Genomic DNA, 57,671 nt, shown 5'->3' on the forward strand with positions numbered 1-57,671 from the left:
TTCGAGTGGTGCCCTTATCATCCTTCCGCCAAGCTTGATGCCTTTAGGCAGGACAGCTCCAGGCGGAAGCCGAAACCCGGAATGCTTCTCGAACTGGCGTCTGAATTTCCGATCGACCTTAAAAAAAGCGTTATGATCGGTGATGCCGACTCGGACGTGAAGGCGGCCAATGCTGCGAATATTCGAGGCGTTTTATTTTCAGGGGGTTCGCTTCTTGATCTTGTGAAGCGGGAAATACCAATGCGAGACAATGTCAATGTGGATTAGTAAGACCCCCCTGCGGGCCAGTTTTCTAGGAGGCGGGACCGACTATCCTTCGTATTTTCAACATCAGCCCGGCGCAGTGCTCGGCGGCACGATTGATAAATATGTCTACATTCAGGCTCTGCCACTGGCTCACATTGCTGAGCAGAAGTACCGAATTACCTATCGGACAACGGAAAGCGTCAATAATATTGACGAAATTCAACACCCGGTGATCCGTGAAGGTTTGCGTTACTACAAATGGGATCAGCCTCTGAATATTGCCACAATGTCCGATCTGCCTGGTGGCACGGGATTGGGAAGTTCTTCGGCTTTTACCGTTGGGCTGATTAATCTGCTGCATAAAATGCGAGGCGTAGAGCTGACCCGTTATGAGCTGGCGCGGCAGTCCATCTACATGGAGCAAGATATCCTGCACGAGAAAATCGGTGTTCAGGATCAGATTCACGCCGCTTTTGGCGGGCTGTCGCGCTACGAATTTGTCGGTGACACAATTTCAATTGAACCGTTGCGCGTCACTACAAGCCGCCTGACGACCTTGAATCGCTCTCTTCTGCTCGTCTATACAGGGGGAGAACGGCGGGCGACTGAGGTGACGGAAGAGCAGGAAAAGCGCACACGTGCCGGCGACAACGAAGCCTATCTGCGGGAAATGTATGAGATGACCCATATTGGCGCCGGTGTGCTGGAGGCCAAGGGCGATGACGTGAAGGCGCTGCAAAGGTTTGGTGAACTTCTTAACCACGGTTGGGAACTGAAGCGCAATCTCGGCAATACGGTTTCGAATGCGCAGATCGATGCAATCTATCTTGCCGGGCGTGAAATGGGAGCCTGGGGAGGCAAGCTGCTCGGTGCCGGAGGAAGTGGCTTCGTGCTGTTCATGGCTGATCCTGAGCTTCACCCGGCTTTTGTCGAGCGTTTTGGCAAGGACCGTGTGGTTCCCATTGAACTCGTCAGTTACGGTTCAAAGGTGCTTCAGCAAATTTAATGCGTGATCAGTTGCGGGATTCACGTATCAATCGGGTTAAGATCCAAAGAGAATTATTGTGAAAAACAAGTCAGCCAATCCCTACCGCGAACGCTTGCCCCACTGGCTCCAGGACAAGGATGTTCAGAATTTCGGGGATTATCTCTCTGATTACTTTGCCGATCGACTTTTTCTTCGCATCCCGCGATTGCCCGGAGAGGTCCGTATCATTGGCAGCTATCTGGATGATGGCCTGATTACACCGACGATTGAGCAGCTACGGACCGATGCTTTTCCGCAAAGAGCCGTATTGACCGCTTGGGGCGGTGGCGTGCGCGCGCCGAAAAGCGTGTCACGCGAAGTTTTGTCCCATCTCGACATATTGTCGGTGCGGGGGCGGTTGAGTGCCAATGAACTCGAACTCGACAACAGTGTACCGATCGGTGATCCAGCTCTTTTGATGCCTGCGCTTTACACGCCCAGGGGCGACGGCCAATTTCGTGGCAAGGCTGTTTGTATTCCGCATTTTCACGATCACCGGACTGATCAGGCGCTGATGGAAATCACCGGCGCCGATATGATTTTGCGGCCAGCGATCAAGCGCAGTCACCAGGCAATCGAGGCCTTTATCGATGCATTGACGACAGCTGATTTTGTGCTGTGCGGCTCGCTGCATGCTGCCATTGTCGCCGCGGCCTATGGCACGCCCTTCGCTTTCTGGAACAGCGGCGAGATCGATCTGCCGTTCAAATGGCAGGACTTTGCCGATTCTGTCGAGATTCCCTGCCTCTTTGCCGACAACGTTGCCGAGGGGCGGGCTCTTTATGAGGCTGAAATCGCGTCGAGCCTGAAGCTGCCTTCCATGTGGCCGATGCTCGCAGTGTCACCCTATCCGATCCGGGCTGAAGCATTGCTGAGCATTCTCGCGTTTGACGTACGACGTTTGGGGATCACAGACACGGCGCGGCTTCTGGAAATCAGGGACAATTTCTCCAGCAAGCGCGGGCACCAGGATGATATTGCCGCCGATGCAAGCCTTTTGGTCGACACGCTGTGGCAGTTTCAGTCCGCCGCTTCACAAGAAGCGCAAGAGGCCCTGTCGGAGCAGATTGCGATGCTAAAGGCAGATGTTGCGCGTGATGCGGCGGCCTTGTCACAGTCTGAGCCTGAACCTGAACGGCATCCGGCCCCTGCTGCGCAGGTCGGGATGCCTGAGGGAAACAGCGAGATGCTCGACGCCTTGAAGGCAAGTTTCGAGACAGCTTTTGCATTGGCCCATGGCCGGATTGATGAACTGGAGCGGCAACTCGATGCAAGCCGTCTGGAACAGTCCAGAATTGCAGGCGAAAAAGCCGAATACGAGAAGCGTATTGCAGCGCTGAGGAGCACGCTCGCGACTACGATTGGTGAACTCACCCAGTTGCGGTGGCTCGCTGATCAGGCCTATTTTCAGCTTTTCAAGGCCTATCGCCGACCCTTCCGGCCTCTCAGAACATATTTTGAACGCGCTTTGTTGCGTCTTCCGATTCTGCTCGGTTTTGCTTTGCCTGAAAGGGCAGTCAAGCGGTTTGAGAAGTCACTCAACAAGCGGAAGCCTAAGACCATGCTGACGGAATGGCAGAAACGGTCGAATGCGCTCAGGCAGCGCATCACCGCTCCTGGCGCAGAAACAGCGGCACCCTACATGCTTGCTTCGGGCCGCGCGCCAGTCGTCACGGAAGATGAAAGGGTACGTGCCAGTCGCATTCTGGTGGTCGACTACCGCCTGCCTCAGCCTGAGGTGTCTGCCGGAGAGAAGGCAACGTTCAACATGTTGCGCGATCTTGTCGCGCTTGGCTTTGACGTTACCTTTCTGGCGACGGATATGGTCAGGCGCTCGCCGTATTTTGAAGATGTGCGGGCTCTGGGTGTCGATGTTGTTACACGCACGGACGAAGTCGAATGGGCAGACTATTACATTCGCAATTACGGGCAGAAGTTTGGCGTGTTCTATTTCTTCCGTGTTAATGTCGCAGAGCAGACGCTGCCAGCTGCGCGTGAAGTCGCTCCAGATGCACGTATCATCTTTCATGCCCCGGATCTGTATTTCTTCCGCGAAGGGCGCGCCGCTGTGCTTTCGGGAAATCCGGAGCAGATCAGGATAGCAGAGGAGACCAAGCATCGCGAATTGTCGATGATGAATGCTGCCGATCACGTCGTTCTGGTCAGCACGGCCGAAGTGCCGAAGCTTGTCGAAAATGGGATCAGCGAAGACAAGATTTCGGTTTTTCCGGCTTTGTACAGCGAGATCGTTGACAACCCGGCAGGCTTTGCAGAGCGGAAGCACATCTTCTTTCTTGGTGGCTTCGGTCATTCGCCGAACGTCGATTCCGTTCTCTGGTTTTCGGAACATGTCTGGCCGCGGATCCATGCAGAAAATCCCGAAATTGAGTTTCATATTATCGGCGCTGAAGCGCCGGATGTGATCCGCGACCTTGATCAACAGCCTGGTATCCGTTTCATCGGCTTTGTCCGCGACATTGATGCGGCTATATCGCACTATCGTCTTTCCGTTGCTCCGCTGATCTATGGCGCTGGCATCAAGGGTAAGGTCGGGGTCGCCATGGGAGCGGGAATTCCGACAATCTGCACAACGATTGCCGCTGAAGGCATGCATATCGTTGATGGAATTCACACGCTTGTGGCCGATGAGCCGGAAGATCTTGCAGACGCCGTTCTCAAGCTCTATCCCGATGCTGCTCTTTGGCAGCGTTTTTCGCAGAATGGGCGCAGGCTGATTGACGAAAATTTCGGGAACGAGGCCAATCGTGCCTCTTATCTCAAGGCGCTGGACCGGGCCCGTGCATTGCCGATCGAGCGCGTCATTTCCTATTGTCAGGACAAGACGCGGGCCATCAAATTCCCTGAATATGATGCCGACCAGGCGATTGATGTGTCAGTCATCATTCCGGTTTACAACAAATGGTCGCTGACGCGAGATTGTCTTGCGTCTGTCGCTCTCGCCGGCCGAGCGAGCGGGATCAGTTATGAGGTGATTATCGCCAATGACGGTTCAACGGATGAGACCGAACGCGAGGCAGCCCTTATTCCGGGATTGAAGGTCGCAACGACACCTGAAAATATGGGCTTCCTGCGCAATTGCAACAATGCGGCCTCCACCGCGCGTGGCAGGGATCTCCTTTTCCTGAACAATGACACGATCGTTATGCCGAACTGGCTGACGACCCTCGTCGAGACCTTAAAAACGGAGGTCGATGCCGGTATAGTCGGTTCTAAGCTGGTCTATCCTGATGGGAAAATCCAGGAGGCTGGCGGCCTGCTTTTCAGCAATGGGCAAGGCGCCAATTATGGTCGCGGCCGAGAGCGTGAGGATCTGGATTGTATCACCCAGCGTGATGTTGATTACATTTCCGGAGCGTCGATACTTGTTGATGGGGCGTTCTGGGCAAAAAATGGCGGGTTTGATGACCGGTATGAACCGGCCTATTGTGAAGATTCCGATCTCGCCATGTCCGCCAGAGCCCACGGGCTCCGGGTTGTCTATGTCCCTGCTTCGGAAGTCGTTCATTTTGAGCATAGCTCTTATGGTGATGAGCTCTCGACGCGGCCCAAGCAGCTGATGCTCGACAATAACAAGAAGCTCTTTCAAAAGTGGCAGCAGCAGTTTGAGCAACAGCACATTGCTCATGAGTTCGGTGATATATTGGCTGCGGCCAATGCGGATCGTTTGCCAGCATGCAAGGCTCGGGAACGGCGGCGTTCTGGCAAACTGAACGTACTTTATTTCAGTCCATTCCCGTCGCATCTGGGGAATGATGAAACGCAAGCGACAAGCGAAGCCTTTTGCAGGAGTTTGCAGGCGCTGGGACACAAGGTTCATTTTGTTCTGCCGCATTCGCATTTTTACAATGATGCCGCTCTGGCTGCGATGAATACGGCATGGGACAGTCTGACCATCGTTCCCAATTCCCGGTGGCTTGTATCGAACGGGGAAGATGTTCCCTTTGACAGTTGGTATGAGGACGGTCTTGGCGAGAATATCCGCATTCTGTGCGCCCGCCACGATATTGATATGGTCTTCTGTTCCTATATTTTCCAATCGAAGATACTGGAATACGTACCGAACCACATTCTGAAAGTCATTGACGCTCATGACAAAATGAGCGGGCGTTACAATATGTTGAGAGAGAGCGGACAGAAGCTCGAATTTTTCTCCTGCGGCCCTGAAGAAGAAGGCCGCTATTTGAGGCGCGCTGACCTGGTTGTCGCCCGGCGGCAGCAGGAGGCTGACTATTTTAACGCAGTGAGTGGTGTCGAAAGCGCGATTGTTATCCCGTATTTCGAGGAGGTGCATTTCTTAAGGCGCCATTTCTCATCCCTAGACAAGATTGGACTTGTGGCGAGTGCCAACCGCATTGATCTGGCGCTGATGCTGGCGTTTCTCAAGTCACTTGAGAGCAGTCTGGCGGGGCGGCAATGCCCTTTCCGAGTTCATATTGCAGGGCCGGTAAAGGATTTGGTGGGCGAGCTTCCGCAGGAAGATGCGGCATATTTTGCAGCCTCTCACGTCATGCTGGATGGCTTTGTGCGCGATATTGCCACCTTCTATGGTAAGGTTGATGTGGTCGTGTCGCCTGAAACCATGGATACGGGCATCAACGCCAAAACAGTTCTGGCCATGGCCTATGGTATGCCGCTTTTGACCACCGTCTGGGGCAGTGACGGGATTGAGACCACAGAACCGTTGCACCGCCACGAAAATCTTGATGACCTCTGCACGAACCTGCTTGCGCTTAGCGAGGATGCCGAGGCCCTTGACGGGCTCGCACGGGTCAGCCGGGAGCGGTACAGTGTCTTCTGTCAGGAGGGCATCGACGCCACGAAGGATCTGATGGCGCGCGCTAAAACGTTTGACGAAATCGAAGACGCGGCAAAGGATCTTTAACGCCGTATTCGGTTGCGGCACCATTTGGTTTATGCCGTTCCTGCAGAACGACCGGATCTGTGTCCCCGTGGATCGTCGTGAGCTGTGTCATATCACGCGCTTCAGGCTTTCCTGCATTTCGAGAAGTGCAGGCAGATAAGTCGTGACAAGGTTTTCGGGACCGTCCTGGGTGGCTGCCATTCCGGTGTTCAAGGCTGCGACCGTGCGTCCGCGACCGTCGAAAAGAGGCACGGCGATTGAGCGCAGGCCGAGCTCGACCTCCTGATCCACCAGAGCATAGCCGTTGCGTCTGACATCGGCGAGCCGCGACAGGATAGCCTGCGGTGTGGCCAGGCTGAAGGGGGTTTTCGGGGCAAGGTCGGCCTGTTCGATCCGCTGGCGTGCCTCCGCCTCGGGCAGGGCGGCCAGCAATACACGGCCCATCGACGTCGCATGGGCGGGCAGCCGTGAACCTGGCATCAGTCCGATGGACATGACCCGGCGCTGGGCAGCACGGGCGATATAGACGATCTCGGTGCCATCGAGAAGGGCCACAGAACAGGACTGGCCGATCTGTTCCGACAGCTGGTCGAGCCAGGGCTGCACCAGCTGCGGCAGCGGCAGGGCATTGAGCGCACTCATGCCCAGCCTGAGCGCTTTCGGCGTCAGGGCGAAATATTTGCCATCATAGCTGGCATAACCCTCCATGTGCAGGGTCAGGAGGCAACGGCGTGCTGTCGCGCGGTCAAGCCCGGTGGCTGCTGCCACATCGGCGATCGAAAGGCGCGGCGTATCGGCGCCGAAACAGGTGATAACGCGGAGACCCTTGGCAAAGGAGGCGATGTGGTCGGTCGGTTTGTTCATGCGATCTGGCCCGGCTTTTGCCGTCACTATGGGCTTGGCCGTGCCGTGCTGCAATCACTTAAGCGGATATCAGTACGCCGAGAGCCAGTCGGCCATGGCACGAAACTTCGTCATTGCCGTCGGGCTGTAGCCCATGGAGCGCAAATAGCCGTGAATCAGGCCTTCTCCCTCGTCAAAGGTGACTGGAACGCCAGCCGCCTCGAGTGCCCTGGCGTAAAGGGCGCCGCTGTCATGAAGCGGATCATTTTCGGCAACGGCGACGAAGGCTGGTGGCAATCCGGCGTGGCTTTCGGCCAGAAGCGGGGCGATGCGGGGATTGAAAAGCACTGCCGGGTCAGGGCTGTACATGGCATTGACGGCTTTCATGCCGCGTGTCTGCAACAGCGGTGCCTCGGCATTGGCAATCATCGACGGCCGGTCGAGTTCGAAATCGCAGGCTGGATAGACCAGAAGCTGGGCGACATAATTGACCGCCGAGCCGCGCATGTCGAGCGTTGAGGCGGCGGCGAGATTGCCACCGGCGCTGTCGCCGCCAATGGCGATACGGGCGGGATCAATGCCCAGCGATGCGGCCTCGTCATGGGCCCATTTCGCCACGGCGTTGACCTGATCGAGGGCGGCGGGGAAGGGGTGTTCCGGCGTCAGCGCATAATCAACCGAGATGACGGTCTGACGGTTCCAGCCGGCAATGCGCGACGTGATATCCCAGTGGGTCTCCGGACTGCCCTGCATCCAGGCACCGCCATGGAGGTAAATCAGGCAGGCCTGTGTGCCGCCGGTCTTGTGGCGGAAGATGCGGGAGCGCACCGGTCCGGCCGGGGTTTGCGTCCATTCAACGCGATCGGTCGAGACATCTTCAGGTGTGGCGAGGCGCATTTCGCTGGCGACGATTTCAAAATGGGCGCGTCGCTCCTGCGGCGTGGCGCCCTGTTTCAGTCGCGCCCACTTGCCGTTCCAGTCTGCAAGAAATGCGTCGAGCTCCGGATTGATCATGGGGTCTCCTCCTCCCTTGGTTTTCTGACATAGGCTAAAATGGTCTCAATGACTTCGCGGCGCAGTGCCGCCTGACCTTTCGCGGTGAAAAGCGCGCTGCCGAAATTGGCGCCGAACGTGTCGGCATTGGCGACGTTGAAGACCGAAAAGGCCGAGATCTGCCAGTGCAGTCGCAAAGGATCGAGACCGGATCTGAAAACGCCGTCGGCTTCGCCCCGGGCGATCAGCTTTTCCAGCCGCTCCACCGCGGCACTGTTCATCTTGGGAATGATTTCGGATCTGCGCAGATAGTCGGCATGGTGAATGTTTTCGATCATCACCATGCGCAGAAAATCGGGGTTGTTGCGGTGGTGATCGAAGGTGAAGCCGACCAGTTTCGCGATGGCCTCCAGCGGTGGCAGATCATCAAGCGAAAGCTTTTTCTCCCCCTCGCGGACCTTGGCATAGGCATATTCCAGTACCTGGGCATAGAGCCCTTCCTTGTCGCCGAAATAATAGTAGATCATTCGCTTCGAAGTCTTCATCGAGGCGGCGATACGGTCAACGCGCGCACCAGAAAGACCATTCTGAGCGAACTCTGTCATCGCCACACGAATGATGTCGCGTTTTACCGCTTCGGGGTTCTGCTTCCAGCCCTGTCTTGATTTATCATTTTCATTCAATGGCTTGGCCAAGGCTTCCTCCACGCTGAAATTGATCATTATCACGATTGTTTTTAACTATCCAGTACAAAGCGGTTGACATAATTAACTGGCTGGAACAATTTGACGCATGAGGAGGCACCTCGCGAGGTTTGGGAGGACCAGGCGAAGATGACCGAGATGAGCGCAGCCGGCGGCCCGTCTGAAACGGGGCGAGGTCCGGTGCATACTGTCCATGTCGGCCTTGTCGGCAAAGGCATTCAGGGATCGCGGACCCCCGCCATGCATATGGCAGAAGGTACTGCCCAGGGCATTGCCTATCGCTATGATCTGATTGACGTTGATGCCATGGAGACGCCGGTGACGCTTCGGGAAATTGTCGAGCGCGCCGAGGCTGACGGCTTCGCCGGGCTCAACATCACCTTTCCCTTCAAGAAGGACGTGATCGGCTTTGTCGATCACCTGTCAGACAATGCGAGGAAGGTCGGAGCGGTAAATACCGTTGTCTTCAAGGATGGTCAGCGTTTTGGTCACAATACCGATTTTTGGGGCTTCGCCGAAAGTCTGCGGCGTGGTCTGGGGGAGGCGGATCGCCGCCATGTTCTCTTGCTTGGCGCCGGTGGCGCTGGCGGCGCGCTCGCCCATGCGCTGCTGTCGCTTGGTGTTGTTGATCTGATGATCGCCGACAACAATGAGGCGGCTGCAGCAGCGCTGGCGGATCAGGTGGGCGGGCGCGTCGCCGTCGATATGGCCGAAGCGGCGAACCGGGCTGATGGCATTGTCAATGCGACGCCGATGGGCATGGCGAAAATGCCGGGTACGGCTATCGATCCCGCGCTTCTTCAGGCGCGCCATTGGGTCAATGATATTGTTTATTTTCCGCTTGAAACGGAGCTTCTGCGACAGGCACGCCTGCGTGGATGCCGGGTTTTGAGCGGCGCGGGCATGGCCGTGTTTCAGGCCGTGCGCGCATTTGAACTCTTCACGGGGCTTGAGGCGGATCCGGCGCGCATGCGTCTCGCTTTCGAGGCATTCGCGAAGACCGATTGAACGCAGCAAGGGAGGAGAGCATGCGTCTCATGATGAACAGGTTCAAGACAGGCGTCGCCGCCATGGCCATCACCATGATCGGCAGTGCGGCACTGGCGCAGCAGCCGATTGAAATCATCTATTCCGATACGGTTTCGCAAAATGACATACGATCGACCACGCTGAAGGAGCAGTTTGGCGATTGCCTGGGCGATGGCTTTGTTTTCAAACCCTATTTTGGCGCAACCCTGTTCAAGCAGGGCACCGAGCTGACCGCGATGCAGCGCGGCAATCTCGATATGGGCAATCTCGCCATCTATGATTTCCAGAACCAGGTGCCCTCGACATCCGTGCTCGGCATGCCGTTCCTGTTCCGCGACTATTCTCACATGCGCGCGGTCTATGATGGCGATGTGCTGAACGACATGCTCGCCGAGATTGAGGACAAGGCCAAGGTCAAGGTGTTGGCTTTCCCCTATATCGGCGCGCGCGAGCTTGGCTATAAGGGCGACAAGGAGATCATGACGCCGGATGACCTGAAGGGCGTGAAACTGCGCATGCCGCCGGGTGAGGGCTGGCAGTTTGCCGGTGAGGCCATGGGGGCGACACCGGTGCCGGTGCCGTTCACGGAAGTCTATACCGCGCTTCAGACCGGTGCGATCGACGGGCAGGACAATGCGCTCCCGGCCACCGATTCGATGAAATTCTACGAAGTGATCAACAAGATCGGTATGACCAACCATCTGATTTCAGCGAATCTCTTCACCATCTCGCTTTCCAAATGGAACAAGATGGATGCCGAGCAGCAGGCAAAGGTGCAACAATGCGCCGATAATTTCGAGGCATCGCTCGACAAGATCACCCTTGATCAGGAAGCAACGCTTCAGGACAAGTTCAAGGGCCTCGGCATCGATATCTATACGCCGGACAATGCCGCCTTCCAGCAGCGCGTGCTGAAAGCCTATCTTGATTCTGACTATTCCAAGGACTGGCCGGACGGTCTCGTCGACCAGATCATCGCCGTCGGCAAGAACTGAAACAGAAAGCAGGCGGGCGCATGATGCCCGCCTGCCAGGCATCACGAACGTGACAGGAATACGGATATGGCCAGGCTGACAGCGGTTTACCGTTGGTTCGGTAGACGGGCGGAGAATTTGCTCGCCCTTTTGCTTGCCTCTCTCTTTGCGGCATTTCTTCTGCAGATCGTCTTTCGCTATCTGCTGAACCTGCCGGTCGGCTGGACGGTGGAATGGGTCACGATCGCCTGGCTCTGGGGCATTCTCTTCGGTTATGCCTTCGTCATTCGCGAGACAGATATCATCCGTCTCGACATTGTCTACAGTGCCTGTCCGCGCGGCATGCGCCGTGCCTTCGACGTGATTTCGGGCGGCATCATCGCGGCGATCTTCATCTACAGCCTGATCCCGACATGGGACTATATCACCTTCATGTCGATTGAACGGACTGCCTACCTCAGAATTCCGTTCTCCTATGTCTTCGCCATCTACATGCCCTTCGCCCTCTCGGTGATCGTCCGCGCGCTGATCATGGTCTGGGCGGGGCTGAGCGGTTCCGGCCGCCGTCACGACACTGAACATTCAGCCGAAAGTCACGACTATGACTGATCCCTTCGCGCTTTGCCTCATCATCATTGTCGTGCTGTCGCTGATGGGCGCGTCCGTCGGCATTGCCATGGTGGCCGGGTCGATCGTCTATCTCGGCATGGCCGGTTTCGATCCATCGATCGCATCGGAAACGCTGCTGCAGGGGCTGTTCAACAGCTATACGCTACTGGCCATTCCGCTTTTCATCCTGGCGGCCGATATCATGAATATGGGCAGCCTCGCAGACCGGCTGCTGGCTTTCAGCCAGGCGCTGGTCGGGCGTTTTCGCGGCGGTCTTGGCCATGTCAACGTCGTGTCCTCTGTGATCTTTTCCGGGATGTCGGGTTCGGCGATTGCCGATGCTGTCGGCATGGGGCGGATCATCATCAACATGATGACCAAGGACGGGCGCTATCCTGCCTCCTATGCGGCGGCGATCACGGCGGCGACTGCGACCGTCGGCCCGGTGATCCCGCCTTCCATTCCGATGGTGCTCTATGCGCTCGTTTCGGATCAGTCGATCAGCTATCTGTTTGCCGCCGGTCTTCTGCCCGGGCTGCTGATGGCCCTGGTGATGGCGGTGATGAATTTCACCATTGCCCGCCGTCGCAATTTCCCGGTCGATGAGGTCGTGCCGATCAGGAAGCTGCCGGGCATCACCTGGCGGGCATTGCCGGCGCTGATGCTGCCGATCATTCTTCTGGGCGGGATCTATGGCGGTATTACCACGCCGACAGAAGCCGCAGCGGTCGCCGCCTTCTACGCGCTGTTCGTCTCGGTGGTTGTCTATCGCTCGGTCCGGTTTGGCGACTTCTATTATGCGCTTCTCGGCTCGGCGAAATCGACCGCTTCAGTCGGCGTGCTCGTCGCCGGCGCCATCACCTTCAATTACGTCATCACCCGGGAGAACCTGCCGGATACGATCTCGGCCTTCATCGCGCACTATCATTTCTCGCAGGTCGGTTTCCTGATTGCCATCAATGTCCTGCTGCTGATGCTCGGCATGTTTCTGGAGGGCGGCGCGATCCTGCTGATCATCGTGCCGATCCTGATCCCGACCGTGCAGGCCATGGGCATTGATCTCGTCCATTTCGGCGTTATCGTCATCGTCAACACCATGATCGGCCTGATCACGCCGCCTTATGGATTACTTCTTTTCGTCACAGCCAATATCACCAAGGAGCCGCTCGGCGCGATCATTCGCGATGTGGTGCCATTTATCATCGCGCTGATCGTGGCGCTCGGCATCATCACCTTCTCGCCCGATTTCGTTCTCTTCCTGCCACGCCTTCTCGGATATCAGGGGTAAGATCATGAAGATGTCGATTGCCACCGTTTCGATTTCCGGCACGCTCACCGACAAGCTCACGGCGATAGCCGCTGCCGGTTATGACGGGATCGAGATTTTCGAGCAGGATTTTTTGGCCGATGTCACAAGTCCGCGCGAGATCGGCAGGATGGTGCGTGATCATGGTCTGACGATCACCCTGTTTCAGCCTTTCCGCGATTTCGAAGGGCTGCCGGAGCCATTGCGCGCCAAGGCCTTTGACCGCGCCGAGCGGAAGTTTGACCTGATGCAGGAGCTGGGGACCGATCTCATCCTGATCTGTTCTTCGGTCCATCCCCAGGCGCTTGGCGGCGTCGACCGGGCGGCCGCCGATCTGGCAGCGCTTGGCGAACGGGCGGCAGCGCGGGGCCTGAAGATCGGCTATGAGGCGCTGGCCTGGGGGCGGCATGTTTTTGATCATCGCGATGCCTGGGAGATCGTGCGCCGGGCCGATAATCCGGCGGTTGGGCTGATCCTTGACAGTTTTCACACGCTGAGCCGCAAGATCGATCCCGAGACGATCCGCGCCATCCCCGGAGACCGGATTTTCTTTGTGCAGCTGGCCGATGCGCCGGCCATCGACATGGATCTCCTCTACTGGTCGCGTCATTTCCGCAACATGCCGGGTGAGGGGGATCTGGATGTCACACGTTTCATGCGGGCGGTGATGGCGACCGGCTATGCGGGGCCGATCAGCCTGGAAATCTTCAACGATCAGTTTCGCGGCGGCTCTGCCGAAAATATTGCCCGCGATGGCTATCGCTCGCTGGTCGCGCTGATGGATGATGTGCGCCGCGCCGAACCGTCACTGGCGATCGATCTTGCAGACATGCCGCCGCCGATCCGTCCCGAAGGCGTATCCTTTATCGAGTTCGCGACCCGTGGCCCGGAAGCCGAAACCCTTGCAAAGGCGCTCGTTGCCATGGGCTTTGTCGCGACAGCCCGGCATCGCAACAAGGCGGTAACGGTCTTCCAGCAGGGCGATATCCGCATCGTTCTGAACGGAGAGACCGAGGGCCATGCCGATACGACCTACCGGGTGCGTGGAACCACGGTTTGTGACATCGGTCTCAAAGTGCCGTCCGAAGCGGATGCCGTTGCCCGTGCCGTGGCGCTGGGTGCAGAAAGTTTCAGTCAGCCGTCGGGGCCGGGCGAGATGGAGATTCCCGCCATTCGCGGGCTCTCAGGCAGCGTCATCCACTTCGTCAGCTCCCTATCGGGGCGCGACAAGGTCTGGGAAACCGAGTTTTTGCCGACAGGTGAGACGCCGGCCGATGATTTGATCGCGGTCGATCACATGGCGCAAACCATGAGTTATGACGATATGCTCAGCCTGACCCTGTTTTACACGACGCTGTTCGATATGGATAAGTCGCCGATTGTCGATGTTATTGATCCGAACGGGCTGGTGCGCAGCCAGGTGGTGGAAAGCGCCGATGGTGCCCTCAGGGTGACGCTCAATGGCGCCGACAGCCATCGCACGCTGGCCGGCAATTTCCTCACCGAAACCTTCGGTGCATCGGTTCAGCATATCGCACTGTCGACCGAAGATATTTTCGCGACGCTGGAAAATCTCGCGAAAAAGGGGTTTGCCCCGCTGCCGATCTCGCCGAATTATTATGATGATCTGGCCGCGCGGTTTGATTTTCCACCCGGTCTTCTCGCCCGGCTTCAGGCGATGAATGTGCTTTATGATCGTGATGCCGGTGGTGCCTTCTTCCAGTGCTACAGCCGCTCGGTGCCGGGTGGGCTGTTCTTTGAAATTGTTCAGCGCGAACCCGGTTATCGGGGTTTCGGCGGGCCCAATGCGCCTTTCCGCATCGCCGCGCAGAAGCGGCTGATGCGACCGAAAGGCATGCCGCTGGCGTGAAGAAAGTTCAGGGCATGATGGCAGGGAAGGGGGCGGCGAGAACCCGCTCCTTCAGGTCTTTCATTTCGTCCGCATCAGCCCTGCCATTGGCTGCAGCCGCGATCCTGCACCAGATTGCGCGATAGAGAATTGCCGCCGTTGCGGTGGCAAAATCATGCGCCTGCGGGCGCGGATCATCACATGTCACCAGCCGCTGCCGCCAGCGGCTCCAGCCATCCAGCAGCGCGGTAATAGCGCTATCTCCCTGCGACAGCCGGGCAACGAGGCTGGCGAACTGGTCGGCACCAAGGCCGCCTTGATGGGTGAGGCTGCGTGTGGCGGTCGTCAGGGCGTGAATGCCGTTGGCACCTTCATAGATGGCGGTGATGCGGGCATCGCGCCAGATCTGGCTCAGGCCATATTCGGTGAGATAGCCATAGCCGCCGAGTATCTGAATGCCGAGATCGGCGGCGCGAATGCCCGCTTCCGTCGCAAAGAGCTTGGCGATGGGCGTGAGGAAATCGGCAAGCGCCGGGTTTTCACCAAGGCAAGATTCCACCAGTGCCAGATGGGCGATCGCCCGGCTACCGAGCGTCAGCGCCCTTTGTTCGCAAAGCATGCGTTGGATATCGGGGTGGTCGTTCAAAAGGGCGGCTGAACCATCCGCTTTTCGCCCCTGCTGGCGTTCACCAGCATAGGTGCTGGCGATGTGGAAGGCGTGCGCCGCATGGGCAACGCCCTGAAGCGCCACATCGATGCGGGCGTGGTTCATGACGGTGAACATCGCCTTCAGCCCGTCGCCCTCCGCGCCGATCCGTTCAGCCGGCGTGTCGGCAAAACTCATCTGACAGGTGGGAGAGGCGTGGAGGCCGAGCTTTTCCTCGATGCGGGTGATGCTGAGCGTCTCTCCGGCGGTTGCACGGTCTGTCAGAAACAGCGAAAGCCCTTTCACGCCGGCAGCGGCATCGCCGGTGCGTGCCAGCACCAGATGCAGGATATTGTCGCTCATATCCTGATCGCCACCGGAGATGAAGATCTTCTCTCCGGTTAGTTTGTAGCCTGTGCCATCACGGAGCGCGATGGTGCGGATGCGCGACAGGTCCGAGCCCGCGCCCGGTTCCGTCAGGCACATGGTGGCAAGCGTCGAACCATCGGCAAGGGAAGGGATCCACTTTTCCTTCTGCCCGTCACTGCCGAAATGGAGGAGCGTTTCAATGGCGCCTGGTACCAGATTGCAGATCATCTGCAGCGCGTGATTGGCACCGGAAAAGATCTCGGAAATCCCCGCTGCAATCGCCGGGGAAAGCCCCATGCCGCCATAAGATTCAGGCACTGAAAGCCCCTGCCAGCCGGCCTCGGCCAGGTCGCGATAGGCGGCGGCAAAGCCTGCCGGCATGCGCACGCGCCCGCCTTCGAAATGGCAGCCTTCGGCATCGCCACCGGCATTGAGCGGCGCGATCACGCCTTCGGCAAAGGCGGCGAAATGGGCGAGAATTTCGCTGGTCGTCTCCGCGTCGAAATCGGGCAGGCGGCCGGCATCGGCGATATTGACAAGTGAGAACAGGATATCCTCGACGGGGGCGGCAAAGGGGATCACATCAAACCTCCATGCCGAGCAGCCGCATGGCGTTTTCCTTCAGGATCAGCGGTCTCACCTCATCGCGAAACGGCGCCTTGTCGAAGGCGTCGAGCCATTTTTCGGGTGCGATCATCGGCCAGTCGGAACCGAACAGCATCTTCTTCTTCAACAGCGTGTTGGCATAACGCACGAGGATTTCGGGGAAGTATTTCGGCGACCATCCCGACAGGTCGATATAGACATTCGGCTTGTGGGTGGCGACGGACAGCGATTCCTCCTGCCAGGGGAAGGAGGGATGTGCGAGGATGATCGGCATGTCGGGGAAATCGACAGCGATATCATCGATATACATCGGATCGGAATATTTCAGCCGCATGCCGTTGCCGCCGCGCATGCCGGAACCGACGCCGGTCTGTCCGGTGTGAAACAGTGCCGGTTTGCCGGTTTCGGCAATCGCCTCGTATAGCGGATAGGCCATGCGGTCATTGGGGTAAAAACCCTGCATGGTGGGGTGAAACTTGAAACCCTGAATACCGTGATTTTCAACGAGATCGCGTGCCTCTCGGGCACCGAGCTTTCCCTTGGCGGGATCGATCGAGGCGAAGGGAATGAGGATGTCGGACTCCTTCGCGCAAGCCTCTGCCACTTCATAGTTGGAATAGCGGCGAAAGCCCGTTTCACGCTCGCTGTCGACCGGGAAGATCACGGCGGCAATGTTCATTTCACGGTAATGGGCAGCGGTCTCGGGAATGGTTGGCGGATGCGCCCAGGGGGCGTTGAAATATTTCGCCATCGAGGTCTGCAGATCATCATAGCCATCATCGGCATGGCAGCCGCAGGGCTCTTCTGCATGGGTGTGGAAATCGATGGCGCGGACCTTGGAAAAATCGACCATGGGAAAAGCCTTTATACGCGGATGAGTGCCGGATCCTGGTTGTCATAAAGCCGTTCGAGAAGATCGTGACGGCGGGTGATGATCCGGCGGATATTGAGGGAACCCTTGTCGGTGATCTCACCGTCCTTCAGGCTCGGCGGCTCGGCGAGGATGATGGCGCGGGCAATACGTCGGGCCGAACCCGTGGCCCTGCGCACCAGAAGCCTTAATTCCCAGTGGATGGCGGCCTGAAGATGTTCGTCAATCACTGCACCTTCAGAGGTGTTGCCATCATGGACCATTGCGGGATCGGGGAAGATGAACAGGCCGACCTCACCGCGATCATGGCCGCAGACGACCAGATCGCGCACCAGACCGCGCAGCACGTCGAGCGCTTCCAGCCGCAGGGTTCCTGCCTGCACCCAGGTGCCGGTCATGAGTTTGAAATCCTCCGAGACGCGGCCGTCAAAGACGAGGCCCCGGTCCGGATCGTCGGCGGCAACGAAACGCACCGCATCGCCGGTGATCATGAAACCTTCCTCGTCAAAGGCTTCCGCGGTCTTTTGTGGGTCATCGAGATAGCCGGGCATGATGTTGATTCCCTTGACCCGGAGCTCGCAACGCATTTCGTCATCGGGCAGAAGCTTGATCTCGGTGCCCGGCAGTGGCACGCCGATGACGCCGGAGCGGCCGATCTGCTCATGCAGCATGATGGTTGCGGGCGCGGTTTCTGTCATGCCCCATGAGGAGATCATTAGCGGCAACCGGCCCTGAACCTCCATCGCCATATCCTCCAGCCGCGTCCATATATCCTGCGGCAGCGAGGCGCCCGCATAGAAGATCATGTCAAGATCGCCGAAATAGGCGCGGCGCAGCGCAAGATCGCTTTCCATGGCATGCACCAGCATGGAAAAGCCGACCGGCACATTGAAGGCCAGATTGCCGGGATGCATCTTGATGTTTTCGATCGAGGTCGGAAAGGCCTTTGCCGTCGGCTTGCCGTGATCGATATAAAGCGAGCCGCCATGGGCCAGCATCATGTTGACATTATGCGAGCCACCGAAGACGTGGTTCCAGGGCAGCCAGTCGCAGATGACCGGCGGGCGTTCCTTGATGAAGGGCAGCACGGAGGCCATCTGGCTCTGATTGGCGCACATCATCTTCTGCGTCGTCATCACCGCCTTGGGGTTCGAGGTCGAGCCCGAGGTGAAGAGCAGCTTGGCAAGCGTGTCCGGGCCGACACCGGCGTGAACGGCGTCGAGATCGACACCGGCATCCCCTTGCAAAAGATCGGAGAAGGCAATGACCGGACGCGGCGCACCCTCTGTGCTGACGGCGATAATGTCGATATCGTCGAATTCCGGTCGCGACAGCGCCTTTGCGTATCGTGCTGCATCATCGACAAAGGCAAGCGCCGGGCGCAATTTGCCAATCGCATAGGCAAGCCGCCCATGAGCCTCCTCGATCAGCGAATATTGTTCGGCAAGCGGTGCTGTCGGAATGCCGGCATATTGGGCGGCGAAGGACAGGATGGCGTGGTCGACGCCATTGCCGGACATGATCAGGATCGGCCGCTCCGGCCCGTAGCCACGGCCCACAAGGGCGCTGGCGACCGCGCGCACCATGTCGCTGATTTCGCCATAGCCATGTTCGCGCCAGCCGGCGCCAGCACGTTCTGCCAGAAACACGCGCGACGGTGCTGTTTTTGCCCAGTGATCAAGCCAGATACCGGTATGGGCGACAACCGGGTTCAGCGGCACATTGGATGTGGCCAGCAACGCCCCGTCGGCCCTTGTCTCAAGATTGACCGAATGCGCGATGAGTGTCAGCTCTTTGGCAAGAACTTCCATGGGTTTCTCCTCCCGGGCAATCCCTCCCCGGATTGCCTTTCATGGTCTTTCAGCAGATGGTCTGAACTGCCCTGAAGCTGCTCAGGGGCCAGTGCCAATGCGGCGCAAAAGATCGCGCAGCAAATCCTGTTCATTCTCGTCAAGCGTTCCGGCAAAGAGTGCCGTTTCATGGTCGCGCACGGTTTGCCGGGCTTTTTCAAACAGGCGCCGGCCCTTCGGTGTGGCCCGCAGCGCATAGGTGCGGCGGTCGCCGGGAACGCGGTTGCGCGAAATCAGCTCGGCATCTTCCAGCGCATCGACAAGCACGACCATGCCGGAGCGTTCCAGTTTCAGAACCTGGCTCAGCTGGGTTTGCGAGATATCCGGATTTTCGACAACGACGGACAGGACGGAAAAATCCATGATCTTGAGGCCAAGCGGCTCCAGCACACGGCGCATATCGTCACGGATCAGCAGGAAGGCGCGCTTCATGTTGTAGCCGATGAATTCGCGCAGAATGTCATCGCTGGGCCCTGTGGCGCTGTCCTGCTGCGTGGTTTTCATCTTTGCACTCTCGCTCATCGTTTCGCTTTCCTCTTTCTATCGTGCGACCAGATCCACCAGCCAGTAGCTGAGCGCCGGGACGCTGATCAATAGGATGATGCGCAGCATCTCCGACAGGATAAAGGGCACCGTGCCGATGAAAATGGAGCGCAGGGGGATGTGTTTCGCCATGGATGAAATGACGAAAAGGTTCATGCCGACCGGCGGCGTGATCATGCCGACCTCCACCACCACCAGTGTGATGATGCCGAACCAGAGTGCTGTATGTTCCGGCGTCATGCCGAAATCGAGCGCCATGATGGTCGGGAAGAACACCGGAACCGTCAGCAGGATCATCGACAGGCTGTCCATGACGCAGCCCATGATCAGGTAGAAGACCACGATCGCCAGCATCACCGCCATGGGGGAGAGGCCTGCCGTGCCGAACCATGCAGCGACGTCTGTCGGCATGCGGCTGAGCGCGAGCGCGACATTGAAGATATCGGCGCCAAAGACGATGGCGAAGATCATCGCCGAGGATGCCGCCGTATCGATTAGCGAGCCGACAATATCGCGAAAGCCGAGGCCGCCGGTTGCGACACCGACGATCAGCGTCAGCACGACGCCGATGGATGCGCCCTCTGCCGGCGTGAAGAAGCCGCCATAAATGCCGCCCAGCACGACGACGAAGATGCCGACGATGTGCCAGATGCCGAGCGTTGCGCGAATGCGCTGCCGGAAGGGGATCGGGGCATGATCGGGTCCCTGATCGGGGAAAAGCCGGACATAAATGGCAATGGCGATAAAAAAGCCGATCACGGCCAGCGTTGCGGGAATGGTGGCCGCCAGAAACAGTTTGACGATGTTCTGCTCGGTCAGGAGCGCATAGATGATCAGCACGACCGAAGGCGGGATCAGGATGCCGAGCGTGCCGCCGGCCGCCAGTGATCCGGCCGAGAGCGCCCCGGCATAGCCATGGCGGCGCATTTCCGGCAGGGCGACGCGGGCCATGGTCGAGGCAGTCGCCAGCGACGATCCCGAGATCGAGCCGAACATGGCGCAACCGGCAACGGCCGCCATTGCGAGCCCGCCGCGGAAATGGCCGACCCAGGCATTGGAGGCGGAAAACAGTCGCGCCGAAATGCCGGAACGGGTGGCGATATGGCCCATCAGGATAAAAAGCGGCACGATCGCAAGCTCATAGGACGTGAACTTGTCGACCCAGGCGGTATCGATGTAAAAAAGCAGGCTTTGCGGCGTCGACAGCAGCATGTAGCCGACGGCTCCGACCCCGCCCATGGCAAGCGCGATCGGCATGCGCAGGAAGATCAACGCCAGCAGCACGGCAATCATCAATATGGCAATCACCATCGGTGTCATCACGACACCTCCGTCATCTGTGAGACCGGCTGGCGCGCGCGCAGATCGTCAATCCCGGTCGAAAGTGCGATGATCGCTGAAAGGCCGGTTCCGATGACGGCTGGCAGATAGATCATCCAGACCGGGAAATTCAACAGCATGGTTCTGTCGCCATAATCGAGCATGGTCTGCATGCCGTGGAAGAGCCGCCAGCTCAAGATGGCCCAGGCGAGCGCAAACAGCAGCGTCCAGAGCCCATCCAGGCGGCGCTGGCCACGTGTGGGCATCCATGCAGTGAACAGATCCACCATCACATGGCCCTTGCTGTACTGGCACAGCGGCAGAAACAGTGACGCACAGGCGGCGCAGACGAGCTGCATGGCCTCGAAATCGCCGCGTATGCCGCCAAGTCCGAGCGCGCGCAGCAGAACCGAGATGGAAACCATGATTGCAGCGGCGAAGGCGGCAAAGCCGCCAAGGCCCGCCGAAACAAGGCTGAGCCGGTAGAGCCAGAGGAAGCGGGGGGTGTCAGCCCCCGCCGCCTTCATATCGGCTGGTCTGGTCTCAGCCATTGTTCAGCCCTGATCCAGCAGTTCATTGGCACGCTTCAAAATCGCCGCGCCGTCATAGCCCTTGTCATCGAGCTTCTTCTGCCAGGCGGTGACGATCGGTTCGGATGCCGCGCGCCACATCTCGATTTCCTCACTCGGGATCTCGACAATCGTATTGCCATTCGCCTCCACCACAGCCTTGCCGGCGGCCTCGAACTGATCGAAGTTCTCGCCCATGCGTTTCGAAAGCGCCGGGCCGGAATGATCGTCGATCACCTTGCGCAGATCATCGGACAGCCCCTCATAGCGCCGCTCGTTCATCACCAGGGCAAAGGTGTTGGTGTAAAGGCCGCGGGCCGCGGGGGCGGGGGCGGCAGAGAAATCGGTCAGCTCCTGCAGCTTGAAGGCCGGGACCACCTCATAGGGCAGGCAGCAACCGTCAATCACGCCATTGGAAAGCCCGACCACCATCTCCGTGACCGGGAAGAAGACGACATCGGCGCCAAGCTCGGTCAGAAGAGCGCCGGTGGACTGGTTGGGTGCGCGCAGTTTCCGCCCTGCCATATCGGCCTTGGACAGGATCGGCGTTTCACGCGTGTGCAGCTTGCCGCCGGCATGGGTGTGGAAGGCGAGCGGCGTCATGCCCTTGTATTCGGCCATGCCGAACTCACGCATCAACTGATCCATGACCACCGATGTCTTGGCCGCATCCGTCACCATGAAGGGCAGGGCCAACGTTTCTGCCACCGGATAGCGGTCGGGTGTATAGACCGGTAGCGTCCAGGCAATGTCGACAATGCCCTGGCGCGCCTGATCGGCAAGCTGGGGCGGGGCGCCGCCAAGCTGCATCGAGGGATAGATCTGCACTTCGATCGCGCCCCCCGATGCATCGGCGAGTTCAGCAGCCCAGATCTCGAAGAAATTCTTCTGGATTGGCGCCACGGCCGGCAAAAAGTGATGCAGTTTCAGTGTCACCTCAGCCGCATGGGCCTGGCGCAGAAAGGCGGGCGCTGCAAGCGTCGCGCCCAGGGCTGCAAGCGCCGTGCGGCGCGTCATTTTCATGCTGTTCGTCATGTCGGTACTCCTCCCAGAACCGGTTGATCCGAAACCTCCGCTGCCCGCCCGGGCAAAACAGGGACTTCGGCATGTCGAATCCGCGCAGTCTTTTGGATGACAGGCAAAGCGCGTCTCCATCTGCTGCAGCGGGCATGCGTCCCGGCCTCTCCTCTAGGCCGGGCTTGCGGATCGGCCTAACGAAAGACCGGTGCGCGTTTTTCCAGAAATGCGTTGAGGCCCTCCTCGGCATCAGCGCTCGTCTGGGAAAGGGCAGCGCAGAGGCTTTCGGTGAAAAGCCCGTCCGCGCGCGACATATCGGAGATCCGGCTGATCGCCTGGATCATCATGTAATTCGAGAGCCCGGCATTTCGGGCGATCCTGCCAGCGAGTTTGCGGGCCAGGTCCATCGCCTCGCCATCGCCGACGCTGTAATGGGTCAGGCCGAGGCGCAGACCGTCCTCCGCGCCATATTTGCGGCCCGTCAGCATCATTTCGCGCATCCGGTCGGCGCCGAGAATGCGGCCGACGCCGACGGTTGCGCCGCCGCCGACAAAGATGCCGCGCATGCCTTCCGGCAGCTGGAAAATCGTCGAGGGTTCGGCAATGCGGACATGGGTGGCCGAGGCCAGCTCCAGCCCGCCGCCGATCACTGCGCCAAACATGGCCGAGACCACCGGCAGGCCGGAAAACTGGATCAGTTCCATCACCCGGTGCCAGTTGCGGGAGTGATACATGGTCGTTTCGGCATCACGCGCAACATGTTCGGAAAGATCGAGCCCGGAGCAATAATGACCTCCGGCCCCCGTCAGGATCACCACCCGCACCGCTTTCGGCGGGGCCGAAAAGAACCGGTCAAGCGCTTCGAGTAGCGTATCGCACATGGCGTTGCGCTTTTCCGGACGGTTCATCGTCAGGGTCGCTACCGGCCCGTCAATCTCGATCTTCAGTGTGTCGGATGTTTCCATGTCCGCTTCTCTTTTCATTCCGTTTCATTTCGGCGGCATGCGGGCCGCAGCATCCAGCCGGATCACCGAGCCGTTCAGCATCGGATTGTCGATGATCTGCTCGACAAGCCGGGCATATTCGTCCGGCAGCCCCATGCGCGAGGGAAAGGGCACGGATTTCAGGATCTCCGCGCGGATATCGTCTGGCAATCCGGCGCTCATTCGGGTCTCGAACAGGCCCGGCGCTATCGTCATCACCCGGATGCCGAAACGGGCCAGTTCGCGCGCCGCCGGCAGGGTCATGGAAGCCACACCGCCCTTTGAAGCGGCATAGGCGGCCTGGCCGATCTGCCCATCCTCATAGGCAACGGAGGCTGTGTTGATGATCACGCCGCGCGCGCCATCCTCATCGATTGTTTCCGCCGCTGCCATCGCCCGGGCACAGATATTCATCACCGTATAGGTGCCGATCAGATTGACCCGCACAGCCTGTTCAAATGGCGCGACCGTCAGAGCACCATCGCGCGGCAGGATACGGCTTGCCGTGCCAATCCCGGCGCAGGACACGACAATGCGCGGCACGCCAAGGGCCGAACTGGACTCCGCAACAATTGCCTCAATCCGGGCGCTGTCGGCCACGTCAGCGGCAAAGCCTATCCCGCCTGTTGCCTCAGCCGTCTTCTCTGCTGCATTGGCTGACAGGTCGATTGCGATTATTTTCGCGCCTTTTGCTGCAAGCCTTGACGCGGTGGTCGCACCAAGTCCGCTTCCGGCGCCGGTGACAAGTGCCACGCTGCCTTCGATCTGCATATCTCCTCCCGGTCTCCTCAATTTGAGATTAGAGGGTGAATTAATTGTTTTGTCAATGAACAGTTATTGGAATAACATATTTTCCCGTAAGGGAGAGACATGCATGAAAGGGAGGAGACTTTCATGAAAACCGAAGTCGCTATCATCGGCGGCGGACCGTCCGGCCTGCTGCTGTCACAGATCTTAAACCGCAATGGCATATCGACCGTCATTCTGGAGCGGTCGTCGCGCGCCCATGTTCTGTCGCGCATCCGTGCCGGCATCATCGAATGGGGGGCGGTTGAACTTTTCCGGGCGGCGGGTGTCGGCACACGCATGGATCGCGAGGGCATGCCCCATGATGGCTGTGTTCTGTCAGATGACGAACTTGCCGTCAGGATCGATTTCGAGGAACTCACCGGCCGCAGGGTCATGGTCTATGGCCAGACGGAGATTACCGCCGACCTTTATGAGGCCCAGGATGCGATTGGCACGCCGATCTTTCATGGTGTCGAGGATGTTGTCATCGAAGACATGCTGTCGTCACGCCCGGCGGTCAGCTTCACTGTGGAGGGGGAACGGCGTCGGCTTGAATGTGCCTTTATCGCAGGCTGTGATGGTTTCCATGGCGTGTCGCGGCAGGTGATCCCGGCGGCAAAACGCCGTGAATTCGAGCGGGTCTATCCTTTTGGCTGGCTTGGCCTGCTGGCGCATACGCCGCCGGCCCATGAGGAACTGATCTATGCCGGATCCGAGCGTGGCTTCGCGCTGGCGTCGATGCGCGGCCAGACGCTGAGCCGCTATTATATCCAGGTTCCGCTTGCCGACCGGCCGGACGACTGGAGCGATGCGGCCTTCTGGGACGAGCTGAAACGGCGGCTCCCGGCGGAAACGGCGAAAGAGCTGGTTACCGGTCCATCCATTGAAAAAAGCATCGCGCCATTGCGCTCTTTCGTGTCGGAACCTTTGCGCTACGGGAACCTGTTTCTGGTGGGCGATGCCGCTCATATCGTCCCGCCAACGGGTGCCAAGGGGCTGAACCTTGCTGTCTCTGACGTCTATTATCTCTCGGAGGCTCTGGTTTCGGCGCTTAAGCATCGGGACTGCAGGGGCATCGATGCCTATTCGGCGCGCGCGCTTGCCCGGATCTGGAACGCCATGCGCTTCAGCTGGCAGATGACGCTGATGCTGCATCGCTTTGATGGTGAGGACACATTTGCCGCCGCCATGCGCAAGGCGACCTTCATGCATCTTCAGCGCTCCGAGACGGCAAGGCGCGATCTCGCCGAAAACTATATCGGGCTTGCCTATTGATGGCCGGTGTGCTCCGCCGCCCTGACCAGCGCCTCGAGGAACAGCCGCTGCTCGGGGCTTGCGGTGCTGTTCATCCGCATCGATACGCCGACCGGGCCACTGAGAAGATTGTCTTCAATGGCCATTTTCGTGAGCAGGCCGCGCGACAGTTCATCGCGCACGACGCCTTCGGAAATGAACCAGACCGTGTCGGACAAGAGCACGACGCGGCGGCCGAAAGAGAGGCTGACGCTCTCGAAGGCTGGTTCGGGCCGCGTCAGGCCAACGGAATGAAGATAGGCGCTGACGAGCGGCGCGATCACCGCGCCCGGTGGCGGCAGCATCAGCGGGAAGGCGGCAAGGGCCGTGGCATCGGGTGCCTTTCCGGCGAGCGGATGGCCGGGCCGGACGACGGCGATGATCGGCTCGCTTGCCAGCGGGCGGAAGGACAGGCCTTCCATCACCTGGGCGCTTGCCATGCGGCCGACGACCATATCGAGTGCCCCTTCGCGCAGCTGCGACAGCAACAGCCAGTTCGGCCCGGTTGTTACCCGCAGCATGCATTCCGGCGCCGTGTCGTGAAGGTTGAGGGCGGCGCGTGGCACCAGATCGGTCGAAGCGGTCGGCAGGGCGCCGATGATCAGCCTGGTGCGCCGCACCGGATGTTCACGCACCAGATCTTCCGCCCGGCCGAGATCGATAAAGGCAGCGCCGACATGCTGCTGAAATGTCTTGCCCGCCGGTGTCAGCGTCAGGCGGCGCGAACTGCGCGCAAACAGGGTCACTTTGAGGATGTCCTCCAGTTCCCTGATCGTTTTCGATGCGGCCGGCTGGCTGACATGAAGGGCGGTTGCCGCAGCACTCAGCGATCCGCCACGGGCGGTTTCGAGAAAGCAGCGCAGATGGCGCATGCGAATGCGGGGGTCAATCATGCTTAACCTATGGGTTATGTATTTTTCCGATAAATATAATTTTTTGGGCCAGGTTTCCATGGCAAAACGAATGCGGAGGAGAAAGTCATGACTAACCGTTATGCCAATGGCATGCGGGTCCGCCGTGCCGTGCTGGGAGACGCGCATGTTGAGCGCGCCGAGGCGGCAAGGACACCGCTTGACGATGCGTTTCAGACCCTGATTACCGAAAGTGCCTGGGGCAATGTCTGGGCCTCGGATGCGATCAGCCGGCGCGAGCGTTCCATGCTGACACTCGCCCTTCTGGCGGCGACCGGCAATTTCGATGAAATCCCGATGCACATCCGGGCGACACGCCGCACCGGCGCGAGTCCGCAGGATGTGGTGGAAGCCTTTCAGCACGTGGCGATCTATGCCGGCGTGCCGCGCGCCAACCACGCGCTGAAACTGGCAAAGGCAACCTTTGCCGCGATGGAGGAGGAAGATAATGACTGATCTCGGCGCTCTTGTGCCACGCAATCGCGCGGTCCACCCTCCGGCCTATGCGCCGGACTACAAGACTTCGGTGACGCGTTCGCCGAGCCTGCCGCTCCTGTCGCTGGAAAGCGGTCCATCGGAGGAGACCGGGCCGGTCTTTGGCCATAACCGCTTCGGGGCGCTGGACAACAACCTGATTCTCAACTGGTCGAAGGGCACGGCCCCGGCCGTGGGCGAGCGTATCCTCGTTTTCGGCCGTGTGCTTGATGAGCATGGGCGTCCGGTTCCCGACACGCTGATCGAGATCTGGCAGGCCAATGCCGGCGGTCGCTATCGGCATGTGAAGGATACCTATTTTGCACCGCTCGATCCGAATTTCGGCGGCTGCGGCCGCGCGCTTACCGATGATCAGGGCCAGTATCAGTTCCTGACGATCCGGCCCGGTGCCTATCCATGGCCAAACCGCGCCAATGACTGGCGGCCGATGCATATCCATATCTCGGTCTATGGCCATTCATTCGGCCAGCGGCTGATCACTCAGATGTATTTCGAGGGTGACCCGCTGATCGCGCTTTGTCCGATCGCCAATACGATCCGCGAGCGCAGCAATCTCGATCGCCTGGTGGCGCCGCTTGACATGACCATGGCCCGGCCACTCGATTTTCTGGCCTATAAATTTGATATCGTGTTGCGGGGACGGCGCCAGACCATGTTCGAAAACCGCCTGGAGGGTATGTGAGATGGTGCAATCGCTGAGCAATCTGGCGGAAACCCCGTCGCAGACCGCCGGGCCTTACGTCCATATCGGCTGCATGCCGACCTTTGCGGGGAATGCTGGCGCTTACGACGAGGAGATCGGAACCAGTCCGATCGGCGACGGCGTAAAGGGCGAGATCATCGAAATCCGCGGCTCCGTCTTCGATGGCACGGGCACGGCGTTGCGTGATGCGATGCTTGAAAGCTGGCAGCCGGATGCAGGCGGGCTGTTTCCCGGCCAGCCGGGCGCTGATCCGGCGGTTTCCGGCCTGTGCCGCTTTGCAGCCGATGGCGTGACTGGCGAATATACGCTGCGTACGGTCAAGCCGGGTGGGTTTTCGGGGCGGGGCGGCAGGCGTTCCGCGCCGCATATCTCGCTCTGGATTGTCGCGCGCGGTATCAATATCGGCCTCAATACCCGCATCTATTTTGATGATGAGGACAATAGCGCCGACCCGCTGCTGAACGCGATTGAGCTGAAGGTCCGAGTTCCGACGCTGATTGCGAAAAAGACCGGCCCCGGCCAGTATCGCTTTGACATCAGGCTGCAGGGTGAAGACGAAACGGTGTTTCTCGATATCTGACGATAGCGGGCAGGGCGTCAATGATGGCGTACTGCCCGGTTTGGCCTCAAGCGATAAAGGAGTGGCATAATGTCGGTTTCGGTTTTCAGCCATCCCTGGCTTGGAGGCTATTTCGGCGATCAGGCCATTGAAAATCTCTGGTCGGGCGAGCGGCAGCTCGGCCATATGCTGGCCTTCGAGGCGGCATGGAGCCGGGTGATGGGGCAAGCCGGTCTGTTCGATCGGCAGGCGGCCGAGAAGGCAGCCCGGATCATCGAAACCACGACCATTGAACCCTGCCAGCTGCGCGCCGGCATGGCCGAAGACGGCGTTCCCGTGCCGACGCTGGTGACGTATCTGAAGAGAATTGCGCCCGCTGAAGCCGTGCATAAGGGAGCAACCTCGCAGGATGTGGTGGACACGGCCCTTGCTCTGACGCTGAAGGGCGTCACCGGTATTCTGCTGCAACGGATCTCCACGCTGAGAGCGGCGCTTGCCGGGCTCGATAGTCGGTTTGGCACGAAGCCGATGATGGGACGGACACGCATGCAGGCGGCGCGCATTATCTCTGTCCGTGACAGGCTCAAGACATGGCAGCTACCGCTTGCCGACCATGCCGAGCGGTTGGACAGGCTTCGGAAACGGGTGGAGCGCGTGCAGATTGGCGGTGCCGTTGGCGATCGGGCGGCGCTCGGCGATAAGGCTGACCGGGTTGTTGCAGCGATGGCGTCAACACTGGGTCTTGAGCCCACGGCAAAGGCCTGGCACGCCATGCGCGACGGTATTGCCGACTATGCAGCCACGCTCTCGCTTGTCACCGGGACGCTTGGCAAGATGGGGCAGGATATCACGCTGATGGCGCAGCAGGGTTTTGACGAGATCGTGCTTGTCGGCGGCGGTTCGTCCTCGGCCATGCCGGAGAAGAACAATCCGGTGCTGGCCGAGCTTCTGGTGACGCTCGCCCGTTTCAACGCCGTGCAGCTTTCCGGCATGCATCAGGCGCTTGTCCACGAGCAGGAGCGTTCCGGTGCCGCCTGGAGCCTGGAATGGATGATCCTGCCGCAAATGACGGTGGCAACCGGCCGCTCGCTTGCCGCGGCGATCACGCTTTGCGGCAAGATAGAGCGGATCGGCCTGCCTGAACCGCGCTCAGAACCAGCCGGAGGTGCTGCCGATACAGTCCGGTCGTCTTCGGACTGTGTCGTTCAGCTAAACGCGTTCAAGCGCGATCGAGATCCCCTGGCCGACCCCGATACACATGGCGGAAAGTGACTTTTCGCCGGGTTTGAGATCCAGCATCGCTGTGCCGGTGATCCGTGCGCCTGACATGCCGAGCGGGTGGCCGAGCGCGATGGCGCCACCATTTCTGTTGACCCGCGGGTCGTCATCGGCAATGCCGAGATCACGCAATGTGGCCAGTGCCTGCGATGCGAAGGCCTCGTTGAGTTCGATCACGGCAAAATCATCGGAACGCAGGCCAAGCCGGGCCATCAGCTTCTTTGACGAGATGGCCGGGCCAAAGCCCATGATCCGCGGGGCGACCCCGGCCGCAGTGCCGCCAAGCACGCGGGCAACCGGTGTGAGGCCGTATTTTTGTGCCGCATCCGCGTTTGCGAGAAGCAGGGCTGCAGCACCATCATTGACGCCGGACGCATTTCCGGCTGTCACCGTGCCGTTATCGCGGAAGGGTGTCTTCAGCTGGCCGAGTGCCTCGGGTGTCGTCTCGGGTCGCAGATGTTCGTCAATCTCGATCACACGCGGCGCGCTTTTGCGCTGGGGAATGGAAACGGGCGTGATTTCCCGCGCAAGCCGGCCGTTCTGGGTCGCGGTCCATGCCTTCATCTGCGATGAAAAGGCGAAGATGTCCTGGTCGTCCCGGCTGATGTTGAAGTCCTCGGCAACGTTCTCGCCCGTTTCCGGCATGGAATCGACGCCGTAACGCGTCTTCATCAAAGGGTTGACGAAGCGCCAGCCGATCGTCGTATCGTAGATCTCGGCCTTGCGTGAAAAGGCGGTTTCAGCCTTGCCGGTGACGAAGGGCGCCCGCGACATGGATTCAACCCCGCCAGCCAGCATGATTTCCGCCTCGCCTGCGGCAATGGCACGGGCGGCGGTGATGACCGCATCCATGCCTGAGCCGCAAAGCCGGTTGATTGTCGTGCCGGAGACGGATTGCGGAAGACCTGCCAGAAGCAGTGCCATGCGGGCGACATTGCGGTTGTCCTCGCCGGCCTGATTGGCACAGCCGAGGATCACATCGTCAATCGCTTCCCAGTCGACACCGTCATTGCGGGCCATCAGGGCGGCAAGCGGAATTGCCGCCAGATCATCGGCGCGAACGGAAGAAAGCGCGCCGCCATAGCGGCCGATCGGCGTGCGGATATAATCGCAGATAAAAACATCCGTCATCGCCTAAACCTCCGCCACGGCAAGATCTTCGACCACACCGTCGATGTGGAGCGGTGCGCCGGTGACCGCCTGCAGCGCATCAAGAGAGAGGGCGGCAAGTTTTTCGCGCAGCACGAAATGGCTGTCGACGATATCGATCACTGCCAGCGAGGTGTAGATGCGGGTGACGCAGCCGATGCCGGTCAGCGGCAGCGAACAGCGTTTGACCAGCTTCGGCGCGCCGGTCTTGCTGACGTGATCCATCACCACGGCGACGCGCTTTGCCCCATGGACCAGATCCATGGCGCCGCCGACGGCGGGCACGCCGCCCTTGCCGGTAGACCAGTTGGCGAGGTCGCCATTTTCCGCCACCTCATAGGCGCCGAGGATCGCGACATCGAGATGGCCGCCGCGCACCATGGCGAAGCTGTCGGCATGGTGGAAAAAGGCGGTGCCGGGCTTCAGCGTGATAGCGCGTTTGCCGGCATTGATCAGATCCCAGTCTTCCTCGCCTTCCGGTGGACTGCTGCCGAAATCGAGCACGCCGTTTTCGGTATGGAAAATCGCCTGCCGTCCTTCGGGCTGAAAACGGGCCACCATTTCGGGAAAGCCAATGCCGAGATTGACATAGGCTCCGTCGGCAATGTCCTGGGCCGCGCGCCAGGCGATCTTTGCGTTGGAAAGCTTTATCGCTGCAATATCGGTCATGGATAATGCGCCTCCTTTCGGGTCAGAACCTCTTCCTGGGCGGGGGCTGGAACATGAACCACCGTGTCGACAAAAATGCCCGGCGTGATCACCTGTTCGGGATCGATTTCGCCCGGCGGCACGATGTGGCTGGCCTGGACAATGGTGCGGTTCGCCGCCATCGCCATCAATGGCGCGAAATTGCGCGCTGCCATGCGAAAAGTGAGATTGCCGTGGAGGTCCGCGCTTTCCGCCTTGATCAGGGCGAAATCGGCTTTCAGCCAGCGTTCCTGAACGTAAGAGCGGCCGTCGAATTCTGCGACCGGTTTGCCCTCGGCCAGTTCAGTGCCAAATCCTGTCGGGGTGTAGAAAGCGGGGATGCCGGCGCCGCCAGCGCGGATGCGCTCGGCAAGCGTGCCCTGCGGTACGAGTTCGAGCGCAATCCGGTCCGAAAGATAGCGCTCGTTGAACACGGTGGCGTTGGAGGAGCGGGGGAATGAGCAGATCATTTTCGCCACGCGATCCTGTTCGATCAGGGCGGCGAGCCCCACATGGCCGTTTCCGGCATTGTTGTTGATGACGGTAAGGTTGCGTGCGCCGTGGTCGATCAGGGCATGAATAAGCTCAATGGGAGAGCCGGCGCCGCCAAAGCCGCCGATCATCACCGTCGCGCCGTCAAAAATCTCCGCAACGGCTGCGCGGAGCGAGGGGCAGGTTTTGTCCATGGATCATCCTCCTTCCATAGGGCGATCCTAGGAAGGTTGGGCAAAAGCCTCCAGTGAAATGTTCATATTGCGATATTTGTTCAATATATGGATGAAATTGTGCGGCATGTGAACACCGCGCGGTGCGGAGGTGCCTATCGGCATCCAGCCGGCGCTGTTCTTTGCAGGTCGTGTCGATTGTCGGGAGGAAGGGCTGCCGCTGGCGTTGCACGCATCTTGAAATCGCCAGGTGAAGGTTGCCGCGCCAGCAATTGCGCAGCATCAGCCATGACTGCGGCTGCCTTATCGTTCTTTTCTGCCGCCAGTAAGAAGGCTGGTGCGTGCGCGGCCCGCCTCTTAGGAAAGGCGCGCGATCCGTGCGCGCTTCTGGGCGGCGAGATCACCTGAAATCTTGTCTGGCGAGGCGGCGGTGTTCGCTGCTTCGATGATATCGTTGAGCGCCAGTTCCAGCATGGCCAGTTTCTGTTCGCCCAGTGTATCGAGAAGCATTTGCTGCTGCTGGTCATGAATATCGGCCAGCGCCTCATAGGTCGTCAGGCCCTTGTTCGATATGAAAACGAGCACTTTGCGACGGTCGCGCGGATCCGGCCCGCGATAGACATCGGCCGAGCTTACCATCCGGTCGATCAGCTTTGTCAGCGTTGGCGAATCCATGCTGATCCGTGCCGCAAGCGCGCCCATGGAAATGCCATTTGTCTCATTGAGGGCGGTGAGGACACGGAACTGCTCGATCGACAGGGCGTGCTGTTTGAGCTGGGTCTCGGCGTTGCGTTCGAGCGCCTGATTCACGCTGCATATCAGGTCAGGTATGCGCAAAGCGATGTGCCTCCCCATCTCATTTGATTTTTCAATATTTGTGAGATCTATAATTTCATATCGTTTTGAATCAAGCAATATCCCCGGTGGTCTGCAAATTAAAAATGCACAGCAGCGGAATGCTGCTTTGAAATTGAGCAATGCAGCAAATATGACGCGAAAAAGCTTACGTAACTGCAATGATCATAGATCTGGTATGTGAATTGCGTGTGATCTCTGTCGGACGGCATTCGTCCATGGCGGAGGTGAGTTGATGCGCAATATCAGGATCGGTTTGCTCATCGCACAGGAGGGCTCTGCTGGCTTGTGGGCCCCTTCGGGTGTTGCCTGTGCCCGCCTTGCGGTCGATGAGATCAATCGCGACAGTGGAATCCTGCATCGGGATGTGGAACTGGTGGTTGTCAATGCGGGCCCCAGTGCCGCGACGGGGGCGAAAGCTGCGGAAGATGCGATTTTTCGCCATGGCGTCGATGGCATTGTCGGCATGATACCGAGCTATGCCAGGCCCTCGATCGCCCGCCTGACCGACAACCGCGTCCCTTTCGTCTATACGCCGCAATATGAGGGTTTTGCCGCCGAGCCGGATGTTCTGACTACCGGGGAGACGGCAGAGGAATTGATGCGGCCGGCGCTGGAATGGCTCATCGGGCAGCGCGGCGCAAAGCGATTTTTCCTCTGTGGTAATGATTATGTGTGGCCGCGCTTCAGCCTGCGCATTGCGGGCAAATTGATCCGGGATATGGGCGGCATGGTGACCGGCGAATTATTCGTGCCGGTGGGCGTTGCCGATTATGACCGGATCATCGAGCAGATCAAGGCGACGCGGTCCGATGCGGTGCTGCCCTATTTCCTCGGCTCGGACAGTATCACCTTTAACCGGGCCTTTTGTGAGGCCGGACTTGCGCCGAAGGTGCTGCGATTTTCTTCGGCCATTGACGAGACGATCGTCTACGGCCTCAACGAGGATGAGACGGAAAACATGCTCGTCGCCTCGGCCTATTTCTCTTCCATCCGCTCCTCGAATAATGGCGCTTTTCTTGAGCGTTATCACATGGCCTTTGGCGAAAGTCCGCCGCCGGTCAATACCTTCGGACAGTCCTGCTATGAGGGAATCTATTCCCTTGCCGCCATGGTTCAGGAGGCGGAAAGCTTCGATATCCGCGCGCTGAAGCGCTATTTCGGTCGGATACCGCAGCCGCGAACAGCGCGTGGCGCCGAGGCAAGACCGGCTGTGGGAAGTCGCCATCCCGTTCATCTGGCCGAGCTGGATGGCTATGATTTCAGGATTTTGAATCCATCTGGATTTTTTAGTTGAATTTTCAAATATTGTATATTTAAGTATTCTCACTGAAACAAAATCAGGGGAACAAACGCAATGAAAATTTCTCGCCGCCGTCTTCTTCAGCAATCGGCGATCGCCTCCGCATCCCTTCTCGCGGCGCCGGCCATTCTCCATGGACGGGCCTTTGCTGCCGACGCGCCGATCAAGATTGGCAGCCTGCATGATCTGTCCGGTCCGCTGGCCGCATCGGGTGAGCCCATGGTTTATGCGCTTGAGCTTGCCGTGAACGAGATCAATGCCGCTGGCGGCCTTCTGGGCCGTCCGATTGAAATCGTGCAGTATGACACCCAGTCGAATATCCAGCTCTATTCGCAATATGCCCAGCAGCTAGCACTGAAGGACAAGGTTGCCGTGGTTCATGGCGGCATCACCTCGGCCTCGCGCGAAGCCATCCGTCCGATCTTCGATCGCTTCAAGGTGCTCTATTTCTACAATGTTCTCTATGAGGGCGGCGTCTGCGACCGCGATATTTTCTGCACCGGCACGACACCGGCCCAGACGGTTGAAAAGCTCGTTCCCTACGCGATGAACAAGACTGGCAAGAAGGCCTATATCCTGGCGGCCGACTATAATTACGGCCAGATCACCGCCAAGTGGATGACCAAATTTGCCCAGGACAATGGCGGTGAAATCGTCGCGACCGATTTCTTCCCGCTTGATGTGACCAATTTCGGCCCGACCATTTCCAAGATCCAGGCGGCCAAGCCCGACCTGATCCTGTCCGCACTGGTCGGCGGCAATCATACGGCCTTCTATCGTCAGTGGACCTCGGCCGGCATGAAGGACGAGATCCCGATCGCGTCAACCACTTTCGGCCTCGTCAATGAGCCGGAAACGCTCGATGCGGCTGAAAGCAATGGCATCATGGGCAGCTATGGCTATTTCGAGGAACTCGATACACCGGCCAGCAAGAGCTTCGTTGCGAAGATCCGTGAAGCCCATCCGGGCTCACCCTATATCAGTGAAATGGCGGCAACGACTTATGAGGGCGTTCATCTGTGGGCCGAGGCTGTCAGCAAGGCTGCCGATATCGATCGCATGAAGGTGATCGAGGCGCTGGAATCCGGCCTTTCCTTTGACGGCCCGACGGGCAAGGTGACGATTGACCACGCCACACACCACACCATCCGCAATGCCTATCTGGCCGAGGTTTCCGACCGCAAATGGAACGTGCTGGAAACCTTCCCCGATGTCGCTCCCAGCGATACCGCACAGGTTTGCAACCTGATCGACAATCCCAACGACAACAAGCAGTACGTGATCAGCCTTTGATGCGCAACTGCCGGCAGGTCCAGCCTGCCGGCCCGTTTTCTTTTTGCATCAAGACAGGGTTTGTCATGGATATCTATCTGATTTTGCTGCTTGACGTCATCAACGGGGCCTCATCTCTGTTTCTCCTGTGCCTCGGGCTGGCGGTTATCTTCGGCATGATGAAAATCATCAATCTGGCGCATGGTGAATTCATCATGCTCGGTGCCTATGCCACGGTGATTTCTGCCAATGCTGGCGTCAATGTCTGGATTGCGATGCTGGTCATTGCACCCCTTTTCGTCGGCCTGTTCGGCCTTGTCGTCGAGCGCTGCCTGATCCGTTTTCTCTATGGCCGGCTGGTTGATTCCATGCTTGCCACCTGGGGGCTGAGCCTTCTGATCATCGGTGTCGTCACCACGATTTTCGGCAATACACAGAAGGGCATTCCAACCCCGCTCGGTGGCTTTTCCATCGGCGAATATCGGTCCAGCTATTACACATTGTTCCTGTTTTTCATGGCGCTTCTCTTGCTGGCGATCGTCTATGCGGTCATGCGCTATACCCGCCTCGGGCTCATCGCGCGGGCCACCATGCAGAACCCGGCCATGGCCAGCACGCTCGGCGTCAATCCGGCCTATGTCTATATGGGAACCTTCGCCGCCGGGTCGGCGATCTCCGGGCTTGCCGGCGGGCTTCTGGCGCCCGTTTCAGGCATCACGCCGGTGATGGGTAGCGCCTATATCGCCAAGGCTTTCATGACCGTGGTCGGCGGCGGTGCATCGATCCTGTCCGGCACTGTTTCCGCATCCGCACTGTTTGGCGCAATCAATCAGGTTGGCGCTTATTTCACCACGCCCGTCTATGGCGAGGTCATCGTCTTCACTGCCGCGATCATTCTTATCCGCCTTCTGCCGCAGGGCATTTCCGGCCGGTTCTTCAAAGGGAGGCTCTAGTGACCTCACGTTTCAGCAAGGGCTTTGTCATTCAGGCAGCGGTCATCGGGCTTGCAGTCATCGCCATCGCCATCGCCCCGGCTCTGGTCGAGATCTTCACACTGATGCAGTTCACACTGTTTGCCAGCATGGCGGTTCTCGCCCTCAGCCTGGCCTTTATCTGGGGCTTTGGCGGCATATTGTGCTTCGGACAGACCTCGTTTTTCGGGCTTGGAGCCTATGCCTATGCGATTGCCGCGATCAATTTCCAGAATTCGACACCGGCGCTTTTCTTTGCCATTGCCGCTCCCTCGGTCTTCGCACTGATCCTTGGCTATTTCGTCTTTTACGGTCGGATTTCCGATGTCTATCTCGGCGTGATCACGCTCACCGTAACGCTGATCCTGTTCAACATCACCAATTCCACCTCGGGTGATCAGTACAGGATCGGCGATGCACTGATCGGCGGCTTTAACGGCATTCCGGCCGTACCCACCTTCAACTGGCCGGGCGCATCGGCCACGCCGCTGACGCTGGAACAATCCTGGTGGGTAACGGGTGGCGCGCTTCTGGTGATCTATGTCGGCCTGCGGGCGCTGCTTGCCAGCACGTTCGGGCGGATCGTCGTCGCCGTGCGCGAAAATGAAACCCGCGCCTCGCTGCTGGGCTACGATCCGCGCGCCATCAAGCTTGCAACCTTCGTCATCGGCGGTGCCGTTGCCGGGCTTGCCGGAGCTTTCTATGTCAACTGGGGCGCCTTTGTCAGCCCGACGATTTTCTCGCTGTCGCTGTCAGCGGAAATCATCATCTGGATCACCGTCGGCGGCATGGGAACCCTGCTTGGCCCGATCGTCGGCGCCGTGCTGATTGAATATCTGGTGTCGAAAATCGGTTCGCAGCAGGTCTTCAATTCCAACCTGATCCTCGGTGCCATTCTTGTCGTCTTCGTATTGTTGCTGCCCAGGGGCATCGTTCCGGCGATCCGTGATCTGGCAATCGGTGTTGCGCGGCGGCTGAAGAGAAACAAGCCGGAGTTGCAGGCCGCGTCCGGTCAGCCGGTGGGGGCGGAGTGACATGTCTGAACTTGTACCATTGCTGCAAACCGAACATCTGACCATGCGCTTTGGCGGCGTTGTCGCCAATGACGATATCAGCTTCACGCTTGAGGAGATGGAACTGCGCTGCCTGATCGGGCCGAACGGTGCGGGAAAGAGCACCTTCTTCAAATCGCTGACCGGCCAGCAGAAGCCGACCTCCGGCACGATCGCCTTTCGCGGACAGCCCATTGCCGGAAAATTGCCGCATGAAATTGCCCGCATGGGAATCGGCATCAAGACGCAGGTGCCGAATGTTTTCAACGCGCTGTCTGTGCGCGAGAACATCTGGCTTGCGGCGAGGCGCAAGGCCATTCCGTCAAGGCTCGTCTCGGCAGTTGACGAGGTTTTGAGCCTGATCCGCCTTGAAGCCATGGCCGACAAGACGGTCGATACGCTGTCCCATGGTCAGCGTCAGTGGGTGGAGATCGGCATGGTGCTGGCCGGCGAGCCAGAGCTGATCCTGCTTGATGAACCGGCCGCCGGCATGACGGATGAGGAAACGGCGCTGACGGCGAAGATCATCCGCGACATCAACAAGTCCCGTGCCATCATCGTCGTCGAGCACGATATGGAATTCATCAAGCAGATTGCCAAGACCGTCACTGTCTTTCATCAGGGCCGTGTGCTGATGGAGGATACGGTGGAGCGTGTGCTGGCCGACCAGCGTGTGCGTGACGTCTATCTTGGCAAAAAGGAGGTCGCATGAGCGATTTTCTCACCGTCACCGACCTGCGCTCCGGTTATGGGCGCATTCCGATCCTGGCGGGCGTCAGCCTGACCATGAGACAGGGCGAATATCTCGGTATTCTCGGCCATAACGGCATGGGCAAGACAACGCTGATGCGGACACTGATGGGGCATTTGCCCGCAACTGGCGGCAAGGTGGTGTTTGGCGGTCGCGATATTACCGCGGCAAAGCCTTTCGAGCGTGCCCGCAACGGGCTGGGCCTTGTGCCTCAGGGCCGCGAGATCTTTCCGGCGCTGAGTGTGCTGGAAAATCTGCGCATGGGCCTTGCCGCAGCTCCCAGAGAAGACCTTTCCGTCATCGATGCGGTGCTGGAGGACTTTCCCCGGCTGAAGCGGCTTCTTGATCGGCGCGGCGGCGCGCTTTCCGGCGGTGAACAGCAATTGCTGGCGCTGGCACGATGCCTGTGCACAAAGCCGCGTCTCATCCTGCTGGATGAGCCGACCGAGGGTATTCAGCCGTCGATCATCGAGGAGATCATCGAAACGCTTCTGGCGCTGAAAGATCGCTGGGGCCTGTCGCTGATCGTCGTCGAGCAGAATCTGGAATTCATCACCGCGTTGTCGGATCGCGTGCTCAATATCCAGAAGGGCCGGATCACCGGCGAACTCGATCGGGACCGGATCCATGCCGGAGCATTTGACATGCTGATCTAGCAGTAAGCCGCGCTTGCGGGACTTCGCGCCGGCAAGCGCCACGCACCCAAAAACCGTTCTTTTGCAATCTTGTCTTCACAGGAAAGGATGACCTATGTCTATCACTCGCCCAACGCCTGCCGATGTCGTCGAACTGGCATCGCAGCTTTACATGAAAATGTCGCTGGAAGAAGCGACGGCATATCAGTCGCTGATGGGCGGCATGCTGGATGCCTATGATGTGATCGACGCGCTGCCGAACCCGACACCGCCGGTCACCTATCCCCGCACCCCCGGCGCCAAGCCGTCGCCGGATGAAAACCAGTATGGCGCCTGGGCGATCAGGAGCGAGGTCAAGGGCGCGGCAGACGGCAAGCTTGCCGGAAAAACCGTTGTCCTGAAGGATAATGTTGCGCTCGCCGGCGTTCCGATGATGAATGGCTCGACAACGCTGGAAGGCTTTATTCCGGTGGCTGATGCGACCATTGTCACCCGTATGCTTGATGCCGGCGCCACCATTGCCGGCAAGGCCGTCTGCGAGCAGTTCTGCCTTTCCGGCGGCAGCCACACGTCCGATCCGGGCCCGGTTCACAATCCCTATCGTCACGGCTATTCCGCTGGCGGCTCGTCCTCCGGCAGCGCCGCGTTGGTTTCCGCAGGTGAAGTCGATATGGCGATCGGCGGTGATCAGGGCGGCTCAATCCGTATTCCGTCTTCCTATTGCGGGACATATGGCATGAAGCCGACCCATGGCCTGGTGCCCTATACCGGTGTCATGCCGATCGAAAGCACGATCGACCATACCGGTCCGATCGCGGCAAATGTTGCCGATAATGCGTTGCTTCTCGAAGTGCTGGCGGGTGCCGACGGGCTTGATCCGCGCCAGTATGCACCTCAGGTCTCTGCCTATACCGAAGCGCTCGGCAAGGGCGTGAAGGGCCTCAAGATCGGTCTGCTGAAGGAAGGGTTTGCCGTGGCGAACCTTCAGGATGGCGTCGATGAAAAGGTTCGTGCAGGTGCCGATCGTCTCGCTGCTCTCGGTGCCGAGGTCTCTGAGATCTCGATCCCGGAACATAATATCGCCCTTGCCGCCTGGAACCCGATCACGCTCGAAGGCTTCGTTGCCCAGATGATGCACGGCAATGGGATGGGCTTCAACTGGAAGGGACTTTATGATGTCGGCCTGCTGGATGCCCATTCGGCATGGCGTGAAAAGGCGGATGACCTGTCTGAGACGATGAAGCTGACCATGCTTGTCGGTCAATGGGGGCTTTCGCATTATCGTGGCCGCTATCACGCCAAGGCCCGCAATATCGCGATTGCTGCCAAGGCAGCCTATGACCGCGTTTTCGGCGATTATGACCTCCTGCTGATGCCGACGTTGCCCTGCGTTGCGACACCGCTTCCGGGCAAGGATGCTCCGCTTGAAGAGATCATCACCCGCGCTTTCGAGATGACAGCGACGACGTGCCCCTTCGATGTGACTGGCCATCCGGCCATGTCCATTCCCTGCGGCTTGTCCGACGGTCTGCCTGTCGGCCTGATGCTGATCGGCCGGGACTATGCCGAGAAGACCATCTATCAGGCCGCCAGCGCCTTTGAGGCGGACGGTGACTGGAAGCACTTCTGATGATCACCATCACCGCGATCATCCGGGCCAGGAAAGAGGCCGTGACGACAATGCGCGACGCATTGCTCGCTGTTGCCGGGCATGTGCGGGATAATGAGCCGGCGACTCGAGGCTTCTTCGTTGCGCAGGATGCTGAAGATCCGTGCGTGTTCACCACTTATGAACGCTTTGCCGACCGTGAGGCGATGGACCGGCATAATGGTTCGGAGGCGGTTGCGCGGTTTTTCGCGATCGCCGAGCCGATCCTTGATGGCCCGGTGACGCTGATCACGGCGAATGAACTTTCCTTCAAGCCCTGAACAATGCCGCTGGCGGGTTTCGCCAGCGGCCCATTGCATGCCGCGACGCTTGCGGCGGACAAAAACAGTCATCAGAGAGACATCCGATCATGAAGAAACCGGTCACACTCAACCGGCTCGGCGCGGCTGCCGCCCGCTTCGTCGCGCAGGACAAGAAACTCTATATTGACGGTCAATGGCAGCCAGCTGCAGGCGGCGGCACGATTGCGGTTGTCGACCCGGCAACGGGTCTGCAATTTGACGCGGTTCCGGCAGGGGAGGCGGAGGATATCGATCGCGCCGTTCACGCCGCAAGGCGGGCCTTTGAGGCGGGGCCATGGGCTGAGATGACACCGGCTCAGCGCGGAAAGCTGGTCTGGAGACTCGGTGATCTGGTGGAAGAACATGCCGATGAACTGTCCGAGCTTGAGGCGCTTGACAATGGCAAGCCGGTGGGGGACGCCCGCAACGGCGATGTTGCCTTCTGCTATGATCTGCTGCGCTATATGGCAGGCTGGAGCACGAAGATCTGCGGCGAGACGATCCAGCTTTCCGCCGGGGCTCCGTTTCATGCCTATACGCTGCGCCAGCCAGTCGGCGTTTGCGGTCAGATCGTGCCGTGGAATTTCTCGCTGATGATGGCGGTATGGAAAATCGCGCCGGCGCTTGCCTGCGGCTGCACCGTGGTGCTGAAGCCGGCCGAGCAGACACCGCTGACAGCACTGCGGCTTGCCGAACTTGCCGAAGAGGCGGGCTTCCCGCCGGGCGTCCTCAATGTCGTGACCGGCTATGGCGAAACCGCCGGTGCAGCGCTTGCCGCCCATCCGGATGTCGACAAGATCGCCTTTACCGGTTCAACCGAGGTTGGCCGCAAGATCCTTGATGCAGCAAGGGGCAATCTGAAGAAGGTTTCGCTGGAACTTGGCGGCAAATCGCCGATGATTGTCTTTGCTGATGCTGACCCGGATATTGTCATCCCTGCCGTCGGTTACGGCATTTTCTACAATATGGGCCAGACCTGCTCGGCCGGAACGCGGCTCTATTTGCACAAGGATATTGCCGAAACGGTTCTTGAGGGCCTGAAAAGCTTTGCGCAATCGCTCGTCGTGGGCGTCGGTCTTGATCCGGCAACCCAGATTGGCCCCCTGGTCTCCGAAGAGCAGTTCGAACGCGTCAAAGCCTATATCGCTGCGGGCATGAAGGAAGGCGCCACGCTTTATTGCGGTGGCGGCCGTGTCGGCGAGGAGGGCTATTTCATCGCTCCGACGATCCTCACCGATACCACCGAGGACATGTCCGTGGTGCGCGAGGAAATTTTCGGGCCGGTTCTGGTTGTATCGACCTTTGATGATGATGGTATCGATGTTGTGCTGAAAAAGGCAAATGACACGATTTACGGCCTGGCCGGCAGCATCTTCACCCGCGATGTCAGCCGTGCGCACAGAACGGCCGCCAGGCTGAAGGCTGGCACGATCGGCATCAACACCCATCATGTCATCGATCCGGCCCTGCCCTTTGGCGGCTTCAAACAGTCCGGCTGGGGCCGCGAACAGGGGCGTGAGGCGATCCTGCTTTACACCGAAGTGAAATCCATTGGCGTTGCGCTGTAGGAACAGGGTGAAAACCGTGAAAACAAAAAGCTATCAACTGCGCTGCTACGGCACGGAGCCGGAACCTGTCACCCATGAGCTGCGTATGCCGGAAGGGCGCGAACTCGTTCTAGAGGTCGAGTTTGCCGGTGTCTGCCATTCGGATGTTTATATCATGGAGGGCTATCAGGATTTGGGTGATGGCGAGCGGATCGATTTCGCCGAAAGCAGCATGCCGATTCCGCTGACCATGGGACATGAGATCGTTGGTCGCGTTGTTGCCGCCGGACCCGATGCCGATCCGTCGCTCATCGGTGCGCGGCGTCTTGTCTATCCGTGGATCGGCTGCGGGCGCTGCCGATCCTGTCGTGCCGGGTTTGAGAACCATTGCGAAACGCCGGGCACGCTCGGCATTTTCGCGCAGGGCGGCTATGCGCGCCATGTCATCGTGCCGGAAGGCCGCTATCTCGTTGACATTGGCGGTATCGATCCTGCCTGGGCAAGCACGCTGGCCTGTTCCGGGCTCACCGTTTTCAGCGCGCTCCGGCAATTGATGCCGGTGAAGCCGGAAAGCAGCATCGCCATTATCGGGGCAGGGGGACTTGGTTTGATGGCGGTGGCCGTGGCAAAGGCGCTTGGGCTTGAGAAGATCATTGTCTGCGATGTGTCTGATGACAGGTTGACGGTGGCGCAGGAACTCGGCGCCAGTGCCGTCGTCAATACGCAGGATGCGGTTGATGTGTCGGCAACCTTGAGAGAAGCCAGCGAGGATAGTCTTTATGGTGTGCTCGATACGGTCGGCCTTCCGGCAACGATGAACCTTGCCATCGACAGTGTGATGAAGGGTGCGAAGATCGTGCTGATCGGCCTTCAGGGCGGGCGTATCCCGCTGCCGCTGCCGACCCTGCCGTTCAAGGCGCTGTCGCTGATCGGCACCTATACGGGCTCGCTGGGCGAGCTGGAGGCGCTGGTCGCTCTGGCACGCGAGGGAAGGCTTGAGGCGATGCCAGTCTGGCGTCGGGAAATGTCCTGCCTTTGCGACTCGCTTACACGATTGAAGCAGAGGCAGGTCGTCGGGCGGATCGTGCTTTCGCCGGAAACTGTGTGAGGCAGAAAGCTGTCAGCCGCGCAAGGGGCTGACGACATTGGAGCAAACCCACAGGATGGTTGCCGGCTGCTCCGATGTACTGACCAGCGCGTGGCCCATCATGCTGTCGAAATAGCAGCTGTCACCGGCCTCCAGTTCTGAAGGCGCGTAGAGCTCTGTGAACAGGGTCAGCCTGCCATCGAGAACATAGATGAATTCCTCGCCTGCATGGGTGGAGAAGGGGACGAATTCCTCGACCGAGCGGGCATTCACCTTGGTCAGCAGGGGGACGAGCTTCTTGTTGGCGATATCGGCACAGAGCAGCTCATATTCATAGTGCTGTGTTTCCATTTTCGCGCCGCCATCTTTACGGGTAATGGCGCGGCGGCCGGAGATCGGCGCACTGGGCTTATGGGCGAAAAGTTCGGAAACGTCGACACCAAGGCCGGCTGCGAGCGACAGGATGGTCTCATAGGTCGGCGACATCTGGCCGTTCTCGATTTTCGAGAGCGTAGAGGGTGCGAGCCCGCTTTTCTCTGCCAGTTCCGCCATGCTTAATCCCTCATCCTGACGCAGCTGACGTACCGTCATGGCCAATGCCTGATCAGAATGCCTCGAATGCCTGCGACCCTGCCCCCCGTTTTCACCCATATCAAGACCTTTCAACTTGTCGTTTCACACCGCAATAACCTGCGCTTGCGCATTGTTCAATTCCGTTTCCGATCATCGCAGGCTCATCCTTTTGGAACGAAGCGACTGCCTACCGCATGATCTGGTCCGTTTCGCAGTGCAATTCACGACCGCCCGTCAGGGCAGAATTGCTCCGACCGCTTCTCCATCGGCAAGCTGCCTCAACCGCTGAAGATCAGTGTTTCTTATGAGAATGCCCTTTTCAATAGACTGTTCGCGATTGCGATAGCGTCGTTCTCCGGGCAGGCGTGATGCGCCTGCTGCTTCCAGCCGTTCGACAAATTGCCGCGCCCGTGCTGCAAAGCTTGATGAAGACCGGCCCGAATCGGGGTCAATGACGATGATCAGCTGTCCGGTATGCGGTGTTTCCGCGCCGGGATAGGCGGACCAGTCGACCTCGAAGGAAAATTTTCCGCCCGTCAGTGCCGCGCAGAAAAGCTCGATCATCATCGAAATCGCGGCGCCCTTATAGCCACCAAAGGTCAAAAGAGCACCGCCATCCAGCACGGCCTTCGGGTCGGTGGTCGGCTGGCCATTGCGGTCAACGCCGTGATCCGGCGGCAGCGCCTTGCCCTCACGTGCAGCGATCTGCACATCGCCATTGGCAATGGCGCTGGTGGCCAGATCCGCGACAATCGGTTCTGAACCCGCGCAGGGAGCCGCAAAGGAAATGGGGTTGGTGCCGAAAACGGGCTCATGTGCGCCGAAAGCAACGGCACAGGGGAAGCTGTTGACCATGGAAAGCGCCAGCAGGCCGTCCTGTGCAAACGGTTCGACATCCGGCCAGAGTGCGCTGAAATGATGTGAATTGCGCACCGCAAGCAGGGCAACGCCATTCTGCCTGGCCTTTTCGATCACCAGTGGCATGGCTGCAGCGACAGCGGGCTGGGCAAAGCCATTGGCGGCGTCGACGCGGATGAAACTGTCACCGGCAAGCTCGACCACCGGCGTTGCGGCCGGATCAACCCAGCCACTTTCAATCGACTTCAAATAGCCCGGGATACGGAAAATCCCGTGGGACAGCGCACCATCACGCTCGCAGCCTGCGCAATTGGCCGCGAGGATCCGGGCGACATTTGGCGCGGCCCCGGCCTTCGAAAAGACCGCTTCCAGCAGATCCTTCAACGCATCAAACGAGACGGGCTGCCGCGTTGGGTCCTCTATTTTGCTGCCGGCCATATTGTCTTCACTACCTATCGTAAAAATATTTCCTATAGGAATTGATAACGGATATTCTATCCCTTTGCAAGGGCTGGTCCGGTCCAAACCGAAAGCGCAGATATTCGTATATATCATTGAAAATAAATGATAAAAATATTTAGTTCGAACAATGATATTCAACTTATGGCAATATGCCTGGTGCCGTTGGTTTGCTGGTGCTGGTGCCGGGTCGCTGATGAAGCCCTGTTTTGGATCATGAGTTTTTTTAACAGGGTTTCCGTTGATCAAGTCCTGTGGTGGTGCCGGGTTATGTCTGGATAAAAAGAATAAATATCAGGTGTATATGTAATTTTGACGCTTCAAGTGGCGATTTTACAAGATGCGCATCTGTGCAGTTTTTTGCTCTGTTTTTTAATTCAGGCTGCGCTTTGTTGCAAGAAGTCGCTCATGGGCAGAGGCTGTGTCTTCCAGTTGACAGGCTTACAAGATAGGCTAATGTTGTATAGGAAATTAATTAGCTCATCCGAAATGGGAACAGCCCGCTGTCGCTGAAAACGGTAGCGGTCCAATAATAAACGGAGATAATTTCGTGACCTTGACCAATAAGCTTCCCCTGTTGCGGCCGGTCGTTGCCGCGTTGACAGCGGCTCTGTCACTGGGTGTGGCACAGGCCGCGCTTGCACAATCGAACCCGAACATTCTCGTCGTGGCCGTTCCGAGTGACATTCAGAACCTCGATCCGACGCTGTCCAGCGGCGACATCATCACCCAGGAAATGCTGACCAATGTCTATGACTGGCTGATCGACTACAAGACCACCGATGCCGATGGTACGATTACATCGGATCCGAGTGCGTTCGTCGGCGGTCTGGCGGAAAGCTTCGACTGGAGCGATGACGGCAAGGTTCTGACCTTCCATCTGCGTGATGGCATGAAATTCTCCAACGGTGATCCTCTGGATGCCGCGGCCATCAAGTTCACCTATGACCGTATCTTCGATCAGGGTGGCGTGACGGCAGCGCTGACAAAAATGGCAGCCGTGCCGGACAAGGATCATGTCAAGGTCATCGACCCTTTGACGGTGGAGTTTGACGTCGATACGCCGAACACGCTTCTGCTTGGCAATATGGCCCAGTTCGGTCATTCGATCCTCAATCCGAAGGTCGTTGAACCGCATATGACGGCCGATGATCCTTATGCACATGAATGGCTGAAGACCCACACCGAAGGTTCCGAGCAGGGCCCCTACAAGCTTGCCCAATGGACTCCGGGTGACAGCTGGGTTCTGGATCGCAATGACAATTACTGGGGTGAGGCTCCGAAGATCCAGCGCATCATCTTCAAGATCATTCCTGATCCGTCGAGCCGCCTGGCACAGCTTCTGAGCGGTTCGGTCGATATCGCCTATGATCTGCCGACAACCGACATCAAGTCGCTGGAAGACAATCCCGATATCACCGTTCATGCCGATACCACCCGTACTGTCGGCTATCTCGGCATGAATAACGACGTCGCACCTTTCGACAACAAGCTTGTTCGTCAGGCCGTCTCCTATGCCTTCCCCTATGACACGATGATCGATCAGGTCATGAATGGCTATGCCATTCAGCTGACCAGCCCGATTCCGGACGGCACGCCGACCCATACGGATGAGTTCTTCAAATACAAGAACGATCCGGCCAAGGCCAAGGAGCTGCTGACGGAAGCTGGTTTCCCGGATGGTTTCGAGACCACGCTGCAGATCCCCTCGGGGCTTCAGCAGGCCAAGGAGGCTGCCGTCTATGCGCAGCAGTCACTGGCCCAGGCCGGTATCAAGGTCACCATTCAGGAAATGCCGGGTGCCGCCTTCACCGAACAGCTGCAGAAGCACACGCTTGGCTTCTTCTATTCGTCAGGCTGGACCTCGATCAACAACGATCCCTATTACCACCTCTACTGGCTGTTCAATTCCAGCTGCTGCAATTACGCCAATTACAAGAACCCCGATCTTGCGGCTGCGATCGACAAATATACGCTCAGCACCGATATCGAGGCGCGTGACGCTGCAGCCGTTGAGGCCCAGAAGGAAATTATCGACGATGCGCCGTGGATCTTCCTTGATCAGCCACAGAAGATTGTGGCCACCCGTTCGAATGTGAAGGGTTACGTCTACTACTCGTCCGATAACTACATGCGGTTCAAGTACATCTACAAGGAATAGTCTGTCGCTCATGCCGGCGGCTGCGTGCCGCCGGCTGTCTTCCAGAATTTTGATCCGGGCGGGCAGCTCGCAACATGCAGCCCGCTTCGAAATCAGACCTTCGTGAGGTGCTTCGTGCTCATCTATATCGCACGCAGACTTTTGCTTTTGATCCCGGTCCTGCTCGGCGTCACCATGATCACCTTCGGCCTCACCCGGATTGTGCCGGGCAATCCGATTGATCTGATGGTCAGTCCCATGGCGACGGAGGAAATGCGTGCCCAGGTTGCCGAGCGTGAAGGGCTGAATGACCCGATCTGGCTGCAATATGTGCATTACATCAACAATGTTCTGCATGGTGATCTTTCCGACAGTTTTGTCACCAGCCAGCCGGTTCTCTCCGATCTGACATCGCGCTTCATGCCGACCTTCGAACTGACGCTTTTCGCCATGATCATCGCGCTCGTGCTGTCGCTGCCGCTCGGCATCGCCGCCGCTGTCTGGCGCAATAGCTGGGTTGATCACATTGCCCGGGTGCTGGCCGTTGTCGGCGTTGGTATGCCGGTCTTCTGGCTCGGCCTGCTCGGGATCTATCTGTTCTATTTCAAGCTGCACTGGATGCCCCCGCCGCAGGGACGCATCTCGCTCTACGTTTTTGCGCCGCCGACCATTACCGGGCTCTATACGGTGGATTCGCTTTTGACCGGCAACTGGGATGCCTTCAAGTCGGCCTTTTCCTCGCTGATCCTGCCTGCGGCCGTGCTTGGCTTTGCCGCCATGGCACCGCTTGCCCGCATGACCCGCTCCGGCATGATTGAGGCGCTTGATTCCGATTATGCCCGTGCCGCCCGCGCCCTTGGTCTCAGCGAAAAATCGGTGATCATGCGCCACGCTTTCCGCAATGCCATCCTGCCGCTGATGACGATGACGGCAATCGTCTATGGCTACATGCTTGGCGGTGTCGTGCTGATCGAAAATGTCTTTGCCTGGCCAGGTCTCGGCCGTTACGTCTTCACCGCGATCACCTCCAGCGATTACCCCGCCATTCAGGGCTTCATTCTCTATTCCACCGCCCTTTATGTGCTGATTTTCCTGATCGTCGACGTGCTCTATGTTGCGCTCGACCCGCGCGTCCGCCTTTGAGGGAACACGGCCAATGAATGCGACATCTAACAATGTGACCGCCCCTAAAACAGGTCCCGGCGCCCTGTCTAAAACCCTGCGCTGGTGCCGGCGCAATCCGATCACGGCGCTTGGTATGGCGATTGTCTTCGTCATTCTGATTGCCGGTCTTCTGGCGCCGGTGATCGCGCCCTATGACCCCTACGCGCTGAACCCTGCCGACCGCATGCAACCGCCATCGCTGACCCATCTGTTCGGAACCGGCACCTTTGGCGAGGATATCTTCTCCCGCGTGCTTTACGGCGCACGCATCGACCTTGGCATCGGCATTGGTGCGGTGATTGTCGGCATTCTGGTCGGTTGTCCGGTCGGTGCCTTTGCCGGCTATTTCGGCGGCAAGCTCGACGAGGTGCTGATGCGCCTGATGGATATCATTGCCGCCTTTCCCGGCTTCATCCTCGCCATGGCGATTGCCGGTGTGCTCGGGCCGAGCATTCCAAACCTCATCATTGCCATCGCCTTCGTCAATGTACCGGTCTATGCGCGGTTGATGCGTGCGCGCTTTCTGGTGATCCGTTCCTCTGTCTATGCACAGGCGGCCCGCGGTGTCGGTGCTTCGCGCTGGCGTATTCTCTACTGGCATTTGCTGCCCAATTCGCTGGCGCCGATCTTCGTCCAGGCGACGCTGCAGTTCGGCTGGGCCATTCTGGATGCGGCAGGCCTGAGCTTCATCGGCCTTGGCGTGCGCCTGCCGATGCCCGAATGGGGGCTGATGATCAGCCTCGGCGTGCCGCAGATCATTTCCGGCCAGTGGTGGATCTCCTTCTTCCCGGGCCTTGCCATCTTCATCACCGTCATGGGTTTCAACCTGATCGGCGATGGCCTGCAGGACCTGCTGGATCCGAAATCACGATGACAGACACCATGACCATGCAAGAGACAGCAACCCCGCATGACAGCCAGACCGGCGCCGAACCTTTGCTTGACGTCAAGGGCCTGCATGTCGCCTTCGATGCGCCGGCCGGTACGGCACGGATCCTGGAAGACGTGAACCTCGCGATCCACTCCGGCGAGATCCTCGGTGTCGTCGGCGAAAGCGGCTCGGGCAAATCCGTCACCGCCATGTCGATCATCCGTCTTTTGAGCAAGCCGGGCCGGGTGACTGAAGGCAGTGTTATCTTCCGCAATCAGGACCTTTTGGCGCTGAACAAGGATCAGATGCGCCATATCCGCGGCAGCGAGATCGCGATGATTTTCCAGAACCCGCGCTCCTCGCTCAACCCGGTCTTCAAGATCGGCCGCACCATGCGTGAAGTCCTGAAGGTGCATGAGGGGCTGAAGCCGAAAGAGGCTGACAGGCGCGCCATGGAATTGCTTTCAAGCGTCGGTCTTGGCGATCCGGCCTCGATCCTGAAACGCTATCCGCATCAGGTCTCCGGCGGTATGGCGCAGCGTATCATGATCGCTCTGGCGCTGGCCTCGCGGCCGCATCTTCTGATCGCCGACGAGCCGACCACGGCGCTGGATGTCACGATCCAGTATCAGATCATCCGTCTGCTGAAGCAGTTGCGCGATGAGACCGGCCTGGCCCAGATCGTCATTACCCATAATCTCGGCGTTGTTGCTGAACTCTGCGACCGCGTTGCGGTGATGTATGCCGGAAGTGTGGTCGAGGAGGCGCCGGTTGTCGATCTTTTCGATGCTCCGCGGCACCCCTATACAAAGGGGCTTCTTGCCGCCCGCGCCGCGCATGCCTCGGGCGAAAGGCGGCTTCAGACCATTCCTGGCCAGGTCCCTGATCTGTTGAACCGTCCCTCCGGCTGTGCATTCCGCACCCGCTGTCCCTTTGCTGCCGATATCTGCGCCACGGCCAGACCGCCGGTGGAAGATGACGGCAGTCGCAAGATCGCCTGCCATCGCTGGAAGGAAATCGCATGACCCGTCCGATCCTGACTGTTCAGAACCTCGGCAAGACCTATCCGGTGAAGAAGGGCATGTTTGCCAAGGGAACGCTTGTCGCTGCGGAAGATGTCAACTTCACCATCCATGCCGGTGAAACGGTCGCGCTTGTCGGTGAAAGCGGCTCGGGAAAATCGACGGTCGGGCGCTGTGTCTTAAGGCTTGAAGAACCCGATAGCGGCTCGATCGAATTTGAAGATACCGATCTGCTCAACGTGTCGGAAACAGAACTTCCGGCGCTGCGTGCCCGTATGCAGATGGTGTTCCAGGATCCACTTGCCTCACTGACACCACGTCACAGGGTCGGCAAGCTGGTCGGCGAACCGTTGCTGCTGCATGCGACCGTGCCGCCGAAGCAGATCGATGCGAAAGTTGCAGAACTGTTCGAACTTGTCGGCCTCAGGCGTGATCACGCCGAACGCTATGCGCATCAGATTTCCGGCGGTCAGCAGCAGCGTGTCGGTATTGCCCGTGCGCTTGCCACCAATCCGGCGCTGGTGGTTCTTGATGAGCCGACATCGGCGCTGGATGTCTCGGTCGAGGCGCAGATCCTCAACCTGCTGATGGATCTGCAGGAGCAGTTCAACCTTGCCTACCTGTTCATCTCGCATGATCTTGCCGTCGTCCGGCTGATCGCGAAGCGGGTGATGGTGATGTATCTCGGTCAGGTGGTCGAGGCCGGGCCGACCGAGGATGTGCTGACCAGAAGCTTCCATCCCTATACGCGCGGTCTGGTCTCGGCGACGCCGATCGAACACCCGCTCGAGGCTAAAGAGCGTATCAATCTGACCGGTGAACCAAGCTCGCCGATCGATCCCAAACCGCAATGCCGTCTGGTTTCGCGCTGCCCCTTCGCCCGACCGGAATGTTCCAGGGAACCGACAGAGCTGAAGGAAGTCAAGCCGGGACACTTTACCCGCTGCATCCGTTTCCAGCGCGAGCATGTGGACGGCGAATGGAACCCGGAACCGGTGACGGTCTGACAACAGCCAGGAAAGCAAAAACAATGACTGATACAGCGAAGCGATTTGCCGCCTTGCGCGACAGCATGAAGGTCAATGGCGTTGATCTGGTGGCGATCGGCCCCAGCTCGCACATGCAGTGGCTGATCGGCTTTCACACCCATGCCGATGAGCGTCCCTGCCTGCTGCTGGTGACGCAGGAAAAGGAGACTTTTCTCATGCCGGCGCTGAATGCCGAGGGCACGCGGGAAAAATCCGCTATCGGCTTTCACGTCTGGTCTGATGATGAGGGTCCGGATGCCGCCATGGCCGCAGCACTTGCCGAGCTTGGCGGCGACAAGGTCCGCTCGGTCGTTCTGGATGAGACGATGCGGGCCGACTTCGCGCTTCTGCTGTTGAATGCGCTGCCTGAGGGCGTGAAAACGGGCTTTACCGATAAAACGATCGGCCTCTTGCGGACGATGAAGGATGAGGCGGAAGTCGAGGCGCTGAAAATCAATGCGGCGATTGACGACCGCGCCGTCGAACTGGCCTTCCGGTCGATCCGTCCTGGGATCAGCGAAAGTGAGCTGGCAACGATCATCCGCACCCAGTTCCAGTCGGAAGGTGCCGAACCTGCCTTCTGGATCGTTGGCAGCGGTCCCAACGGCGCCTTTCCGCATCACAGTGTCTCCGAACGCCTGATCGAGGAAGGCGACGCGATCGTCATCGATATCGGCGCGCGCAAGGATGGTTATCCGAGCGATATCACCCGTATGGCTTTCCTTGGAACGCCGAATGAAGACTATCTGAAAATCCATGCCATCGTCGAAAAGGCGGTTCAGGCAGCCCTTGCTGCGGCAAAGCCCGGCGCGCGGGCGATGGATGTCGATGCCGCCGCGCGCGGCGTGATCACGGAGGCGGGCTATGGCGACTATTTCGTCCACCGCACCGGCCACGGGCTCGGCATTGATGGCCATGAAAAGCCCTATATCACCGCGACCAATGAGACGGTTCTGCTTGAAGGCAATGTCTTCTCGATCGAGCCCGGCATCTATCTGCCCGGCAAATTCGGCGTAAGGCTGGAAGAGATCGTCGTGCTGCGAAAGGACGGACCGGAAATCCTGTCGCAACTGCCGCGCGACCTGCATGTCATTCCGGTGTGATTGGAGGCTGAAACCATCATGATCAAGATTAGCACCAGTCCTCTGTCTGATCTTCTGACGGCGAAAATTGCCGTCATCTTGCAGGATGGCCCAGTGGTGAATTGCCCGTCTCTTGTTAATACGGAGGCTGGAACAGCCATTGCGAAGGCGATTGCCGCTTCCAGTTTCGGTGGCGCAGCTGGTGAAATCCTGCCGATCCCGGCACCGGTCGCCACTGACCTCGATATGCTGATTGTCATTGGCACCGGCGGTGCGCAAACGCCGCTTGACTATCGCAAGGCGGGTGCGGCGATTGCGCTTTTGCCGCAGGTCTTGAAGGCGGGTGAAATTGCGCTTTTCGCCCCCGATAATGCCCTTGATGTACTGCGCGGCATGGCGCTCAGGGCTTATAGTTTCGATCTTTATCGTGCAGCGCAGCCAGTGCTGAAGTCGGTTGCAATTTGCGGTGCTGACCTGGACATTACGGCCCTGTCAGCGCTGGAAGCGGACGTCTCTTCCATCCATTTTGCCCGTGATCTGATCAATGAACCGGCCAATGTCCTGTCGCCGCTGGAGATGGCTGCACGGATCGCCAGGGCTGGCGAGGCTGTCGGCATCACGGTTGAAATACTCGACGAAGGTCATCTAAACGCGCTTGGATGCGGCCTTCACCTCGGTGTTGGTCAGGGATCGGACAATCCGCCCTGCATGGTCGTGATGCATCTCGGTCCGGGTGAGAAACCGCCGGTCGCCCTCGTCGGCAAGGGCATCTCGTTTGATACCGGTGGCATCCATCTGAAAGATGTTCACGGCATGTGGGAGATGAAGGGCGATATGGCCGGCGCGGCAACCGCTGCTGCGACCATGATTGCTCTGGCGAAAACCGGCTATAAGGGCGACGCGGTTGCAGTTCTGGGGCTTGCCGAAAACATGATCAGCGGTAATGCCACCCGTCCCGGCGATATTCTGACATCCTATTCCGGCCAGACTGTCGAGGTCCGGGATCCTGATTGTGAGGGACGGCTGGTGCTGGCCGATTGCCTGAGCTACGCCCAGCGGGCGCTGGGTGCGAAGACCGTGATCGATATCGCGACCCTCACCTATGCCGTCCAGATCGGTCTCGGCACACGTTATGCCGGGCTTTACGGCAATGCGCCGGAATTGCGCGACAGCGTCATCCGTGCGGCAGGTCAGGCCAGCGAAAAGATCTGGCCGATGCCGATCGACGACGAATTCCATGCCGAGCTGAAGTCGGATTTTGCCGACATGGTCAACTGGCCCGGCGTCAAATACGGCAATGCCTCGATTGCGTCGGCTTTCCTGGAAAACTTCATCGATGAGGGCACGGACTGGGCGCATATCGATATTGCCGGGCCGTCCTATGTCGGAGCGGGCACGGCGTTTTCGCCGCCCGGCGGCAGCGGGGTCATCATCGAAACACTGATCGGCCTGCTGCGTGATCTGGCCTGAGCGCCAAATGAGAATCGGATAATGATGAAATGAAAGTCTTCCTGAGCGCTGACATTGAGGGAACCGCCGGCATCACCATGTGGGATGAGGCGCGCAAGCATATTCCCGGTGAATATGCCGAGTTCCAGAAATTCATGACGGCTGAAGTGATCGCCGCCTGCGAGGGTGCGCGCGAGGCGGGGGCCGATGAGGTTCTCATCAAGGATGCCCATGCCACGGCGCGCAATATTCTGCTTGGTGATCTGCCGGATTATGTCCGCATCATCCGCGGCTGGTCTGGCCATCCCGATCAGATGATGTTCGGCATTTCGGCCGATTGCGATGTCGCCATCTATACCGGCTACCATTCCAAGGCGGGGGATGAAACCAATCCGCTGGCGCATACGTCCAATCTGCGTATTTCCCGCGTGCTTCTGAACGGAGAGGTGGCTTCCGAATTGTCGCTCAATGCCCGCTGTGCCGCCCTTTATGGCGTGCCGTCGGCCTTCCTGTCGGGCGATCAAGGCATTTGTGATGATGCGGGAGCGATGATGCCCGGCATTGTCACGGTCGCGACATCCGAGGGCATTGGTCCGGCGACCAATTCGCTGTCACCGGTCAAGGCGCGGGCGCTGATTTTCGACGGCGTGAAAAAGGCCCTTTCGGGTGATTTCAGTGCCTGCCTGCCGCCAAAAGCCGATGACTACGAACTGGTGATCGAGTTCAACAACCCGGTCGATGCCTATAAGGCCAGCTGGTATCCGGGCGCGGTCAGCAATGCGCCGCGTTCGGTCTCCTTCTGGCACCGCAATTTCTTTGAAATCCTGCGCGCCTACCAGTTCATGAAGCTTTGAACGCCAAAATCGCGAACAGAAAACATAAGGGAACGCAAAGCGATGGCAGAAAAGATCACCCGTGTCTCGACCGATGTTGGCGGCACATTTACCGATCTCGTCTATTTCGAAACCGATGTCGAGACGGGCGCCCAGACGGTCCGCACCGCCAAATCCGATACCACGCCGCCCGATTTCGAAAAGGGTGTGCTCAACGTGCTTGAAAAGGCGGAGATTGATCTGCCAGCGGTGGATTTCTTCGCCCATGGAACCACGGTCGTCATCAATGCACTGACGGAGCGCAAGGGCGCAAAGGTCGGTCTGATCACGACGAAAGGCTTCCGTGACGTGCTGGAGATCGGCCGTGGCAACCGGCCCGATTTCTTCAATCTGATGTACAAGAAGCCGGTTCCCTTCGTCGAACGCTATCTGCGGCGCGAATTGCCGGGGCGGATCAATTACAAGGGTGAGGAAACCGCGCCGCTCGACCTTTCAGGTCTGGATGCGATCTTGGATGATTTCCGCGCCGACGGCGTCGAGGCGGTGGCGATCTGCCTACTGCATGCCTATGCCAATCCGGCGCATGAGGAGGCCGTTCTTGCCGCCGTGAAGGCGCGCTGGCCGGAGGCGACGGCGGTTGCCTCCCACCAGATTACCCGCGAATGGCGCGAATATGAGCGCACCAACACGACCGTTCTGTCGGCCTATGTTCAACCCAAGGCCGAGCGCTATCTCGAGAAGCTGGAAACGGGGCTTAACGGTCGCGGCTATCGCGGCAATCTCTTCATCATGCAGTCAAACTGCGGCATCGATACCGTCGATGCCGTCAAGGCCGTGCCGATCACCATGGTTGAGAGCGGCCCGGCATCGGGTTTCTGGGGTGCGGCCGAGCTTGGCCGGATCATCGGGGAGCCGGATGTGCTGGCGCTTGATATCGGCGGCACGACGGCCAAATGCGCCCTGATCGTTGATGGTCAGGCAACCATCAAGACCGATTACTGGATCGAGCGCGACCGCAAGTCTGCCGGTTATCCGATCATGGTGCCGGTGGTCGATCTGGTCGAGATCGGCAATGGCGGCGGGTCGATCGCCTGGGTCGACGAATTCGACAAGCTGCATGTCGGACCGCAATCGGCAGGGGCGGCCCCCGGACCGGCGGCCTATGGCCGCGGCGGCGACAATGCCACGACCACGGACGCCAATCTCAGGCTCGGTCGGATCAACAAGGACTATTTCTGCGGCGGCACGGTCGAGGCGGATATGAGCGCGCTTGAGGGATCGCTGAGGCGGCTTGCCGACAAGCTTGGCCAGACAAGCGAGGATGTGGCGCGCGGCATTGTCCGCATTGCCAATTCCAATATGGTCAATGCGCTGAAACTGGTCTCGGTTAATCGCGGCTATGATCCGCGTGATTTCACCCTCGTCGTCTTTGGCGGCGGCGGGCCGATGCATGGCGTGGCGCTGGGGCAGGAGCTGGGCGTGAAAAAGGTCGTCGTGCCGCGCGGCGCACCGGTCTTCTCCGCCTGGGGCATGCTGATGTCGGATCTCAGGCGCGACTACTTTGTCACAAAACTGGTCGGACAGTCCGATCATGCCGCTCTCAGCACGCTTCTGAGCGAAACGATGAAGCTCGCCCGTGACGAATTTGCCGGCGAGGGGGTTTCCGATGAGCGGATCAGCATGCAGCCGCTCTTGCGGGTGCGCTATCAGAACCAGGAATTTGCCGTTGAGGTGCCGGTTGGCGCGGGAGCATTCGGCCCTGCCGAAATGGCGAAGATGATTGATGATTTCCACGTCATCTATGAGCGCGAATATTCCTATCGTCTGGCCGCCGAGGTCGAGATCATCGGCCTCCATCTGATTGCCGCAGCCGAAATCGGCAAGCTCGAAATCGTGCCGTTGCCGACTTCCGGGGCTGCGGTTGAAACTGCGGTCAAGGGCCGTCGCGCGGTCGATTATGCGACCGAGGGCGTGCATGAGGCGACCATCTATGATGGCGAGAAGCTGGAGCCGGGCATGTGCTTCGAAGGTCCGGCCATCATTGAGGATCCGGGTACGACCATCGTCGTCCATCCGCAGAACCGGGTGTCGATCGATACCTATGGCAACACCCATATCGAGATCAGGAGATGAGCATGACGGTTGAGAAGAGCTTTGACCCGGTCACCTATGACATCATCCAGAATGCCTTGGTCGCCATTGCCGACGAGATGTTCGTTGCCCAGCGCAAGACCTCGATGAGCGCGATCATCTATGAGGTGCTCGACATGTCGACCGCCGTGCTTGGCCCCGGTGGCGAGATTGCCGCAACGGGTGCGGGCATCCCGGCCTTTATCGGCGTGCTCGACAAGGCTGTTGCCGGGATCATGGAGAAATTCCCGGCCGATCAGGTTTCGCCGGGCGATGTTTTCGCCACCAATGATCCTTATTATGGCGGCGTCACCCATCTGAACGACATGGTTCTGGCAGCCCCGGTCTTTGCCGAGGGGCGGCTGGTTGCCTGGCTTTCCAATATCGCGCACTGGAATGATGTCGGCGGGGCCGTGCCGGGGTCTATGTCATCGGATGCGACGGAAATCTTTCAGGAAGGGGTGCGTATTCCTTGCGTGAAGCTGTTTTCCAAGGGGGAGCGCAATGAGGCGGTCTTTGATATTCTCGCCGTCAATTCGCGTCTTCCCGATTATCTCAATGGTGATCTGTGGGCCGGCATTGCCGGCCTGAGGGTCGGTGAGCGGCGCATTCTCGAACTGGTCGAAAAATACGGTGCCGAGACCTTCATCGCCGCGATCGATGATTTCATGGAACTGGGCGAGCGGCGTGCACGCGCGGCCCTTGCCAAACTGCCGGAAGGCACATTCGACTTTGCCGAAGAGCAGGATAATGGTGACATTCACCGCCTGACACTCACCGTTACCAGCGATGCCTTTATCGTCGATCTCACTGAAAATCCGAAGCAGAAGGGCTCCAGCAATTCCTCGCGGGAAGGGACCGAGATCGCGGTTCA

At 59.0% G+C, this 57,671-nt stretch carries 52 protein-coding genes (2 of these 52 only partly in view); 33 read left to right on the forward strand and 19 right to left on the reverse strand.

The window, feature by feature from the left end; genetic code table 11:
• The 3 genes in view from FJU08_RS07205 to FJU08_RS07215 are tightly spaced (at most 58 nt apart) and all read left to right on the forward strand, a layout consistent with a single transcriptional unit that may run on beyond the window.
• Positions 1–267 carry the end of an HAD-IIIA family hydrolase gene (locus FJU08_RS07205; RefSeq protein WP_141148306.1) on the forward strand. Its footprint begins 981 nt before the window's first position, so the window shows 267 of its 1,248 coding nt (coding positions 982–1,248); its start codon lies beyond the left edge, outside the window; it ends in the stop codon at positions 265–267.
• Positions 257–1,252: a GHMP family kinase ATP-binding protein gene (locus FJU08_RS07210; protein WP_141148307.1), complete on the forward strand. Its 996-nt coding sequence runs from the start codon at positions 257–259 to the stop codon at positions 1,250–1,252. The genes FJU08_RS07205 and FJU08_RS07210 overlap by 11 nt, the downstream gene beginning before the upstream one ends.
• A 58-nt stretch (positions 1,253–1,310) precedes the next feature.
• Positions 1,311–6,176, forward strand: a complete 4,866-nt coding sequence (locus tag FJU08_RS07215) for a glycosyltransferase (protein ID WP_141148308.1) — start codon at positions 1,311–1,313, stop codon at positions 6,174–6,176.
• Between the two features lie 87 nt (positions 6,177–6,263).
• Here the strand turns inward: FJU08_RS07215 and FJU08_RS07220 are convergent, their stop codons facing one another.
• The 3 genes from FJU08_RS07220 to FJU08_RS07230 form a co-directional block, all read right to left on the reverse strand.
• Positions 6,264–7,019, reverse strand: coding sequence for an IclR family transcriptional regulator domain-containing protein (locus FJU08_RS07220; RefSeq protein ID WP_141148309.1), 756 nt, complete (start codon positions 7,017–7,019; stop codon positions 6,264–6,266).
• A gap of 69 nt (positions 7,020–7,088) precedes the next feature.
• Entirely contained in the window at positions 7,089–8,012 is a 924-nt protein-coding gene (locus FJU08_RS07225; protein ID WP_141148310.1) for an alpha/beta hydrolase, read from the reverse strand.
• Positions 8,009–8,686 carry a TetR/AcrR family transcriptional regulator gene (locus FJU08_RS07230; protein WP_235890616.1) on the reverse strand — a complete coding sequence of 226 codons (678 nt, stop codon included), beginning with the start codon at positions 8,684–8,686 and terminating at the stop codon, positions 8,009–8,011. The genes FJU08_RS07225 and FJU08_RS07230 overlap by 4 nt, the downstream gene beginning before the upstream one ends.
• Before the next feature lie 147 nt (positions 8,687–8,833).
• On the opposite strand from FJU08_RS07230, the gene FJU08_RS07235 reads away from it, so the two are divergent.
• The 5 genes from FJU08_RS07235 (at position 8,834) to FJU08_RS07255 (ending at position 14,483) form a co-directional block, all read left to right on the forward strand.
• On the forward strand, positions 8,834–9,703 hold the full coding sequence (locus FJU08_RS07235) for a shikimate dehydrogenase (protein ID WP_141148602.1): 870 nt from the start codon (positions 8,834–8,836) through the stop codon (positions 9,701–9,703).
• A 29-nt stretch (positions 9,704–9,732) separates the two neighbouring features.
• Positions 9,733–10,719, forward strand: coding sequence for a TRAP transporter substrate-binding protein DctP (gene dctP / locus FJU08_RS07240; protein WP_210245199.1), 987 nt, complete (start codon positions 9,733–9,735; stop codon positions 10,717–10,719).
• Between the two features lie 66 nt (positions 10,720–10,785).
• Positions 10,786–11,307: a TRAP transporter small permease gene (locus tag FJU08_RS07245; protein WP_141148313.1), complete on the forward strand. Its 522-nt coding sequence runs from the start codon at positions 10,786–10,788 to the stop codon at positions 11,305–11,307.
• A complete protein-coding gene (locus FJU08_RS07250) occupies positions 11,300–12,595 on the forward strand; it encodes a TRAP transporter large permease (protein WP_141148314.1) in 1,296 nt (431 codons plus the stop codon). Before FJU08_RS07245 ends, FJU08_RS07250 begins: the two co-directional genes overlap by 8 nt.
• Positions 12,596–12,599: 4 nt before the next feature.
• The gene (locus FJU08_RS07255) at positions 12,600–14,483 is read left to right on the forward strand and encodes a bifunctional sugar phosphate isomerase/epimerase/4-hydroxyphenylpyruvate dioxygenase family protein (RefSeq protein ID WP_141148315.1); all 1,884 of its coding nucleotides are present in this window, start codon (positions 12,600–12,602) and stop codon (positions 14,481–14,483) included.
• 7 nt (positions 14,484–14,490) lie between these two features.
• On the opposite strand, the gene FJU08_RS07260 is transcribed toward FJU08_RS07255, so the two are convergent.
• From FJU08_RS07260 to FJU08_RS07300, 9 genes are all read right to left on the reverse strand, one after another.
• Complete coding sequence (locus FJU08_RS07260; RefSeq protein ID WP_141148316.1) at positions 14,491–16,059, reverse strand: acyl-CoA dehydrogenase family protein; 1,569 nt, start codon at positions 16,057–16,059, stop codon at positions 14,491–14,493.
• Between the two features lies 1 nt (position 16,060).
• The gene (locus FJU08_RS07265) at positions 16,061–16,936 is read right to left on the reverse strand and encodes an amidohydrolase family protein (protein WP_141148317.1); all 876 of its coding nucleotides are present in this window, start codon (positions 16,934–16,936) and stop codon (positions 16,061–16,063) included.
• A gap of 11 nt (positions 16,937–16,947) precedes the next feature.
• Positions 16,948–18,765, reverse strand: a complete 1,818-nt coding sequence (locus FJU08_RS07270; RefSeq protein ID WP_141148318.1) for a feruloyl-CoA synthase — start codon at positions 18,763–18,765, stop codon at positions 16,948–16,950.
• Between the two features lie 81 nt (positions 18,766–18,846).
• Positions 18,847–19,326 (reverse strand): MarR family winged helix-turn-helix transcriptional regulator, encoded by a 480-nt coding sequence (locus FJU08_RS07275; protein ID WP_235890617.1) that lies wholly within the window; start codon positions 19,324–19,326, stop codon positions 18,847–18,849.
• An 18-nt stretch (positions 19,327–19,344) separates the two neighbouring features.
• Positions 19,345–20,667: a TRAP transporter large permease gene (locus FJU08_RS07280; protein WP_141148604.1), complete on the reverse strand. Its 1,323-nt coding sequence runs from the start codon at positions 20,665–20,667 to the stop codon at positions 19,345–19,347.
• Positions 20,667–21,218 carry a TRAP transporter small permease gene (locus FJU08_RS07285; protein ID WP_210245200.1) on the reverse strand — a complete coding sequence of 184 codons (552 nt, stop codon included), beginning with the start codon at positions 21,216–21,218 and terminating at the stop codon, positions 20,667–20,669. The genes FJU08_RS07280 and FJU08_RS07285 overlap by 1 nt, the downstream gene beginning before the upstream one ends.
• 3 nt (positions 21,219–21,221) lie before the next feature.
• Positions 21,222–22,271 (reverse strand): TRAP transporter substrate-binding protein, encoded by a 1,050-nt coding sequence (locus FJU08_RS07290; protein WP_210245201.1) that lies wholly within the window; start codon positions 22,269–22,271, stop codon positions 21,222–21,224.
• 176 nt (positions 22,272–22,447) lie between these two features.
• A complete protein-coding gene (locus FJU08_RS07295; protein WP_210245202.1) occupies positions 22,448–23,218 on the reverse strand; it encodes a crotonase/enoyl-CoA hydratase family protein in 771 nt (256 codons plus the stop codon).
• 24 nt (positions 23,219–23,242) lie between these two features.
• Positions 23,243–24,007: an SDR family NAD(P)-dependent oxidoreductase gene (locus tag FJU08_RS07300; protein WP_141148320.1), complete on the reverse strand. Its 765-nt coding sequence runs from the start codon at positions 24,005–24,007 to the stop codon at positions 23,243–23,245.
• 123 nt (positions 24,008–24,130) lie between these two features.
• On the opposite strand from FJU08_RS07300, the gene pobA reads away from it, so the two are divergent.
• Positions 24,131–25,300 (forward strand): 4-hydroxybenzoate 3-monooxygenase, encoded by a 1,170-nt coding sequence (gene pobA, locus FJU08_RS07305; protein WP_141148321.1) that lies wholly within the window; start codon positions 24,131–24,133, stop codon positions 25,298–25,300.
• On the opposite strand, the gene FJU08_RS07310 is transcribed toward pobA, so the two are convergent.
• Positions 25,294–26,211: a LysR substrate-binding domain-containing protein gene (locus tag FJU08_RS07310; RefSeq protein WP_141148322.1), complete on the reverse strand. Its 918-nt coding sequence runs from the start codon at positions 26,209–26,211 to the stop codon at positions 25,294–25,296. The genes pobA and FJU08_RS07310 overlap by 7 nt on opposite strands.
• An 87-nt stretch (positions 26,212–26,298) precedes the next feature.
• On the opposite strand from FJU08_RS07310, the gene pcaC reads away from it, so the two are divergent.
• The 4 genes from pcaC (at position 26,299) to FJU08_RS07330 (ending at position 29,258) form a co-directional block, all read left to right on the forward strand.
• A complete protein-coding gene (gene pcaC, locus FJU08_RS07315; RefSeq protein WP_141148323.1) occupies positions 26,299–26,685 on the forward strand; it encodes a 4-carboxymuconolactone decarboxylase in 387 nt (128 codons plus the stop codon).
• Positions 26,678–27,406 carry a protocatechuate 3,4-dioxygenase subunit beta gene (gene pcaH / locus FJU08_RS07320; RefSeq protein ID WP_141148324.1) on the forward strand — a complete coding sequence of 243 codons (729 nt, stop codon included), beginning with the start codon at positions 26,678–26,680 and terminating at the stop codon, positions 27,404–27,406. Before pcaC ends, pcaH begins: the two co-directional genes overlap by 8 nt.
• A 1-nt stretch (position 27,407) precedes the next feature.
• Entirely contained in the window at positions 27,408–28,007 is a 600-nt protein-coding gene (gene pcaG, locus FJU08_RS07325) for a protocatechuate 3,4-dioxygenase subunit alpha (RefSeq protein WP_141148325.1), read from the forward strand.
• 69 nt (positions 28,008–28,076) lie between these two features.
• Positions 28,077–29,258 carry a 3-carboxy-cis,cis-muconate cycloisomerase gene (locus FJU08_RS07330; RefSeq protein ID WP_141148326.1) on the forward strand — a complete coding sequence of 394 codons (1,182 nt, stop codon included), beginning with the start codon at positions 28,077–28,079 and terminating at the stop codon, positions 29,256–29,258.
• Here FJU08_RS07330 and pcaF read toward each other — a convergent pair.
• From pcaF to FJU08_RS07350, 4 genes are all read right to left on the reverse strand, one after another.
• Positions 29,196–30,395, reverse strand: coding sequence for a 3-oxoadipyl-CoA thiolase (gene pcaF, locus FJU08_RS07335; protein ID WP_141148327.1), 1,200 nt, complete (start codon positions 30,393–30,395; stop codon positions 29,196–29,198). The two genes, FJU08_RS07330 and pcaF, sit on opposite strands and share 63 nt — an antisense overlap.
• 3 nt (positions 30,396–30,398) lie before the next feature.
• Positions 30,399–31,082 (reverse strand): 3-oxoacid CoA-transferase subunit B, encoded by a 684-nt coding sequence (locus tag FJU08_RS07340; protein WP_141148328.1) that lies wholly within the window; start codon positions 31,080–31,082, stop codon positions 30,399–30,401.
• Positions 31,079–31,786 (reverse strand): 3-oxoacid CoA-transferase subunit A, encoded by a 708-nt coding sequence (locus FJU08_RS07345; RefSeq protein ID WP_141148329.1) that lies wholly within the window; start codon positions 31,784–31,786, stop codon positions 31,079–31,081. Before FJU08_RS07345 ends, FJU08_RS07340 begins: the two co-directional genes overlap by 4 nt.
• Positions 31,787–32,122: 336 nt before the next feature.
• Entirely contained in the window at positions 32,123–32,575 is a 453-nt protein-coding gene (locus tag FJU08_RS07350; RefSeq protein ID WP_235890618.1) for a MarR family winged helix-turn-helix transcriptional regulator, read from the reverse strand.
• A 280-nt stretch (positions 32,576–32,855) separates the two neighbouring features.
• Here FJU08_RS07350 and FJU08_RS07355 point away from each other — a divergent pair, with 280 nt between their 5' ends.
• The 10 genes from FJU08_RS07355 (at position 32,856) to FJU08_RS07400 (ending at position 43,209) form a co-directional block, all read left to right on the forward strand.
• Positions 32,856–33,917 (forward strand): substrate-binding domain-containing protein, encoded by a 1,062-nt coding sequence (locus FJU08_RS07355; protein ID WP_141148331.1) that lies wholly within the window; start codon positions 32,856–32,858, stop codon positions 33,915–33,917.
• Between the two features lie 60 nt (positions 33,918–33,977).
• Entirely contained in the window at positions 33,978–35,216 is a 1,239-nt protein-coding gene (locus FJU08_RS07360) for an urea ABC transporter substrate-binding protein (protein WP_141148332.1), read from the forward strand.
• 65 nt (positions 35,217–35,281) lie between these two features.
• Positions 35,282–36,148: a branched-chain amino acid ABC transporter permease gene (locus tag FJU08_RS07365; protein ID WP_141148333.1), complete on the forward strand. Its 867-nt coding sequence runs from the start codon at positions 35,282–35,284 to the stop codon at positions 36,146–36,148.
• Entirely contained in the window at positions 36,148–37,200 is a 1,053-nt protein-coding gene (locus tag FJU08_RS07370) for an ABC transporter permease subunit (protein WP_235890619.1), read from the forward strand. Before FJU08_RS07365 ends, FJU08_RS07370 begins: the two co-directional genes overlap by 1 nt.
• Before the next feature lies 1 nt (position 37,201).
• Complete coding sequence (locus FJU08_RS07375) at positions 37,202–37,930, forward strand: ATP-binding cassette domain-containing protein (protein WP_141148334.1); 729 nt, start codon at positions 37,202–37,204, stop codon at positions 37,928–37,930.
• Positions 37,927–38,625 (forward strand): ATP-binding cassette domain-containing protein, encoded by a 699-nt coding sequence (locus FJU08_RS07380; RefSeq protein ID WP_141148335.1) that lies wholly within the window; start codon positions 37,927–37,929, stop codon positions 38,623–38,625. The genes FJU08_RS07375 and FJU08_RS07380 overlap by 4 nt, the downstream gene beginning before the upstream one ends.
• 94 nt (positions 38,626–38,719) lie before the next feature.
• The gene (locus tag FJU08_RS07385) at positions 38,720–40,234 is read left to right on the forward strand and encodes an amidase (protein ID WP_141148336.1); all 1,515 of its coding nucleotides are present in this window, start codon (positions 38,720–38,722) and stop codon (positions 40,232–40,234) included.
• Positions 40,234–40,533: a putative quinol monooxygenase gene (locus FJU08_RS07390; protein WP_141148337.1), complete on the forward strand. Its 300-nt coding sequence runs from the start codon at positions 40,234–40,236 to the stop codon at positions 40,531–40,533. Before FJU08_RS07385 ends, FJU08_RS07390 begins: the two co-directional genes overlap by 1 nt.
• 89 nt (positions 40,534–40,622) lie before the next feature.
• On the forward strand, positions 40,623–42,122 hold the full coding sequence (locus FJU08_RS07395) for an aldehyde dehydrogenase family protein (RefSeq protein WP_141148338.1): 1,500 nt from the start codon (positions 40,623–40,625) through the stop codon (positions 42,120–42,122).
• Positions 42,123–42,138: 16 nt separating this feature from the next.
• On the forward strand, positions 42,139–43,209 hold the full coding sequence (locus tag FJU08_RS07400) for an alcohol dehydrogenase (RefSeq protein ID WP_141148339.1): 1,071 nt from the start codon (positions 42,139–42,141) through the stop codon (positions 43,207–43,209).
• Between the two features lie 12 nt (positions 43,210–43,221).
• Here FJU08_RS07400 and FJU08_RS07405 read toward each other — a convergent pair whose 3' ends face one another.
• Positions 43,222–43,779: a helix-turn-helix domain-containing protein gene (locus FJU08_RS07405; protein ID WP_235890620.1), complete on the reverse strand. Its 558-nt coding sequence runs from the start codon at positions 43,777–43,779 to the stop codon at positions 43,222–43,224.
• 216 nt (positions 43,780–43,995) lie between these two features.
• On the reverse strand, positions 43,996–45,057 hold the full coding sequence (locus FJU08_RS07410; protein ID WP_141148341.1) for an Ldh family oxidoreductase: 1,062 nt from the start codon (positions 45,055–45,057) through the stop codon (positions 43,996–43,998).
• Between the two features lie 571 nt (positions 45,058–45,628).
• Here FJU08_RS07410 and FJU08_RS07415 point away from each other — a divergent pair.
• The 10 genes from FJU08_RS07415 to FJU08_RS07460 form a co-directional block, all read left to right on the forward strand.
• Complete coding sequence (locus FJU08_RS07415) at positions 45,629–47,239, forward strand: ABC transporter substrate-binding protein (RefSeq protein WP_141148342.1); 1,611 nt, start codon at positions 45,629–45,631, stop codon at positions 47,237–47,239.
• Between the two features lie 114 nt (positions 47,240–47,353).
• The gene (locus tag FJU08_RS07420) at positions 47,354–48,361 is read left to right on the forward strand and encodes an ABC transporter permease (protein ID WP_141148343.1); all 1,008 of its coding nucleotides are present in this window, start codon (positions 47,354–47,356) and stop codon (positions 48,359–48,361) included.
• A gap of 13 nt (positions 48,362–48,374) precedes the next feature.
• Positions 48,375–49,256, forward strand: coding sequence for an ABC transporter permease (locus FJU08_RS07425; RefSeq protein WP_141148344.1), 882 nt, complete (start codon positions 48,375–48,377; stop codon positions 49,254–49,256).
• 8 nt (positions 49,257–49,264) lie between these two features.
• Positions 49,265–50,278 carry an ABC transporter ATP-binding protein gene (locus tag FJU08_RS07430; protein WP_210245203.1) on the forward strand — a complete coding sequence of 338 codons (1,014 nt, stop codon included), beginning with the start codon at positions 49,265–49,267 and terminating at the stop codon, positions 50,276–50,278.
• Positions 50,275–51,282 (forward strand): ABC transporter ATP-binding protein, encoded by a 1,008-nt coding sequence (locus tag FJU08_RS07435; RefSeq protein ID WP_141148345.1) that lies wholly within the window; start codon positions 50,275–50,277, stop codon positions 51,280–51,282. Before FJU08_RS07430 ends, FJU08_RS07435 begins: the two co-directional genes overlap by 4 nt.
• Before the next feature lie 23 nt (positions 51,283–51,305).
• Positions 51,306–52,406: a M24 family metallopeptidase gene (locus FJU08_RS07440; RefSeq protein WP_141148346.1), complete on the forward strand. Its 1,101-nt coding sequence runs from the start codon at positions 51,306–51,308 to the stop codon at positions 52,404–52,406.
• Between the two features lie 18 nt (positions 52,407–52,424).
• Positions 52,425–53,855 carry a leucyl aminopeptidase family protein gene (locus tag FJU08_RS07445; protein ID WP_141148347.1) on the forward strand — a complete coding sequence of 477 codons (1,431 nt, stop codon included), beginning with the start codon at positions 52,425–52,427 and terminating at the stop codon, positions 53,853–53,855.
• 29 nt (positions 53,856–53,884) lie between these two features.
• Complete coding sequence (locus tag FJU08_RS07450; RefSeq protein ID WP_141148348.1) at positions 53,885–54,688, forward strand: M55 family metallopeptidase; 804 nt, start codon at positions 53,885–53,887, stop codon at positions 54,686–54,688.
• A 42-nt stretch (positions 54,689–54,730) separates the two neighbouring features.
• On the forward strand, positions 54,731–56,800 hold the full coding sequence (locus FJU08_RS07455; protein WP_141148349.1) for a hydantoinase/oxoprolinase family protein: 2,070 nt from the start codon (positions 54,731–54,733) through the stop codon (positions 56,798–56,800).
• A 2-nt stretch (positions 56,801–56,802) separates the two neighbouring features.
• Positions 56,803–57,671: the 5' portion of a hydantoinase B/oxoprolinase family protein gene (locus FJU08_RS07460; RefSeq protein ID WP_210245204.1), read on the forward strand. The gene runs 793 nt beyond the window's last position; only the first 869 of its 1,662 coding nucleotides appear in the window; the start codon lies at positions 56,803–56,805; its stop codon lies off the right edge, out of view.

This window comes from Martelella alba, assembly GCF_006516955.1.
In the GTDB taxonomy this organism is placed as follows: domain Bacteria; phylum Pseudomonadota; class Alphaproteobacteria; order Rhizobiales; family Rhizobiaceae; genus Martelella; species Martelella alba.

What these genes read in the sequence shown, in the direction of transcription:
- pcaC (WP_141148323.1), top strand. Translation starts at nt 26,299, where the DNA reads ATGACTAACCGTTATGCCAATGGCATGCGGGTCCGCCGTGCCGTGCTG.
- FJU08_RS07440 (WP_141148346.1), top strand. Translation starts at nt 51,306, where the DNA reads ATGACTGATACAGCGAAGCGATTTGCCGCCTTGCGCGACAGCATGAAG.
- FJU08_RS07365 (WP_141148333.1), top strand. Translation starts at nt 35,282, where the DNA reads ATGGATATCTATCTGATTTTGCTGCTTGACGTCATCAACGGGGCCTCA.
- FJU08_RS07380 (WP_141148335.1), top strand. Translation starts at nt 37,927, where the DNA reads ATGAGCGATTTTCTCACCGTCACCGACCTGCGCTCCGGTTATGGGCGC.
- FJU08_RS07355 (WP_141148331.1), top strand. Translation starts at nt 32,856, where the DNA reads ATGCGCAATATCAGGATCGGTTTGCTCATCGCACAGGAGGGCTCTGCT.
- FJU08_RS07425 (WP_141148344.1), top strand. Translation starts at nt 48,375, where the DNA reads ATGAATGCGACATCTAACAATGTGACCGCCCCTAAAACAGGTCCCGGC.
- FJU08_RS07395 (WP_141148338.1), top strand. Translation starts at nt 40,623, where the DNA reads ATGAAGAAACCGGTCACACTCAACCGGCTCGGCGCGGCTGCCGCCCGC.
- FJU08_RS07285 (WP_210245200.1), bottom strand. Translation starts at nt 21,218, where the DNA reads ATGGCTGAGACCAGACCAGCCGATATGAAGGCGGCGGGGGCTGACACC.
- FJU08_RS07265 (WP_141148317.1), bottom strand. Translation starts at nt 16,936, where the DNA reads ATGGTCGATTTTTCCAAGGTCCGCGCCATCGATTTCCACACCCATGCA.
- FJU08_RS07280 (WP_141148604.1), bottom strand. Translation starts at nt 20,667, where the DNA reads ATGACACCGATGGTGATTGCCATATTGATGATTGCCGTGCTGCTGGCG.
- FJU08_RS07360 (WP_141148332.1), top strand. Translation starts at nt 33,978, where the DNA reads ATGAAAATTTCTCGCCGCCGTCTTCTTCAGCAATCGGCGATCGCCTCC.
- FJU08_RS07270 (WP_141148318.1), bottom strand. Translation starts at nt 18,765, where the DNA reads ATGGAAGTTCTTGCCAAAGAGCTGACACTCATCGCGCATTCGGTCAAT.
- FJU08_RS07430 (WP_210245203.1), top strand. Translation starts at nt 49,265, where the DNA reads ATGACCATGCAAGAGACAGCAACCCCGCATGACAGCCAGACCGGCGCC.
- FJU08_RS07210 (WP_141148307.1), top strand. Translation starts at nt 257, where the DNA reads ATGTGGATTAGTAAGACCCCCCTGCGGGCCAGTTTTCTAGGAGGCGGG.
- pcaG (WP_141148325.1), top strand. Translation starts at nt 27,408, where the DNA reads ATGGTGCAATCGCTGAGCAATCTGGCGGAAACCCCGTCGCAGACCGCC.
- FJU08_RS07345 (WP_141148329.1), bottom strand. Translation starts at nt 31,786, where the DNA reads ATGGACAAAACCTGCCCCTCGCTCCGCGCAGCCGTTGCGGAGATTTTT.
- FJU08_RS07340 (WP_141148328.1), bottom strand. Translation starts at nt 31,082, where the DNA reads ATGACCGATATTGCAGCGATAAAGCTTTCCAACGCAAAGATCGCCTGG.
- FJU08_RS07450 (WP_141148348.1), top strand. Translation starts at nt 53,885, where the DNA reads ATGAAAGTCTTCCTGAGCGCTGACATTGAGGGAACCGCCGGCATCACC.
- FJU08_RS07295 (WP_210245202.1), bottom strand. Translation starts at nt 23,218, where the DNA reads ATGGAAACATCCGACACACTGAAGATCGAGATTGACGGGCCGGTAGCG.
- pobA (WP_141148321.1), top strand. Translation starts at nt 24,131, where the DNA reads ATGAAAACCGAAGTCGCTATCATCGGCGGCGGACCGTCCGGCCTGCTG.
- FJU08_RS07250 (WP_141148314.1), top strand. Translation starts at nt 11,300, where the DNA reads ATGACTGATCCCTTCGCGCTTTGCCTCATCATCATTGTCGTGCTGTCG.
- FJU08_RS07445 (WP_141148347.1), top strand. Translation starts at nt 52,425, where the DNA reads ATGATCAAGATTAGCACCAGTCCTCTGTCTGATCTTCTGACGGCGAAA.
- FJU08_RS07390 (WP_141148337.1), top strand. Translation starts at nt 40,234, where the DNA reads ATGATCACCATCACCGCGATCATCCGGGCCAGGAAAGAGGCCGTGACG.
- FJU08_RS07410 (WP_141148341.1), bottom strand. Translation starts at nt 45,057, where the DNA reads ATGGCCGGCAGCAAAATAGAGGACCCAACGCGGCAGCCCGTCTCGTTT.
- FJU08_RS07235 (WP_141148602.1), top strand. Translation starts at nt 8,834, where the DNA reads ATGAGCGCAGCCGGCGGCCCGTCTGAAACGGGGCGAGGTCCGGTGCAT.
- FJU08_RS07435 (WP_141148345.1), top strand. Translation starts at nt 50,275, where the DNA reads ATGACCCGTCCGATCCTGACTGTTCAGAACCTCGGCAAGACCTATCCG.
- FJU08_RS07455 (WP_141148349.1), top strand. Translation starts at nt 54,731, where the DNA reads ATGGCAGAAAAGATCACCCGTGTCTCGACCGATGTTGGCGGCACATTT.
- FJU08_RS07300 (WP_141148320.1), bottom strand. Translation starts at nt 24,007, where the DNA reads ATGCAGATCGAAGGCAGCGTGGCACTTGTCACCGGCGCCGGAAGCGGA.
- FJU08_RS07405 (WP_235890620.1), bottom strand. Translation starts at nt 43,779, where the DNA reads ATGACGGTACGTCAGCTGCGTCAGGATGAGGGATTAAGCATGGCGGAA.
- pcaH (WP_141148324.1), top strand. Translation starts at nt 26,678, where the DNA reads ATGACTGATCTCGGCGCTCTTGTGCCACGCAATCGCGCGGTCCACCCT.
- FJU08_RS07385 (WP_141148336.1), top strand. Translation starts at nt 38,720, where the DNA reads ATGTCTATCACTCGCCCAACGCCTGCCGATGTCGTCGAACTGGCATCG.
- FJU08_RS07290 (WP_210245201.1), bottom strand. Translation starts at nt 22,271, where the DNA reads ATGACGAACAGCATGAAAATGACGCGCCGCACGGCGCTTGCAGCCCTG.
- FJU08_RS07225 (WP_141148310.1), bottom strand. Translation starts at nt 8,012, where the DNA reads ATGATCAATCCGGAGCTCGACGCATTTCTTGCAGACTGGAACGGCAAG.
- dctP (WP_210245199.1), top strand. Translation starts at nt 9,733, where the DNA reads ATGATGAACAGGTTCAAGACAGGCGTCGCCGCCATGGCCATCACCATG.
- FJU08_RS07255 (WP_141148315.1), top strand. Translation starts at nt 12,600, where the DNA reads ATGAAGATGTCGATTGCCACCGTTTCGATTTCCGGCACGCTCACCGAC.
- FJU08_RS07220 (WP_141148309.1), bottom strand. Translation starts at nt 7,019, where the DNA reads ATGAACAAACCGACCGACCACATCGCCTCCTTTGCCAAGGGTCTCCGC.
- FJU08_RS07375 (WP_141148334.1), top strand. Translation starts at nt 37,202, where the DNA reads ATGTCTGAACTTGTACCATTGCTGCAAACCGAACATCTGACCATGCGC.
- FJU08_RS07330 (WP_141148326.1), top strand. Translation starts at nt 28,077, where the DNA reads ATGTCGGTTTCGGTTTTCAGCCATCCCTGGCTTGGAGGCTATTTCGGC.
- FJU08_RS07275 (WP_235890617.1), bottom strand. Translation starts at nt 19,326, where the DNA reads ATGAGCGAGAGTGCAAAGATGAAAACCACGCAGCAGGACAGCGCCACA.
- pcaF (WP_141148327.1), bottom strand. Translation starts at nt 30,395, where the DNA reads ATGACGGATGTTTTTATCTGCGATTATATCCGCACGCCGATCGGCCGC.
- FJU08_RS07310 (WP_141148322.1), bottom strand. Translation starts at nt 26,211, where the DNA reads ATGATTGACCCCCGCATTCGCATGCGCCATCTGCGCTGCTTTCTCGAA.
- FJU08_RS07245 (WP_141148313.1), top strand. Translation starts at nt 10,786, where the DNA reads ATGGCCAGGCTGACAGCGGTTTACCGTTGGTTCGGTAGACGGGCGGAG.